The following is a 56,325-nucleotide window of genomic DNA, read 5'->3' as shown; positions in this document are numbered from 1 at the left end:
CGCGATTACATCCACATTCGCGACCTCGCCGACGCCCACCTGCTGGCCCTCGGCTCCGCCGAATCCGGCACACATCGCATCTGCAATCTCGGCAGCGGCACCGGTTTCTCGGTCCGCGAGGTGATTTCGGCCTGTGAGCGCGTCACCGGCCTGCCCATCGCCGCCCAGGACGCACCGCGCCGCGCCGGTGACCCGGCCACGCTGATCGCGTCCAGCGACCGCGCCATCACCGATCTCGGCTGGCAGCCCAAGCACAACAACCTGGACGAAATCGTCGCCGATGCTTGGGAATTCCTGCGTGACCTCGGTCCGCGGGCACACAGTGCGCAGTAGGCCAGCTCACCATCGAGCGCGGTCCCATGGTGGTCCCGCATTTGCCACGACCACCATGTGACTCGCCAACTCACCTCTGGCCACCCGAGAACGCGAACGGGCTCACCGGACAACCGGCCCCAAGTCGATACCGAGGTCCGCGGCAATGCCGAGCCCGCAGTAGGCAAGGCGGCGCAGCGTATCCGGACGCATCCCGGTGCGCAGTGAGATCTCGAGCAAACTCGCCATCGAATGGGCGGGATCGGCTTCCAAGGCAGCCTGCAGTGCGATGCCGGCGAGCGGCCCGTCACCGCGGATGTAGGCGCTGTAGCCGAGAAGTGTTGCCGCATCGGCGCGGTCGCTTCCCGACAGTGCATGCGTCAACGCCACCCAGAGGGTTTCCGCGGGGCCGGCGTGATCTCCGACGGCCAGCCCGAACAGCGAGTCGCGCACCGTCCGATCACGCAGCGCCGCGGCTAGTTCCGCGTATTCCTGGGCGGTGAGGGTCATACCGGAGTCGATATTGGCGATCTGCCACAGCACATGTTCGAGTGCCCGCCGGCGGTATCCGTCGGGATCACCGCGCCGGACGGCCGCCGCGTACCGCTCGTGCGCGAGCGCGCGGGCGCTGTCCAGATGTGCCGCGACCTGGTGCGCCAGTTCCTCATCCGGTGCGACCAGCGCGGTCAGCTCCGAACGGGTTCCCCGGATCGGCCGCCCTTCGAGCACATGCGCCACCGTCACCATCGATGTGGCCGGATCCGGCAGCGTCCCATGGTGATTCGCATCGAGCAGACTCCACCACCGCTGATCCGCCTCGACGGCGCGCACTGCCCAGGCGCCCTCGAGGTACACCCCGTCCCGGGCCAGTCGGCGCGCGAACGCCGCGATGAGCGTGCCCCACGGTCCCGTACTTCCCGCACCGTTTCGGCGCGTGCGGCGCGGTTCGCGCACCCGGTCATCGACGATGACCGCGAGTACTTCCGTCGCCCCCTCTGCGGCACAGATGTGCGAAACACATTCCGCGTATGCCGCCGCGAGCCCCCGCCGACTCCCGCCTTCCTGATCCAAATCGAACCGCACCACCGCATCGATGATCGGACTCTGCTCCGCATCGGTCGCACCCCGCAGCACCGCCACCACCAGCGACCGCTCCGGCACGAATCCGACCATGGCGGGCACCGCCACAATCAATTCACCGGGATCGTCGACATGCAGTGAATCCCCTGGGATCCGATCCCCGAATTCCGGCGGCGGTTCCGCACAGATTCCCGGTCGCGGCTCTTTCCCGAAACCCCGTGTGCATTCGGACAATTCGTCGTCGACATCACGGTCGAAGAAGGACACCGAATCGATTCGGGCCGAGACCTTGTCCACGGGCCACGTGCGATACGGATGCGCCCCAACGCTATCGCGCGCTGGTTCGTCGAACCGCAGCGCTGGATGCCCTGCAGCTAGATGGTCCGCTGGCTTGTCGGTACCTATCCCGTCACGTGGCCATGCGGCATCTGGACTTTCCATTGGCTGATCGATTCGCACACCGCCGCCCGCATCCGCGCCGTCACGCGAATCCTCGACATCACGGTGGCCCGAGTCGCCGATACGCGACGGGTGGGCGGATTTACGGAGGTGAACGGCCGGGTTTGTGCAAAAACCGGTGCGCGGCGATGCGCCGTCGCCTGGATCTCCGAGGGCGGGAGCGGGATTCGTGGAAGTCGTCATGCATCGAGGGTGCGCTCACCCACCGCGAGGCCCGGGACGCCGACCTGGGGATATCGCGGGACGGAAATGCCCTGTGGAAAACGCTCGGACTGTGGACGAATCGGGAATCGGGCACCGATACGGCGGCGACTATGTCGGTGCCACCTGTTACTGTCTGGCCGCACGCTCCGGCTGCCGATCGGCGAACCCCTCCGTATTCACCCCTTCTCGACCTTCCGCACCGCCGCCGTGAACAGCTCGTCCAATGCCGCGGCATCCGGCTTCGTATCGCCGAATGTCATGTACGTCACCGTGATTCGCACATCGGCGACCTGCCCGGTGAGCGTCTGCATCGACTGCGTCAGCCCGGCGGCGCTCACCTGCGGCACCACCGTGCGGCGCAGCGCGAGCGTGTCGTCGGCATCGATCGCCGGCGGCGCTTGCAGTTCGGTGGTCACAATCGTCGTCGCACCCGCTCGGCTCACATGCACCTGATGACACCGCTGCAACTGGTCACGCAACGCCGACAACGGCTGTCCGGTCCTGGTCAACTCCACGGTCATCGTGGCGCGCGTCTCGTTGTCGGTGCCCACCGCGACGGCCGTCTGATTCGGACCGAATTGCTGAGCGGGCGGGACACATCCGTCGGGCTGCACGGTCGAACCGCGCCCGGCCCCGGTCAGATCCCCCGCCGCCTGCGCGGCCGCCTCCGGTGGCAGCACGACCGCCTCGTATCCGGCCGGGAACTGCGTGGGATCGGGCAGCAGCGCCGAAAGCTGTGCCGTCACATACCGGGTCCCCGTACCAGGACCGGCGGCGACCGGATGTCCGGTCACCGTCGACGCGCAGCCAGCGAGCAGCACCGCACTCGCGGCGAGGGGCACCCAACCCGATACCCCGAATCCGCGTGGCCCCCTGCGCGTCGAATTCGGCACGGTCACCGGTCCACTGTGCCAAACTCCCCGTGCCCGCCCACGATGCCACGCCGGATCCTCGAGTGACCGGGAATGTGCGGGGTACTACTGATGTTGCCCTCTCTTATGGGTCGGTGTCGCCCATGGCAACGTGTGTCGGGGCCATGGGGGACAATGGACAGTGGTTGACCGCCGCGAATTGCCCAACAGGCCTGTGAACCTGAAAGCTCGCGTCGGTGAACCGCGCAGGAAGGAGACGCGATGGACCACGAGTCGCGAATGTACGAGTTGGAGTTCCCAGCTCCGCAGCTGTCGAACGACGATGGCTTGGGTCCGGTCCTGGTACACGGACTGGAGGGCTTCACCGATGCCGGGCATGCGGTGCGGCTGGCCACGACGCACCTGCGCGAGAGTCTCGAGAGCGAGCTGGTCGCCTCGTTCGATGTCGACGAGTTGCTGGACTACCGCTCGCGTCGTCCGCTGATGACGTTCAAGACCGACCACTTCTCGGACTACGCCGAGCCCGAGCTGAATCTCTGGGCGCTGCGCGATACCGCGGGCACCCCGTTCCTGCTGCTGTCCGGCCTGGAACCGGATCTGCGCTGGGAGAAATTCACCACCGCGGTGCGTCTGCTCGCCGAACAGCTCGGTGTGCGGCGCAGCATCGGACTGAGTGCCATCCCGATGGCGATCCCGCATACCCGCCCGCTCGGCATCACCGCGCACTCCTCCGACCGCGACCTCATCGCCGATCATCAGCGCTGGCCGGGTGAACTACAGGTGCCGGGGAGCGCGTCCTCGCTGCTGGAGTATCGGATGGCCCAGCACGGCCACGAATCCGTCGGATTCTCGGTGCATGTGCCGCACTACCTCGCGCAGACCGCCTACCCGGAGGCCGCGCAGACCCTGCTCGAGCACGTCGCCGACAACGCGGGCCTGGAATTCCCACTGGCCGCCCTCGGCGAGGCCGCCGCGCGGGTGCGCGAGCAGGTCAACGAGCACATCGCGGGGAATTCCGAGGTCGAGACCGTGGTGCACGCGCTCGAGCGCCAGTACGACAGCTTCGTCTCCGCGCAGGAACGCCAGTCGAGCCTGCTGGTCGGCGATGGTGAACTGCCCAGCGGCGACGAATTGGGCGCCGAATTCGAGCGCTTCCTGGCCGAGCAGGGCGGCTACGACGGCGACGAGGACGAACAGTCCAACTGACCCGATCACCCTGACGGGGCCGTGGACGGCTGCCCGTAGGGTGGTCGGAGTGGATCTGACCGAACTGCTGGAGATACCGGGAACCGACGCCGACGCGCTCTACGAATCCTTCGGGTCGTGGGCGGCCGAGCAGGGCACCCCGCTGTACCCGGCGCAGGACGAGGCGCTACTGGAATTGGCGTCCGGATCCAATGTCATCCTGGCCACCCCCACCGGATCCGGTAAATCCCTTGTCGCGGTCGGCGCGCATCTGTTCGCGTTGACCCGCGGCCTGCGCACCTACTACACCGCCCCGATCAAAGCGCTGGTCAGCGAGAAGTTCTTCGCCCTGTGCGAGGTTTTCGGCGCGGACAGGGTCGGCATGGTGACCGGTGACGCGGCGGTGAATCCGGAGGCGCCGATCATTTGCGCCACCGCCGAGATCCTGGCGAACATGGCGCTGCGCGAGGGCGCCGCCGCCGATGTCGGCCAGGTCGTGATGGACGAATTCCACTTCTACGCCGATCCGGACCGCGGCTGGGCCTGGCAGGTACCGCTGCTGGAACTTCCGCGCGCCCAATTCCTGCTCATGTCGGCAACTCTCGGCGAGGTCGACTTCTTCGCCGCCGATCTGAAACGCCGCACCGGTAATCCGACCGCTATCGTCGCGGGCACCGAACGTCCTGTCCCGCTGAGCTTTTCCTACGCGCGCACCCCGATCACCGAAACCCTGGAAGATCTCGTCACGACCAACCAGTCACCGGTGTACGTCGTGCATTTCACCCAGGCCGCCGCATTGGAACGCGCACAGGCGCTGACCAGCGTCAACTTCGCCACGCGCGCCGAAAAGGACGCCATCGCAACGGCACTGGGCGATTTCCGCTTCTCCTCCGGGTTCGGCAAGACCCTGTCCCGGCTGATCCGCCATGGAATCGGCGTCCATCACGCGGGCATGCTGCCCAAATACCGCCGCCTGGTGGAGCGCCTGGCACAGGACGGTCTGCTGAAGGTGGTGTGCGGCACCGACACCCTCGGTGTCGGGATCAACGTGCCGATCCGCACGGTACTGCTCACCGGTCTCACCAAATTCGACGGTGTGCGCACCCGCAGGCTCAAGGCCCGCGAATTCCATCAGATCGCCGGCCGCGCGGGCCGCGCGGGCTACGACACCATGGGCACCGTGGTCGTGCAGGCGCCCGACCACGAAGTGGAGAACACCCGGCTGCTGGCCAAGGCGGGCGATGATCCGAAGAAACAGCGCAAGGTGGTGCGCCGCAAACCGCCGGAGGGCTTCGTCTCCTGGAGCGAGGAGACCTTCGACCGGCTCGTCGCCGCGAGCCCCGAACCGATGGTGTCGCGCTTCAACGTGACGAACTCCATGCTGCTCAATGTGATCGCCCGCCCGGGCAATTGCTTCGACGCCATGCGCCATCTGCTGGAGGACAATCACGAGCCCCGCCCCGCGCAACGCCGCCACATCCTGCGCGCCATCCGCCTGTATCGCGCCCTGCGCGATGCCGGTGTGGTGCAACAGCTTCCCGAACCCGATGCACAGGGCCGCCGCGCCAGGCTCACCGTCGACCTGCAGCGCGATTTCGCCCTCGACCAGCCCCTGTCGCCCTTTGCCCTCGCCGCGCTCGACCTGCTCGACAAGGACGCCCCCGGCTACACCCTCGACGTCATCTCCCTCATCGAGTCGACGCTCGAGGATCCGCGCCAGCTGCTGATGGCCCAGCAGCACAAGGCCCGCGGCCAGGCGATCAACGAGATGAAGGCCGACGGCATCGAATACGACGAACGCATGGAGCTGCTGGAAGAGGTCACCTGGCCGAAACCGCTGGCCGAGCTGATCGAACCCGCCTTCGAGACCTACCGGGCCGGGCACCCCTGGATGTCGGAATTCGCGCCGTCTCCCAAATCCGTCGTCCGCGACATGATCGAACGCTCGATGACCTTCGCCGAGCTGATCTCGCATTACGAGCTGGCCCGCTCCGAGGGGGTGGTGCTGCGCTATCTCGCCGACGCCTACCGCGCGCTGCGGCGCACCGTCCCGGAATCCGCGCGCACCGAGGATCTCGACGATATGACCGAATGGCTGGGTGAGCTTGTGCGCCAAGTGGATTCGAGTCTGCTCGACGAATGGGAACAGCTCACCAATCCGGGCGCGGAGACCGATGCCGATCAGCTCGCCTTCGGCGCGGAAACGGTGCGGCCGATCTCGGCCAACGAGCGCGCGTTCAAGGTGATGATCCGCAATGCCATGTTCCGTCGCGTCGAACTCGCCGCGCTGCGCCGCTGGGAGACCCTCGCCGAGCTGGGCACCGGACCGGACTGGGCGGCCGAGCTGACCCCCTATTTCGACGAGTACGAAAGCATCGGCACCGGCCAGGACGCTCGCGGTCCGCAACTGTTCCAGGTGGAACAACGCCCCGGTTTCTGGCAGGTGCGCCAGGTGCTCGACGATCCCGCCGGGGACCGCGGCTGGGCGCTGGCGGCGGTGGTCGATCTCGCCGAGTCCGATGCCGCGGGCGAGGTCGTATTCGACGAGGTCACGGTAGTCGCAGGGTGATCATGATCAAGGTGTCGTCAACGAGTTGGTTACCAGGGGCATCGCGCTGATACTCTCTCGCGCGGTGCCCGAACGAAGGCCGACCCCCAAACGACGGAGAGTTCCCTTAGATTGACCGGTTCAAACCTGCCCGAATCGCCCTATCTGGCCATCCATCCAGAGCGGGTGCGCGAGAACTACCGCGCACTCCAGGCCGCGGTACCCGGAGCCCGAATACGCTTCGCGGTCAAGGCGAGTCCGGTCCCGGAAATCATTCGTCTGCTCGACCGTCACGGCGCGGAGTTCGATGTCGCCAGTGTCGGTGAGATCGAACTGTGCCTGCACGAGGGCGTCGACCCGGCTCACATGTGCTACGGGAACCCGATCAAGAAGGCCGCCCACATCGCGGCTGCCTACGCCGTGGGTGTGCGCCGCTACGCCTTCGACACCGAGGACGATCTGCTGCGCATCGTCGAGCACGCGCCGGGTTCTGAAGTCGAGTGCCGGTTCCTGTCCTCGGCGCCGCAGTCGACGACACCCTTCGGCACCAAATTCGGCTGCTCCCCCACCGAGGCGCTGCGCCTGCTCGTGCGCGCCCGCGATCTCGGACTGATCGTCGGGGGTCCGTACTTCCACGTCGGCTCCCAGCAGACCGACCCGCGGGCCTGGCGCATCGGTATCGAACAGGCGGGCGGCATCGTGGCAGCGCTGGCGGATAAGGATATTCCGGTGCGCTCGGTGAATATCGGTGGCGGCCTGCCCATTTCGTACGTCGAGGCGGCGCCCGCACTCGACGATATCGGCGCCGTCATCGCGGCCGCCACCGCCGAATTCCTGCCCGAGACCGCCGGACTCGTCATCGAGCCCGGCCGCGCGCTCGTAGGTTCGGCGGGCACCATTCACGCCGAGGTCGTCGGCGTGCGCATCGCGCCGGACGGACGGCGCTGGGTGTATCTCGACATCGGCCGCTACAACGGCATGGCCGAGACCGAGAACGAGTACATCGCATACCGCTTCGTCACCGAACGTGACGGAGATCCCGTGGACGAGGCGGTGGTGGCCGGACCGACCTGCGATGGCGACGATGTACTGTATCAACGCACGAAGGTCCTTCTTCCGACCTCGTTGCGAGCCGGTGATCGCATCCAGATCCTCGATACCGGCGCCTATACCGCGAGCTATTCGTCGGTGTCCTTCAATGGTTTTCCGCCCTTGACCGTTCATGTCTCGGGCGCTGAGCGAGAGTGAGTTTGCCTATGACGGCGGAATTCACCGGCTGGCATGTGCTGGCCGAGTTCGGTGGTGTCGACGCAGATCTCTGCGACGATCTCGAACGACTCGAATCGGCGTTGCGTGAGTCTCTGATCGCGGCGGGCGTCACCATCTGCGATGTCGTACACAAGAAGTTCGATCCGCAGGGGGTGACCGTCCTCGCGCTGTTGTCGGAGTCCCACGCCTCGATTCACACTTATCCGGAGTCCGGCGACATCTTTGTCGACGTATTCACCTGCGGAAGTATCGGCGCCGGCGCGTCGAAGGCTGTCGAACTACTGCGAGACAAGTTGTCTCCCAGGGATGTTCGCATGCAGGTCATCCAGCGCGGGCACGGCTCGACGCGGATCGAGGAGCCGGTGGGCAATGGCCTGACCCGCATCTGGGATCTGCACGAGATCATCGTCGACACCCATACTCCGTTCCAGCACATGGTGATCGCGCGCACCGAACAGGGCATCAGCCTGTTCTCCGACGACGATCGCCAGTCCACGGAGTTCTCCCAGCTGACCTATCACGAGGCGATGATGGTCCCGGCCTTCGCGCTGGCCGCGAAGCTGGACAAGGTGCTGATCATCGGGTCGGGCGAGGGTGTGGCCAGCCAGATGTCGGTCGCCGCGGGCGCGACGCTGGTGGATCACGTCGATATCGACCAGCGCGAGGTCGAGTTGTGCGCCGAGCACCTGCCCTACGGCTACACCAGCGACGAGCTGGCCGCCGCGGTGAAGGGTGCGGGCCCGGTCAAGGTGCACTATGCCGACGGCTGGGACTTCCTTGCCAACGCGGACGAGGCGGGCACCCGCTACGACGTCATAGTCATCGATCTGCCCGATGAGCGGGTCGAGGACGCGCAGCACAACCGGCTCTACGAGTCGGAGTTCCTGTCGCGATGTCGGGCGCTGCTCGCACCCGGCGGGGTGCTCAGCGCACAGGCCGGATGCGCGACGATGTGGCGCAACGAGACGCTGAAGCGGTCCTGGAAGCGCTTCCACGAACAGTTCGGCACCGTGGTGCAGTACGGCAGCGACGAGCACGAGTGGACATTCCTGTTCGGGTTGAACGAGCGAATCGATGACCCGGTGCAGGCGATGACCGATCGGCTGGGCACGCTGCCCTACCGCGCCGAGACGATCGATGCGCGGGCGCTGGTGCGCGGCGCGATCGAACCGCACGCGCTGCGCGTCTAGCAGCACTCTCGAATCGCACCGGTTCCCAAGGGTTTTCCCTTCGAGCCGGTGCGATTCAGCGTTCGACCGGAGTGTCCGCTCGTGGCCGAGAACTGAATGGTTATCGCGTGAAATGGATCTCGCTGTGTCGGGGCGGGGCGGTGGTCGCGTAGCGGATCTGCTGGTTGCCCGGCCGTGTGCGCTGCCATCGGCCGAACCGCTGTACGAGTACTGCAATGGGCAGTGCGCCGGTCAGTAGCGCCATCGGTTCGCCGATGCATTTTCGTTTGCCGAGACCGAACGGCAGGCGAGCGGGTCCGAGCGCGATGAACAGCTGGTCGCCCCGATGCAGCGGGCGTCCGGCCAGTTCGGTATCGACCGCGACGTGGCGGAAGATGAGCGGGAACGACGGTCGCTGTGCCACAACATCGCCGAAAAACGATGTGAGCAGGGGCAACCGGGCGAGATCGGCTGCGGCCGGTGCGCGACTCGCCAGCACTTGTTCGACTTCGGTCCGCAATTCGACCAGCTCGGCGGGATGGTCGGCCAGCCGCACACATGCCCACGCCTGAGCACATGCCGTGCTATCGAAACCTGCCATCAAGTGGCTTATCACCTGATCGCGTATCCGCTGGCCCGGAAGTTCCGGACGCACCTGCAGTAGGTGTCCGAGCAGGTCGCTCGCGCAATCGTCCATTGTGCGCCGCCGGTCGATGATGGCGTGGACCTCGGCGTCCATGGCGGCGATGGCGCGCCGGTACTTGCCGCCGCCGATCCGGAACCACTGCTTGCGCTGGCTGTCGAAGATGGGCTGGGCCAGTCGCACCAGTGCCGCGCAATCGACGGACTGACCGAAAAGATGCCGTGCCAGCAGTTCTACGTTGAGCAGTTTGAATTCGGTGAACACGTCGACGGCTCGGTCCGGATGCCAGCTGTCGATCCGGTCGTTCAATCGGTGGACACTCTCGTGCGCGAGCGGCGCGAGCTCGGAAGTCGCGAACGCGGGATTCGTGTGATCACGCAATGTACGCCACAGTCGCGGATCGTTGACCACGAACAAACCCTCGTCGCCGGTTGCGTTACGGATGATCCGGTAGATCGGACCACCTTTGTCGAATTCGCCCGCACCGGTACGCAACACACGGTCGATGAGATCGCTGTCGGTGATCAGCCAGGACCGGCCCGGCAATGGCACCCTGACCCGCATGATCCCGCCATTGCGCCGTGCCCGCGCGATCAGTGCGGACGGAACGTCACGGTCGATAATCGCCTGTCGCCAACCGATCTCGGCTCGAACCTCGCCGGGCATAGCCATGCTGCTCCTACACCGGATACATCGGATCTCAGGTTAATAGTCGGCTGGCGCGTCTGCCATTCCTGTATGCGGCGCGCGCCGAGCAACTGCATGTCCGGGCTGTACCGTAGTGGCCTCAGCGCCCATTCCTGCCTCGATCCCGCAGGAGATCCCGCTGAATCCGAGCAAGAATGGGCGAACGAGCACACGACCTATGCCTGTTTGCGCCAGTCCTCGACGTTCATCCCGCCGATACCCCAATCGGTCAGCTCGACCTCGTCGATCACGACGAACGTGGTCGCCGGGTCCTTGCCGAGGACATCACGGAGCAGGTCGGTTACGCCCTTGATCAGTTGGGTCTTCTGATCTCGCGTGACACCCTCGTTGGTGACCTTGATATTGACATAAGGCATTATGCGGCCCTTCCCGAGATGAACCCGCCGTCGACGGGGAAGATGTGGCCGGTGGTGAAGGCGGCGTCCGCGAGATACAGTACCGCTGCGGTGGTTTCGCTCACTTCACCGATTCGGTTGAGCAAAGCCAGTCGGCCCGAGGCGCTTTCGTCGCCGTCACCGAACAGTGGTGTGCGAATGATGCCGGGCGCGACGGCATTGACCCGAATGCCGTCCGCGGCGAGTTCCGCGGCAAGGCTCGTGGTCAACGCGTGGACGCCGCCCTTGCTGACCAGTGCGGCCGATGCGGGCAGCCCCGCGAGCGCGTGGTTGATCAGCACCGTCCCGATATTCACAATGCTGCCACCGCTTTTCTGCGCTCGCAGCTGACGCACGACGGCCTGTGTGGTGAAGAAGGTCCCTTTCAGGTTGCCGTTCAGGTAACTGTCCAGATCCGCCTCGGTGACATCGACGAACGGCTTGACCCCGAAGATCCCGGCATTGTTCACCAGCACATCGACGCGACCGAAACGTTCCACCGCAAGCCGCACGAGCTCGGAACCCGTTGTGGGCGTGCCGATATCACCGGCGAATACCGCCAACCTCGATGGCTCGCCCAACGAGTCCGCCACCGCCGCGAGCTTGTCCGCATCCCGCCCGTTGAGCACGACATTGTCACCACGCTCCACGAAGGTCCGAGCGATATCGCGCCCGATCCCACTGGAGGATCCGGTGACGATGACCGTCTTGACCATATTTTTCTCTCTTTCTCGTGATACTTACCGATACGACCGGTCGTCTTGGAATGGATACATGGCCACCCAAAGCGGCAATACCTACGGGTCAGGGTCGAAAGTAGTCATCCAGCAGTCGACGCAAACACTTGTGCAGCGGTTCGAGCGAACGCTGGATCTTCATCCTGATCACCGCGCCCTCCCACGATTCCAACAGCAGATCAGCCAATTCCGTGGCGTCGATATCGTCGCGAATCGCCCCGAGCTCCTGTGCCTGCCGCAATGCCGCCGCCACCCCGTCGCGCCAGGAATTCCAGGCCCCCACCAAGGATTCCCGCAGCACCTCACTGCCCTCGAGTTCCCCGCCGAGGTTCGCGATCAGGCATCCACCGGTGAACTCCGCCCGCACGAAATCATCCATGAGCCGCCCGAAGAACTCCCGCAACCCGGCGACCGGATCCGGCGAAGTCCCGAGCGCCTCGGCCAGATTCCGCTGCACACACAGCGAATGGTGGTCGATGATGGCCTGCCCGAAACTCTCTTTGCTATCGAAGTAGTTGTAGAACGAACCCTTCGGCACGCCGACCGCATCCAGGATCTGCTTGATACCGGTCCCGTGATAGCCGTTCGTCAGGAACCCGGCAGCGCCCTGCTCCACCAGAAGCTGCCGAGTGTCATCACTGCGTCGGGGTCGCGCCATGGAGTTAATATATGACCGGTCGTCTTGGAATGGCAAATCCGACCTTGATTCAGATCAATCGTCGCCATTCGGCGCACCGAGCCACGAACGTACCCAGATGCTCGGCAGCAAAGCGCTCGGCATACCAATCATCCTGCGCGACAACGGAAGTCCACACATACGTCCACGCCGATATGGCCGGACCGAGTCGAACCCGCCGCAACTCGTACTCGTCATCCTCGAACGCATCCAGCACCGCCCACTCCCGCGCGTCGAGCCCCGACAACACCACACCTCGGGCAACCCCGCCCACGGCGGGCACCAGCCCGGGATAAACCCGCCCCGGCAGTGCCGCCACCCGCCACCCGGTCAGCTCCGCCGCCACCAATTCCGGACACCTCCCGAACAATTCGACCAGCACCTCCGGAAACTGCAATGTTCCGTAGACGAACAGCTGATCGCCGTTCGCGATCGAGCGACCGAGCCGCTGTCCCGGCTCGGTCGACACATCGACACCCGACTCATCCACCGTGAACCCTTTCCAACTGCCTACCAGCGGAGATTACGCCCGACGATCCGATAGATCCGCGCCGGAACCGGGGCTGCTCACCCGACAGCGTCGAGATGGCCGGACGCTCCGACCGAGCCAGAGCATTACCTCACCCGAATAGCGTCTTCACACGAACGCATCGGCGTTGCGTACGCACCATTCGGCGAACGTCCGCGGACTTCTGCCGAGCAGCTCACGCACCGTGTCGGTGCGGAACCCCACCGTATCGGCGCGCATCAACTCGAACCCCTCGATGATCGCCGCCGCCAACGCCGACGGCGCACCACCCGGATAGCGGGATTCCAAAGCCTCCTGCGGTGTGGCCGCCTCGTGCACCTCGACGGCGCGACCGATCGTGCGGGCAATGGTCGCGACCTGTTCTGCGACAGTAAAGGTTTCCGTGCCGGTGAGGGTGTATGTCATGCCGTGGTGGCCGTCGCCGATGAGGACCTCGACCGCCACCGCGGCGATATCGGCGGGGTCGATCGGGGCAAAACGACCGGGCCCGGTGGGATCGAGGACCGCACCGCCGGAGCGGATCGTCTGCGCCCACGCCAGCGCATTCGTCATGAATCCACCGGGCCGCAGCACGGTCACCGGTATGCCGGATCCGGCGACGATCCGCTCGCGCTCGAGATGCCAACGCCCCATGGCCGGCACCGGATCGCCCATCGCATTGAACGACGACAACTGCACGATATGTCGCACTCCGGCCGCTCGCGCCGCGTTCACCGCATCGACGGTGTGCTCCAGACCGATGCCGGGCACCAGCAGAAACAGCGCATCGGCACCGCCGAATGCGGGCGCGAGGGTAGCCGGATCGTCCAGATCGCCGACGATCAACTCACCCCCACCCGGATCCGCGACACGAGCCGGATCGCGCACGAGAACACGAAATTCCGCACCTCTTGCAGCGAGTTCGCCGACGAGTTCACGACCGATATTTCCGGTGCCACCGGTGACCACTATCATCAGATCTCCATATCACTAGCCGTCTAACGAATTTGAACGTTAGACGGCTAACGATCTATTCGTCAATAGCCAAGGAGATCGACAGATGCCCGAATTCCTCGACCTACACGGCCGCAGCTCGAAGGTGCTGCGCGCACTCGCGGACCGCGAAATGCGTACGCATGGATTGCATCTGGGCCAGAATTACGTGCTGGCCCTGCTATGGGAGCAGGACGGGCGCACCCCGGGCGAGGTCGCCGCCGCACTGAACGTCACCACCCCGACGGTGGTCAAGATGGCCACCCGTATGACCGCCGCGGACCTGCTGGAGCGCCGTCGCGACGACCACGACAACCGCTTGGTCCGCCTCTGGCTCACCGATAAGGGCCGCGCCCTCCAACTGCCGATCGAGGCACAGCGACAAGCCTTGGAGGACAAGGTGACCGCCGACCTCACCCCCACCGAACGCCGTCACCTCATGAGCGCCCTGCGCAAAATCCACCGCACCGCAACCGAACTCCTCGGCGACGCGGCACCCTGATCCCGCGGATTCAGTTCACTACGGGCCGCTGGGACCGAATGATCTCCGCCAGCCGTTCGTAATCATCCGCACGTGCCGTCGATGCGCGAAACGCCAGACCGAGCGTGCGCCCCGGAGCGGGGGCGGCGAAATGCGCGGTTTCCAATGTGCCGCGCGCGGTTTCGGCGGCGACCGCCATCTCCGGAATCAGCGTCACCCCGAGACCGCCTGCGACACACTGGACCACGGTTGCCAGCGACGCGGCACGAGTATCGCCGACCGCGCCCGGATGGGCATCGGCGGAGCGGCAGAACTCCAGGGTCTGATCACGCAGGCAGTGCCCCTCGTCGAGCAGCAGCAGCGGCAGCGCGTCCAGGGTGGCGGGTGCGATATCGGTGCGACCGGCCAGCTCGTGACCGCGCGGAGTCACCAGGACGAATTCCTCGGTGTACAACGGGATCTCGACGAGACCGGGCGCTTCGGTCGGCAGCGCGAGCAGCGCCACATCCAGGACACCGGTGCGCAATCCCTCCAGCAGCCGGGCGGTTTGGTCCTCGACCACCTGAGGATTCAAAGCGGGCAATACCCTGCGCAATTCGGGCAGCAGATCCGGCAGCACATATGGGGCAACCGTCGGGATGATGCCGATCCGCAGGGTGCCACCCAGACTGTCACCGGTCGCCGAGGCGACGAATCGATCGGCCGCCTCGAGGGTCGCCGTCGCCTGCGGCAGCAGCCGCGTACCCGCGGCGGTGACGAGCACCCGCCGGGTGCTTCGCTCGATCAGCTGCAGCCCGAGCCCGTGTTCCAATGCGGCCAGTGCCTGCGATAACGTGGGCTGGCTCACGCTGAGCCGCGCGGCCGCGGTGCCGAAGTGGCGGTACTCCGCGACCGCTACGAACGCACGCAGCTGCGACAGGGTCGGCTGATAAGTCTGATCAGTCACGCCTATCAGTGTAGTGCGACTGATCACGTTTACCTTTCACCGGCCTTTGGGCAAGATCACCAGTGAGCTTTTCGATCCACTCGCTCTAGCAAACCGACTGACGAGGAGACAAGCATGGCTTTGCTGACCATCGGCGACCAGTTCCCGGCATACAACCTCACCGCGGTGATCGGCGGTGACCTGTCGAAGGTCGACGCTCAGCAGCCTGACGACTACTTCACCCGCATCACCTCCGACGACCACGCCGGCAAGTGGCGCATCGTCTTCTTCTGGCCCAAGGACTTCACCTTCGTGTGCCCGACCGAGATCGCCGCCTTCGGCAAGCTCAACGAGGAGTTCGAGGACCGCGACGCGCAGGTGCTCGGCGCCTCGGTCGACAACGAGTTCGTGCACTTCCAGTGGCGCGCCCAGCACGAGGATCTCAAGACCCTCCCGTTCCCGATGCTGAGCGACCTCAAGCGTGAATTGGCCTCCGCCACCGGCGTTCTCAACGCCGACGGCGTCGCCGACCGCGCCACCTTCATCATCGACCCGAACAACGAGATCCAGTTCGTCTCGGTGACCGCGGGTTCGGTCGGCCGCAATGTCGACGAGGTGCTGCGCGTGCTGGACGCACTGCAGTCCGACGAGCTGTGCGCCTGCAACTGGAAGAAGGGCGATCCGACCATCAACGCGGGCGAACTGCTCGCCGCGAGCGTCTGAGCATTATCCGAACCACCTGAAAACCCCCGAACGAGAAGAGGATTCGCCGAATGAGCATTGAGACCCTGAAGAACTCCCTTCCCGAGTACGCAAAGGACCTCAAGCTCAATCTGTCGTCCATCGCACGCACCACCGTGCTGAACGAACAGCAGCTGTGGGGCACGCTGCTCGCATCGGCGGCCGCGACCCGGTCGGCGACGACGCTGCGGGAAATCGCCGAGGAAGCCGCGGACAATCTGTCGGCAGAGGCCTACAACGCCGCACTCGGCGCCGCCTCGATCATGGGCATGAACAATGTGTTCTACCGGGGCAAAGCGTTTCTGGAGGGCCGCTACGACGATCTGCGTGCCGGTCTGCGGATGAACATCATCGGCAACCCGGGTGTCGACAAGGCCGATTTCGAGCTGTGGTCGTTCGCGGTCTCCTCGATCAACGGTTGTGCGCACTGCTTGGAGGCGCACGAGAAGACCCTGCGCGAGGCGGGCATCTCGCGTGAGGTGATCTTCGAATCGCTGCGCGCGGCCGCCATCGTCGCCGGTGTCGGCCAGGCCGTGCAATCCACGGAGACGCTGGCCACCGCCGCGGTCTGATATCTCGCCGGAAACACGCAACGGCCCCGTCCGAATGGACGGGGCCGTTGCCGTTTCCGCGACGACCGGCAGTGTCGGAGCGGCTCGCTAGCCTGTCCGCGATACGCACCTCGTGAACAAGGGAGCAGGGCCGATGGCTGTCCGCACGCCGCCGACCGATGAGGACATCTGGGTGGTACCCGGTGCCTGGTGGTCGAAAACCGATCCGTTCCGCGGCCGATGGCCCGCACGCAAGATTGCCGTGAATACGGCTGCGGCACAGACCATCTCCGACAAGTTGGCGCAGTCCGCGGATCGGATCCGCGCCATCCTGAGCCATTCCGGCTCGCACCAGGTGCTCGCGGAGCGCGGTGCGCGATACCTGGAAGAGCGGCGTGCGGACCCGCTCGGCGCGGCCGTGTGCGCCGCGATCGGCATGGACGCGATGCTTTGGGATGCCCGTGCCCTCGGCCGATACTACGACGACCACGCAGATCTCGCCGATTATCTGGTCGCGACCCACGGTCTCGGCGGTGCCGTGGCGACCGTGGCCGCGCTCAGCGGCATTCACGCGGAAGCATCGAATACCTGGGGCGGGCAATCGAATCGCGTTCTGGTGTCGAGTCCGTGCGACCCGCCCGCCACCCTGGTCCGGCGACTGCGCACCCTGCTGGCCGCCGCCGGGGCGATGGACTACGCCGACGCGCTCGACCAGGCACGGCAGCTGCGCCGCGGGCCGCTCGCGATCCGGTTGCTCACCTCATACCTGTTCCCCACCGAACAGGACTGGGTCGCAACCGATCTCGCCGATCCGAAACTCACCGACAGCTTCGGATCGATATTCCTGCTCGCCTCGGTGACCGATTCGGCGCACGCGCACCGCATCCTCGATCTGCTCGGCTGGCACTGGCATCTGCTGCGCGACAACAAATCGCTGATCTATAGTGTCGCAGCACATCTCGGCCCCGACGCCACTTCGGTCCTCACTCGGCTGTGGGAGGCGGGCCAGGGCAACAGCTCCGCTCCGGGACCGGAGACCCTGTCGCGCATGCTCGCCCGCCTCCCCACTGACGAAGCGATGGCCTTCCTGGCCAGGCATTCGTGGCGCAATGTGACCGCCGCGGCGCTGCTCGCCTCGACCGAACGGTTTCCGTCTCGTGCCATGCGGGTGCTCGGTGCACGGACCACCCTGCAGGAGAACGCCGCCGACTTCTGCCAGCACGTCCGCCGCCATCCCGAACTCGCCGTCGCCATGCGCGACGAACTGCCCGAATCCGCACAGCAGTTGATCACCGAGAGTCTGCCCGAAGAGCAGACGGTCGATACGGCTCCCGCCCAACTCGTTCCCGCGATCCTGAGCACACCGCCATGGCAACGGCCGCGTCACAGCCCTGCTGCCGTCGTAGCTCTCGAAGTCCCTGCGGGCGTTGCTATTTCGTGGCGCGATGGCGAGCAGGAGAAATGGCTCGACAGCGTCGGCACGCTGTCCGAGGATGAGATACGCGAGCGGCTGGAGCGCATTCCGCCGGGCAATGACTTCGTCAACGACTGGACACTGCACGCACTCGCCCAGGTCGACTTCGCGATCGCGGAACCGTACCTTCGCACCAGCACCGTGGGCTGGGGACTCTGGTCCGCGACTCCCCTGCTCGCACTCACGGCAAAACACGGCGCCGCTACGCACGATCTGGTCATCGACACCGTCACGAAGCGACCGCGCGACCACGCCGCGGCGATCGCCCCTTTCGAGAGTCCGGCCGTCGCCGAACTGGCCGTGGACTGGCTGCGTATGCGCTCGCGCCGCCGCATCGCGCTGGACTGGTTGCGCCGCCATCCCGCCTACGCCGCGACCGCGTTCATTCCGGGAGCGATCGGCAAGGCACGCAAGGCAAGACGCACGCATGCCGCGGCTCTGCGCACCCTCGTCACACTCGGTCACACCGATGCCATCATTGATGCGGCCACTGCATATGACGCCACCGCGGCGGTACGCGATTTGCTCGATACCGATCCCGCCGAGATCGTGCCCACGCGGATTCCGGTTCTCCCGCAATGGTTGTCGATCGCGGAGCTGCCCACGATCGCGCTGACCGGCGGCCACGCGCTGCCGCCCGAGGCGGTCGCCAATCTCGTCACGTTGATGATGCTGTCGGAACCCGGTGCGCCACATGCCGCGCTGGCACGGGTTCGCGAAGACTGCGACGCGGCGAGTCTGGCCGCCGCGGCTGGTGCGATCCACAGCCAGTGGACCAGGGCGGGTGCCCCGTCGAAGGACACCTGGGTCTGGGAAGTGCTGGCTGCCTTCGGAAATGACGAGACGGTCGAGGACCTGCTGCCGAATATCCTCTGGAGCGGAGCCAAGGACAATGCGCTCGACACCCTCGCCGCCATCGGCACCGACCACGCCTTGTCGGCGCTGATCACCTTGAACGAGAAGGGCCGAAACGCGGCGGTCCGGGATGCGGCACAGATCCGCGTCACCGATGTCGCGGACGAATTGGGTTTGAGCGAGGATCAACTCGCCGACCGCTTGGTTCCCGATCTCGGCCTGCGTCCCGACGGTACCGCGCTGCTGGACTTCGGGCCGCGCCAATTCGTGCTCGGCTTCGATGAACAGCTGCGCCCCATCATTACCGGCACCGACGGCACCCGCCACAAGGCACTGCCCAAGGCCGGAGTTCGCGACGACGAGTACTCGGCCGCCGACGCGACCGCGACCTATCGCTCGATCCGCAAGTCGGTCAAGAAGTTCGCCGCCGATCAGATCCGGCGGCTCGAACGCGCCATGGTCACCGAACGCCGCTTCACCCTGGACGAACTACGCACCCTGTTCATCGCACATCCGGTGCGCATCAACGTGACTCGCCGCCTGATCTGGGCGACCTATCGCGACGGCCAGGCGCTCGATTCGTTCCGGATCGCCGAGGACAACACCTTCGCCGACGCCGAGGACGCCACATTCGACGTCGCCGAAGATGCCGTCATCGGTATCGCCCATCCCCTCCACCTGGGCGCCGCGCCGACCGCCGCCTGGGCCGATGTGCTCGCCGATTACGAACTCCTGCAACCATTTCCACAGATCGACCGGGAGGTGCACCATCCGGATCCGGAACTGCTCGCCAGTTCCTCGGTGCCGATTCCGGCGAATGCCACCGTTCCCCTCGGCCGCATCCACGGCCTGACCAACCGCGGCTGGAATCCACCCGAGCGCGGTGACGGCGGTCGCATCGATACCTTCGACAAGCGGCTCCCCGACGACCGGGTTTTCAGTATCGGGATCGATCCGGGCATGGAGCCGTTCGAACCGGTCGCTCCCGTGCACGAGCTCAGGTACGCCGCGCTCGCGGGCCGCAATGGCCCTACCTTCGCCGACCTCGGCCCGGTGACCGTGTCGGAAATCCTGCGTGACCTCGCCTGGCTCTGCGGCCCGCGTTGACAGCACTTCCTGGACCTTTTGGGTGCCGGTAGGCTCGCGAACATGGGCACACAGGGTGAACCAGAGGCCATCGGTACGCGGGTCGAGGTCGTGCGCGTTTTCACGGACCCGACCGGTCGAGGCGGCAACGAGCTCGGCATCGCTCGCGCCGCCGATGTCGCCGAGGTCGACCACCAGGCGCTGGCGGCGAAGGCGGGGTACAGCGAGACCGTCGTTGTCGAGGATCCTGTCGACGAGGTCGCCAAGGTGCGGATCTACACCCCTGCGGTGGAGCTGCCCTTCGCCGGGCATCCGTCGGTGGGCACCGCGTGGTGGTTCGCCGAGCAGGGCCGGCCGGTGCGGATTCTGCAGGTGTCGGCGGGTCCCGTCGCCGTCGAACTCTCCGACGGCATGGTCTGGATCAAGGCGCGCGGCGAGTGGGCCCCGGACTTCACCTTTCACCAGCTCGACGACCTCGACGAGCTGGCGAATCTGCGCCCCGACGATTTCGACAGCGGCTCGCACTACCTCTGGACCTGGACCGACGAACACCGCGGTGCCCTGCGCTCGCGCATGTTCGCCCCCGCCATGGGCGTACCCGAGGACGAAGCCACCGGAGCCGCCGCCGTCGCCCTCACCGCTTTGCTACGCCGCGGCCTGATCATCACCCAGGGCAAGGGCTCGCAGATCTTCACCGAATGGGACTCCGACGGTTGGGTCCGACTCGGCGGCCGCGTGGTCGCCGACTCGGTCGTCAACCTCTAGACCGCAATTATCCGACGACCTATTCCGGCGGCCGCGGATGGCGGTCGGAATCGGAGACGAGTTCGGCGAGGCGGCGCAGCAGCGTGACGAGCTGGACCCGTTCGCTGGGCATGAACGCCTCGTAGGCGCGCAACTGGCGCTCGCGCAGCCGGGTCCGGAGCAGAGCGAGCCGCTCGGCGCCGTCGTCGGTGAGGCTCACCAGTACTCGCCGCTCGTCCTCGGGAGATCGGCGGCGCACGACGACACCCTTCGCCTCCAGTTGCTGCAACATACGGGTGGCGGTGGGCACGCTGACGTCCGCGTTGCTCGCCAGCCGTCCCACCGGGATGTCCGCCTCCCCGGCCAGCGGTTCCAGGAGTGCGACCTGGGCAAGGGAGAGTCCACCGATCTGCTCGGCACCCGCCGAACGGGCCCGCCGCATGGCGACGAACAGTGCGTCGGCCGCCTGCGCGATCTCCTCCCCGGTTACGTCGGCATCCGTCGCGATCCGCTGGACATTGCCGGTGTTTGCCACGCCTGCTAGCCTAGCATCACAATAATTAGCAAGCTAAATATTAGTAAGCGAGCGAAAAATGGCCTCTCCATCCCGGATCGACGTCCACCAGCACCTCATCCCGCCTGCCTACCGGGAAACAATGGACCGCCATGGGGAGACGGCCGGGGGTTGGCCCACACCCGCCTGGGACGCCGAGAGTGCGATCGCGATGATGGACCGCCGGTCGATCACGACCGGCATCCTCTCGATCAGCTCACCGGGCACCCACTTCGGCGACGACGCGGAGGCCCGCGCGGTCACCCGCGACGTCAACGAGTACAGCGCGGAGCTGGCCAAGGACCGGCCCGACCGCTTCGGCTTCTTCGCGAGTCTCCCGCTGCCGGACGTCGAGGGCGCGATCGCCGAAGCCTCCTACGCGCTGGACGAACTGCACGCCGACGGTGTTGTGCTGCTATCCAACTACTACGGCCGCTACCTCGGCCACAAGGAGTTCGAGCCGCTCTGGGCCGAGCTCGACGCTCGCGCGGCGGTGGTCTTCATCCACCCCACCGCCCCGCCGATGCCGATGCTGGAGGGCATGCCGAGCCCCCTGCTCGACTTCCCTTTCGACACCACCCGCACCGCCGTACATATGACGCTCAACGGCGTGATGAGCCGGCACACCCGGATGAAAGTGATCCTCTCGCACGCGGGCGGCTTCCTGCCCTACGCAGCCTGGCGGTTCACCGGAGGCGCCCAGTTCAATCCGGGCACAACGCCCATGGGCATTCTGACGGATCTGCAGCGTTTCTACTTCGACGCCGCACTGTCCACCACGCCATCCGCCCTGCCCTCCCTGCTGGCCTTCGCCGCGCCCGGACACATCTGCTACGGCAGCGACTTTCCCTTCGCCCCGGAGGGAAGCGGCGATCTTCTCGACTCTCTGCTGGAGAGCTACGAGGGCTTCGAACCCGGCCAGCTCGACGCGATCAATCGCGGTAGCGCCGAGGCCCTGTTCCCCCGTCTCGCAGCCGCCTGATCGGACAGCGACGCGGGCGGCCTATCCCGAGACGGCGGCGATCAGCATGTAGGCCGTGCCGAGGTCCATGACGATATGCGGCACGATCGCGGATGTCAGTGCGCGGGCGACGAAGGAAGCCGACCGCTGCGGGCCGGTTCGAATGCCGATCGGGTGGCCGAGCCAGCGTCGGCAACGACCGGTACTCGCCGCGACGATCAAGGCCAGCGCATCGGCGGTGAAGAGCGCGGTCAGTGCCAGTGCCGGTCCGGGGGCCGGCCCGTCGGCGTGCATGCCCGCACCGTGTCCCGCGATCGAGTACAGCATGGCGGCCGCGACGGCGATGTGATATCCGACAGCGATGATTCGATCATCGGGTAGTACGCGAGTCGTATTGCGCCACTGCATAATTCGAACTGCCAGTAAAGCCGCGAAGACGATGATGAGCGCGATCAGCACACCGCGCAGCACGACCGGATCCGCTCCCATCGGAAAGATCAGCATCGCAAGCATGACCATGCACATGATCAGATGGGCGGCATCGGATTCATGACATGCCGCCGCATTCATGCCGGGCGAATCTGCTTGCAGGCGAACGGGTTCGGCCCCACCGACGCCGTCCGGCGCCGCCAATCGACCGAGTACCACCGCGGCCGCGAACAGAAACGCCACCACCACCGACCACCGCAAGGCGGCATACTCCTGCGCGAACTCCACCACACCCACCTCCCGACCCATGTCCTCCCCTCCATGCTCGCACCCCGACACCCCACCCGCCGCACTTTCCCACAGCCACACCCCTTCTCGACACGAGGGGATCAGCGCGCGACGCTGGGGCGCAGGCGCTCGGTGGCGGCGCGGGCGAAGCGGCCCGGCGAGATACCGCGCCATTGTTTGAAGGCGTTGGAGAAGCTGGGGGCGCCGGAATAGCCCATGCGGTAGGCGACGTCCTCGACGGTGAGACCGGTGGCGAGTAGTTCCTCGGCGAGGGTGCCGTAGGTTTCGACGCACAGTCGGCGGTAAGAGGTGCCCTCGTCGGCTAGTCGGCGGCGCATTGTGCGCAGGCTCATGTGCAGGCGTTCGGCCACATCTTCCTGGGTGATGCGCCCGTTCATCTGATGCAGCAGCACCTCACGCACCGAACCGGCAAAGCCTAGCCGCAAACCTCGGCGCTGCAGCAGATCGGCGCACTGTTCCTCGAACATCAGCGCGGTGAGCGGGCTGGCATTGGGCATCGGTCGATCGATATCGGTGGCGTCGAAAACCGCGAGCTGGAGCTCCGGGGATTCGATGCTGGGAATCTCGAATTGCTCCAGTATCGGCCGCATTCGGGACAGCAGCCCACCGGCGACTTCGGCCCGCACCACCGGCGGCGGCACCCCGAACACCAGATACCAGTTGTAAAGCAGGGCCGCCACATCTCGTTCCGCCAAGAAGGCGCGCACATCTGCGGGCAGATCCCGATCGTCGCCGTAGAGCCAGATCTCGTCACCGTGGTAGACGTGCCAGGCCCGCGCGAACGAGGTCATCATGCTGAAGTAGCGCATCGCGACATCGATGGCCGAACGCATGGTCGGACTGCTCAGCACCGCCATACCGAGTACGCCATGGGTCGTGATGCGCGTGCGCATACCCGCTTCGAAGCCCAGTCCCGGTTGGTCGTCGAGCAAAGTGACGAGATTGCGGACGAGTAGAAGTTCCTGTGCCGCAGTGATCTCGGCGCCGGGCGTTTTCAACACCACCGAATCGATACCGGTGCCACACAGGAGGTCCGCGCGCGTCAGATTGTGATCATCGGCGAGCTCGGCAAGGATCGCCGCATTCGCCACCGACCGCCGCCACTCCCATGAGGCCACGTACACATCGTGAGCGCTGCTGGCCGATACTCGCAAGGTTTTGGCCGAACATCGTATACACCAAGCGAGTTCGGCCCGACCTGACCGGTATGCGCAATCTCATGACCCGATATCGCATGGCAACCGCACCATCGCTTACCTACCGTCATAGCTATCGTCGAGCGAAGACCAAGGTAGGCGAGAACAACATGCCGAGAAAGACCCTTGTCGGTACGCGCGTCGCGATTACGGGCGGCACCTACGGTATCGGCAAGGAGGCCGCATTGGCCTTCCTGGCCGTCGGTGCCGATGTGGCGATCGGTGACGCGGACATCGGCAAAGTGCGTGCAATCACCGCCCAGTTCAACCGGATTCATGGGGCCGACGCCGTCGGCCTTCCCGTCGAGGTCACCGACGGCGTGAGTTTCGCCGAATTCCTGGCGACCGCCGAACGCAGGCTGGGCGGTCTCGATGTCGTGGTGAATGCCGCCGATATCGAACCAATCGGTTCGTTTCTAGCCGAATCCGATCGCGAATCGGATCGGCAGATCGATATCAATCTCCGTGCGGTGATCACCGGATCCCGGCTCGCCGGAATGCGTTTCGTCGAACAGGGCCACGGACATATCGTCAATATCGGTTCCGCCATCGGCGTCACGGCCGCGCTCGGCGCCGCGGTGTACTGCGCGACCAAGCATGCGGTGGTCGGACTCGGCACCGCACTGCATCGCGGACTCGCCGAACAGGGCGTACTGGTCAGCACCATCGCGCCGGGGTACGCACCCGATCCGGAGGCGGTGGCGGACGCGATCGTCGACTGCGTCGAACACCGGCGCGGCGGACTGGTGGTGGTACCGCCGACCGGGTGGTTCCGTACCGCTATGCCGGATCCGGCGCAGTTGCGTCATACGATGCGGCGGATGCTCGGCAGTATGTGAGCCGTCAGGCCGGGAGCTCCCGCAGGACCCGTTTGAGTACCTTTCCGGTGGGGTTGCGTGGGAGTTCGTCGACGAACAGCACGTCACGCGGGACCTTGAAGCGGGCCAGATGCGTCTTCACGTGCTCGCGCACCTCGTCCCCGGTGAGCGAATGCCCTTCGCGAACAACGACTACCGCGCGCAGGCGCTGACCGTATCGATCGTCCGGTACGCCGAATGCGCTGACCTCGGCCACGGCCGGATGTGCGGCGAGCAGTTCCTCGACCTCGCCCGGAAAGACGTTCTCGCCGCCGGAGACGATCATGTCGTCATCGCGCCCATCGATGAAAAGTCTTCCGGCACTGTCGAAATGGCCGACATCGCCGGTGGACATCAGCCGTCCGATGCGCGGTTTGTCACCACCGCCGGTGTAGCCCTCGAATTGGTAGTCGTTGCCGACGAAGATGCGTCCGGTGGTGCCGGAGCTTACCTCTCGGTCGTTGTCGTCGAAGATCTTCACGGTGGTGCTGGGCACCGGAGAGCCGACGCAGCCGGGCTCGACCGCCAGATCCGCGGGTGTCGCAATAGTCGCGTAGGCCACCTCGGTGGATCCGTACACGTTGTACACCACCGGCCCGAATGCCTCGGTCACCCGGATGCACAGGTCCGCACCCAGCTGCGAGCCCGCGACGAAGATGATCCGCAACCGCGAAAGATCTCGCCCGGCAAAAGCTTTCGGTCCGGCGTCGACGAGCCGCTGCAGCATCACCGGCACCGCGACCATGGCTGTGGCACCGTGGCGGTCCAGACTGTCCAGCACCTCCTGGGGATCGAAGCGCCGCCGGATCACCAGCGTCGAACCGAAGCCGACCGCGAGGACGGCGTGCGCGAATCCGAGCGTATGGAACAGCGGCGCAGGGCATTCGGTGATTTCGCGGGCACGGAACGGCACCTTGCCGAGGATGGCCCCCAGCGGCGACAGTGAGGCAGGCTCGCTGCTGCGCGGCGCACCTTTCGGGGTACCGGTCGTCCCGCTGGTCAGCAGGATGATGCGAGGGGCGGTGCGCGGCCTACGCGGTGGCGTGCGCGCCGCACCCGCGATCAGATTGTCGATGGTGTCGACGCCCGGTCTATCGGCCCAGGCGCGGTAGCGTCCACGGCGCGGCGTGAAATCGCCGAGCATACTCGCGTATTCGTCGTCGAAGATCAGCAGATCGGCACCCTCGCGGGTCACCACCTCGCGCAGTTGCGGCGCCGCGAAATCGGTATTGAGCAGGATGATTCGCGCACCGCATTTCGCGGCGGCGAAGACCGCGTAGTGGAAGCCGCGGTGGTTGCGCGCCAGGATGGCGACACCCTCACCATCACGCAGTCCGCGCGCCCGCCAGGCATTCGCGAGCGCGGTGCTGCGCTCGTCGAGTTCACGAAAGCTGACGCGACCGAGTTCATCGATGATGGCGGCGCGATCGCGATAGCGCAGGGCGGCAACCGTTGTCAGGCCGCCGAGCAGTCCGGAGCGCAGCACCGCGGCACCCATCAGGGCGAGTCGATCCGGGCGTTCGGGAGTCGCGAGTCCGGCACGCACCGTCAACGCGGCGTAGTAGGTCTCATCGGCGGCTCGCCGCGCCGCAGCCGCGGCCAGCGCCCCGACCTTGTTCGCAAACTTCATGATTCGATCCTGACGCCAATCTCGCCGAACCGCTCGCCGACCCGAATCCCTTCGGCCGCAGCCGATTCTGACACCGCGGCCGTGCGGCCGACGCGTCTGTAAGCGACGGGGCGCCCCACTCGGCTGACGACGGCGCCCAAGGGTACCGGCTGTCGGCGCGACCCCGTCAGCGCGCAATCCGTGTGCAGCGCGTACTTCTCGAGTTTCGGCATCGTTGTCCACCTAGGTGAGGGCGAGTGCCCTCACAGTAAAGGGTCTCCGGCGGATTCGTCGAGCACCGACCCAGACAGCAGGTCCGATGCAGGCACAATCCATGATGGACGAATGTCCAGCGATATGGGCGACCGCCTACGGACCCCAACCGCACCCGCCGCCGTGCTGCGGATCGTCGTCGATGATCTGTCCGGTCCCGAAGTAGCTACCCTGCTCACCCAGCATCTGGCCGAGATGTACGACAACTCGCCCGAAGACAGCGTGCACGCACTCGACCTGGATGCGCTCCGCGGCCCGAACGTCACCTTCTGGAGCGCCTGGGAGGACGACGAACTCGCTGGTTGCGGCGCACTCAAACAGCTCGACCCCACCCACGCCGAGGTCAAGTCGATGCGTACCGCCACCGATCGCACCGGCCGCGGCATCGCCTCGGCCCTGCTGCACCGTCTCATCGCCGAGGCCCGCACACGCAACTACCAGCGACTCAGCCTGGAGACCGGAGCCTCCGACTACTTCGTCCCCGCACTGCGGCTATATGCCCGCCACGGATTCGAGATCTGCGCACCCTTCGCCGACTACGTCGAGGATCCACACAGCGTCTTCATGACGCGCACCCTCTGATTCCACGCGTCGGACAGCAGACCTCCCGCACCCATCGAAGCCTGGTGGATCGGACCGTCAGCCCGCGTTGATCGCGCTGATCAGCGTGCGATTGCCCGCCGTTCGCGTCGTGATGATCTGTGTGAAGGTCTGTGGCTGCTCGCCCGGACGCTGCTGGGTCAGCCGGACCTCCCAATGCGCCTCCCCCGCATCGCTGCCCGCGCGGGTGATCTGCACGCAGTAGAGTGTGCCGATCGGTACCTGGTTGATTCCGCGCTGAATCTGGTCGGCGGCAGGCACATTCGCATCATTGGCGACTACGCCGCGCGCGGCGAATCCGGAACGCTGCACATAGTAGGCACGTTCGAACGCGAGGATCGCCGACGGCCCATCGCTGGTGCCGCCGGGATCGGTGCCGGAGATGACATCACCGGTGCGCCGCTGTTCGCAGCCCGGGGTGGCAACCGCGGACGGCTGGTCACCGGGTGCCGTAGTCGCTGGAGCGCGCCCACCAGTCCCCTGGGCGGCCGCCCGTGTTGTCGCCGCGGCCGGTCGCTTGTGATCGCCGGAGCCGCCGAAGACGAACATCAGCACCGAGACCACCGCCAACACCACGCCGAGCACGATCAACACCGCGACAACTCGGTTGCCACCGCCGGTCGGCTGCGGATCGCGACGACGCGGCGGATGCCGCAGTGCCGGACCGGGATTGCCACCGGAGCGATCGATGATCGTCGGTACGACGGAACTCGTCTCCGCCGGTAGCTCGGACTCGGCTTCGACCGCGCGCGCCGGAGGCCGACTGCGATTCGCCTCCGGTGGCGTCGCCGCCGGGCGCTGCGGTTCGAGCCACTCCTGCCAATCCCCGGCCGGCCGAGGACGGCGCGGCCGCTCGGGTGGATCGAGCGCATCGGCCAGCGGTGTCCGGGGCTGGCCCGAACCGCGGCGTGCGTTCGGACGGCGGCGCCGCTTCGGGGCCGGAGCGGCAGGCCGGACCATGGGCAGGCCGGTATCGAACGGATTGCCCTGGTTCTGGCTCGAGGAGCCGGAATCAGAGCTCGTCATCGTCGAATTCGCCGATCACCGCAGGCGGGACGGTCGCCAATACGGTCGGCACGGTGACACCGAGTTGACCGTCGCGCGGGCGGCGGTCCTCATCCGACTGCGACGACGGCGGCATCGCCAGACCACCGGTGGTGCCGGGCTGATTCGTCGGTTCCGGCCCGGACGGGCGCGACGGCGGCGTGTCCGCGCTCGCGGCCGGTGCCTGCGGCGCGGGTGCGGGCGCGGGTTTCGTCGCGGTCGGGCCGTCCATGCTCGGCGGGATCACCGAGTTGGTTCCGATATTCGGCGCGGGCTTGGACGACTGCCCCGATCCACCACCGAAGTCGATGACATTCGTGGGCTTGCTCGCGCTGTCACCGCCTGAGGGCGAATTCGTGGTGCTGCCCGGGTGGATGAGCTCGGGAATCGCCTTATCGATGACCTTGTCCGCGGACGCGGCCACGGTATCCATGGCGTGCGTGCCGACTTCGGCGATCTTATCGATCAGGTGGGTGCCGATATTGACCCCGGCATCGATGGCCGCGGTGCCGACCGAAACGCCCGCGTTGATCAGGTACTGCTGCAACTGGAGTTGGGCCGCCTGCACCGGATCCAGTGGCGTCGTCGTGGTCACGCCCGCCGTGGTCACGCCGTTCGTCGTACCCGGCACGACCGTCTGCTGGGTGGTGCCGACACCCTGCGGTGTGGTCACCGTGAGCGGTCCCATCGCATCCAACCGCGAGGTGTGGTCATCCATCTCCGACTGCGCCGTGCTGACCGCGGTGACCGCGTCGCGCAACGCCTGGGTCGCTCGCGCGATCACCGCGTCGGAATCCGAGGACGCGCTCGCGGTGCTCATGATCTGCTTGGCGTCGCGACGGAAGTCCGCGATGATCTGATCCACCTTCTGCGCGGCACGGGCGCTGGTGGCATGGGCATCGCCGAGCACCGACAGGTACTCGGGTCCGCGATCGGTGATATCACCGATCTGAGTTTGCGTGGTGCGCAATGCCGGAACGGCATCGTCGGCGGCGCGGGAAGTCCATGTCGATTCGAGGGCGTGCAGGCCCTCGCGGTGCGGGCCCTCGGCATCGGCGGCCTGGGTGGACGCGGTGGACAGCGCGTTGACGACGGACTGGTCCGGAGTCGCGACGCCGCTGCCGAGCGAAGCCCGCAATTGCAGCAGCGGCTCGACCAGCGCCGCTACGATCGGCGGATCCACATTCGGATCGACGGGCGTGCTGGCAGGAGTATCGGCCGCATTGTTCGCGGGCCGCCGTCGAAGCAGTCGTCTCATGCCTGCGCCTCGCTGACGCTCGGCTCGGGCATGTGCCGTGCACGGTGGCACATGATTCGCGCCCACCCGTCGCCCGACCACCGCCCCTCATCGAATCGCTGCGCGATGGCGCATTCAGTTGGTTCGCTCATGGCAGCGCCTCTCCTTGCCGGGCAAGGGCGCCCGCGGAATCGATATCGATACCCTGCATGTCCGCGCTGTAGTCGCGCAGCACCTGCCCGTAGGCGGCGACCAGTTGCCCTGCGGTCGAGAGCGCCTGCACGTGTTCGTTCACCTTCTCGGTGAACCGGGCCACGAATCCGGCACCGACCTGGCCGAGGTCGGCGACCAGCCGCTCGGGATTCACCGCGCCACCCGCGACCGCCGACGCGGAGGCCAGCTGTTGCGACACCGTATTCGCGATTGTGGTGTAGGCGGCCATCGCCGCCGGGTCGAGCTTCAGCGCGTCCACTGTTCCCCCTTAGTACGGAAACCAATCTGTCGCGTCACATTTCGACACTCCGAGCGTACTTGGGACCCGGGCAATGCGCGCGCGGATCCTTTCGTTCCGCTGGAGTCTATGCCGCCGGATCCGTCGCTTGAGCCCGACACCGGTCCGCTTCCGCAGAGACCGAGGTCGAATGCGGAAATGATCACTTTCACCTCGCGCCGGTTCTATGCTTGTCGCGACGGAGTTGGTCCCATCATCACCCTGGCGATCCCCGCGCAGGGTGCCAGCAAGGGTTAGAGGGGTCAGAAGCGTGAAGAACAGCAAACGTTTTCGAAACTGGTCGGTCAGATCCGCTTTACTCGTCGGTGCCGTTTCCGCAGGTCTCCTGATGGCGGGGACGGCACAGGCCGAACCGTTGTGGCCCGGTGGACCGGATATCGGCTCACCGGCGATCATCCCGCCGGTTCCGATCGTCGCACCGTGTGGCACCACCGCACGCATGTGCATGCGGCTGTCGACGAACGAGGCCTGGCTGATGGACAACGGCAAGGTCACCTACGGTCCGACCCCGATCTCGCACGGTCGGCCCGGGTATGAGACACCGCCGGGCGTCTTCAAGGTCGCGTTCAAGCGGGAAGACTTCTGGAGCACCATGCACAACGCTCCGATGAAGTGGGCGGTCTTCTTCAACGGCGATATCGCCACCCATATCGGCCCCATCGAGGAGCAGTCGCACGGCTGCATCCGGATGACTCCCGAGGGCGCCGAAGCGACATACCGCTATCTCAACCCCGGCGACGTGGTCGAAGTCGTACCATGACACCGGATTTGCGCATGGAAGGGCCCGGGCGGATTCCGCCCGGGCCTTTCTCATGTCCGCCTCGCCTGCCTCAGCGTTCTCCGACGAGCTGCGGATCCGCGTCTTCTTCCATGACGGCCTCGCCGCGGGCGACCATGCCCGCTTCATCGGAGAGCTTCATATGGGGAATGAACAGCGCGAGCACGAAGGCGATTACCGCGCCCGGGATCAGGTACCAGAAGCCGGGGACCAAGGCGTCCACGTAGGCGCCGACGATGGCGTCGTGCAGGCCGTCGGGTAGATGCTTGACCACCGAGGGCACCAACGCGCCCGGATCCAGCTTCGCCGCCGCGGCTTCGGGCCCGTGGGAGACGAAGACATCGGTGAGGCCCTCGGTCAAACGGTTGGTGAAGATGGAGCCGAAAATCGCCACGCCCAGTGCGCCGCCCATTTCGCGGAAATAGTTGTTGGCGCTGGTAGCAGTGCCGATTTGGTCGGGGGCCACGGCGTTCTGGACGACCAAGACGATGATCTGCATGATCAGACCGAGGCCCGCCCCCATGACGAACAGCATGGCGGAGACGACCCACATCGGGGTATCCGCGTCCAGGCGGGTCAACCAGAGCATGTCCGCGAACATCAAAACCGCGCCCAGGGGCGGATAGAGCTTGTACCGGCCGGTTTTGGTGATCATCGTCATCGAGGCGATCAATGCGATCATCAGACCGACCATCATCGGAATCAGCAACAGACCGGAGACCGAAGCCGAAGCGCCCGTTGCCATTTGGAGATAGGTCGGGATGAAGGCGAGGGCAGCGAACATCACCAGGCCGACCACGAAGCCGATCGCGGAAGTCAGCACGAAGGTGCGATTGCGGAACAACCACAGCGGCAGCATCGGCTCCTCCGCACGCGCCTCCACGAGCACGAAGGCAGCGACCACCACGACGAACGCCGCGATCATGCTGACCATAACCGCCCCGCCCCAAGCGTATTGCTTGCCGCCCCAGTCAGTGATCAGGATCAGCAGCGTGGTCGCGGCCGACATCAACACCACACCGAGATAGTCGGGCCGGGTCTTGGGCCGGTGGCTTGGGATGCTCAGGTAGCGGAAGGCGATGAACAGTGCGGCGATTCCGATCGGCACATTGATCCAGAAGCACCAGCGCCAGCCGAGATGGTCGGCGAAGAAACCGCCGAGCAGCGGACCCGCGACCGAGGTGATGCCGAAGACCGCGCCCATCGGAGCCATATATTTGCCGCGATCCTTGGCGGGCACCACATCGGCGATGATGGCCTGCGCCAGAATCATCAGACCACCACCGCCGACGCCCTGCAGACCGCGGAAGGTGATGAACTCCCAGAAGCTCGTCGACGCGGCGGCCCCGATAGAGGCCACGGTGAAAATCGTGATGGCGAACAGGAACGGCCAGCGCCGCCCGAACAGATCGCCGAATTTGCCGTAGATCGGCATCATGATGGTGGTCGCGAGCAGATAGGACGTTGCGGTCCAAGCCATATGGGCGATGCCGCCCAGATCGCCGACAATGGTCGGCATCGCGGTGCCGACGATGGTCTGGTCCAGGCTGGCCAGGAACATCCCCGCGATCAGTGCGCCGAAGATGAGCCAGATCCGCTTCTGGGTCAGGATAATCGGCTCGGGCGGCGATTCAGCCGTGATGGTCATCTCTTGCGTCTCTCCTTCTTCCCGTCATGCTGTTCGAACAGCCGCGCGGCCATTGCGCAGTGTTCGCGTACTGCCGCCGCCAGCGACGCGGTCGGATCTCCGACCGTGGTCACCGCTGCCCGCGTGGCGATGGTCGTCATGAATCCCGCTGCCAGACCGGCGAATTCGGTCGATACGGCACTGCCGAGCCGAGCCGAGAGCAGGTCGGTCAGCACGCTCTCCAAGCGGGCGCCCGAGGCGACGAAGGCCGCGAGCACCCGCGGCTCGCTCTTGATGATCTCGGTAACCAGCGTGATGCCCTCGCGCACCTCGGTTTCGGATTCGAAGCCGTGCACGAACAACCAGGTGAGATCGTCCATCAGCACGCCACTCGGCCCGCCCGCGATGAACTGCTCGCGCAACTCCGGTGTGCCGATCTCGCCGACCGGCCCAACTACCGCATCCATTTTCGTCTCGTAGTAGTTGAAGAACGTGCGAGGCGAGACTCCGACCGCTCTGGCGATGTCCTCGACGGTCGTCGCGTCCAGCCCGTGCTCGACCGCGAGCCGACGCGCGGCAAGACAGAGATCGAGCTCGGTCTGGCGTTTCTTCTGCTCCCGCAACCCGATCGGGCGCTCGACCTTGGACATGTCCGCCAAAGTAGCACAAACTGCAATTTTTCAGAAACTGCAAGTTCAGGGTGGGCGGTAGCGCCGCGAGGCCGAACGACTCCGAACCGACCGGCCGCGAACGACCCACCGCGATCCGAAAGCGAATAACCAGCTACGCGCAACCCGAGCGAGCGCCGTCCCGCGAACCAGCCCGATGCGCGAATCTCCTTGGCGGGGAGGAGAATTAGCATACCCTCCGAGTCGAGTTAACTCCGATATAACTCAAGATTCATCGACTTGATACCGGGTTTTCGATAGTGTGGATATTGCCTACAGCGAGGTGGGATTTCGAGAACTCACGTCGGTCGGGGGGAATAACGCCCGTAGGAGAACTCCAGATGAAGTATCCAGTGTGTGCTCGCGTGTTGGGTCCGTTGACGCTTGCTCTCAATAATCACAACGCAACGCCGACAGCACAGAAACAACGCCAACTACTCGCCTTACTACTCGTCAGACACGATACCGTCGTTCCGGTGACCACACTCGTCGAAGAGTTGTGGAACGACGATCCGCCGCGCAGCGCCGTGACCGTCGTGCAGACCTATGTGCTGGGAATTCGAAAGAAGATGGCGGAGCAGCTCGGCATCGGACAGGCCGAGGTGGCCGAACGTTTTCTCCGCACCCGCAGTAAAGGGTATTCGTTCGACGTCAAGGACTGCGTCTTCGATTTGCGCGATTATCAGAGCATGTCCGAGGCCGCGCGCTGCGCCGCCAAGGCCGGCGACGACTATCGCGCGGTCGATCTGTTCACCGCCGCGGAGGCGCTGTGGAGCGGTCCGGCACTGGTCGACGTGGAGGGCGGTATCCCGCTCGCCGCGGAGATCACGCATCTGGATCACCTGCGGCTGACCAATATCGAGCTGCGCGTCGAGGCTGAGCTGCGACTCGGTCGATATCGCGAAGCATGCCCTGACCTGGCCCGACTCACCATGCAGCACCCGCTGCACGAGCGGCTGCAGGCGTATTACATGTTCGCTCTCAGCCGTGCGGGCCAGCGCGCCCGCGCGTTGGAGTCCTACCAGCAGTTCAGCAGGTCGATGCAGCGCGAGCTCGGCCTGGATCCCTGCCAGAAGCTGCAGAAATTGCATCAGGATATCCTCGCCGCCTCCGACGTATCGGTCAGTGCCATGCTCAACAGCCGCCACGCGGAATACCTCATCGGCTGGTACTCCCCCGAATTCCGCTCGGCTCGAGCAAAACCCGCCTAATCCGCCCGCAACATCTCGTCCACCAGCGCTGTCGAATGCGTCGCCGACCGCATCGCCGGGTGGTCGAGTACTTCCCGCAGAAAATCCCGGGTCGTCGCGACGTGTGCACCGGAAATCCGGAATTCGGCCAGGGCTCGTCGCATGCGTGCGAGCGCCTGGTCCCGGTCCGGCGCCCAGACGATCAGTTTGGCAAGTAGTGAATCGTAGTGTGGTGGGATCGAAAATCCGGCGTGCACGTGTGTATCGACGCGCACGAACGGGCCACCGGGCGGCGTGAATTCGGACACGATTCCGGGCGCCGGTGCGAATTCAGCGGACGGATCCTCGGCATTGATGCGGCATTCAATTGCCGCACCGCGCAGGAAAATATCGCACTGCGCGATGCTGAGCGATTGCCCGGCCGCGATATGTATCTGCTCGGCGATCAAATCGATACCGGTTACCATTTCGGTGACCGGATGTTCGACTTGGATTCGGCAGTTCACCTCCATAAAATAATAATTCCCCTGCCGGTCCACCAGAAATTCCACGGTTCCGGCGCCGACGTACCCGGCGCCCAGCACCCCGTCCACCGCGGATTTGCCCATCCGTGCCGCGAGCCCCTCCGGCAGCCGCGGCGCGGGCGACTCCTCGATGAGCTTCTGGTGCCTGCGCTGCACCGAGCAGTCGCGTTCACCGAGGTGCACACCGTTGCCGTAGCCATCGCACAGCACTTGGATCTCGACATGCCGGGCGCCCTCGAGGTATTTCTCCAGATAGACTCGACTGTCCCCGAACAACATTCGCGCGGTCGCCCGCGTCTCCAGATAGGCGCGTGGGAACGCCGCACTGTCGCGCACGACCTGCATCCCGCGCCCGCCGCCACCCGCGGCGGCCTTGATGATCACCGGGTATCCAATGGAGTCGGCCAGCGTGTGCGCCTGCTCGGGCTCGAGCGGATCCAGACTCCCCGGCAACAGCGGTAGCCCCGCCTTGGCCATCAGAGTGCGCGCCGACTGCTTGTCACCGAGTTGGGCCATCACATCGGCGGGCGGACCGATCAGGGTGATACCCGCCGCACGGCAGGCATCCGCGAAATCCGGTGACTCCGAGAGGAATCCGTAGCCGGGATGGATCGCATCGGCGCCGGTCGTCTCGGCCGCGGCAAGAACGGCAGCAGCATTGAGATAGCTGCGTTTGGCCGCGGCAGGCCCGATCTGCACCGATTCGTCGGCGAACCGCACGACGGCCGACTCCGCGTCGGCGACCGAATGCACCGCGACGGTGCGCACCCCGAGTTCCCGGCAGGTGCGCGCGACCCGCAGCGCGATCTTGCCGCGATTGGCGATAAGAATCTTCTCGAACATGGTGTCCCGCACTCCCTTACGCCACCGACCGAACCGGAACCTGCTGCCGCGCACCGAACCGGCGGAACCGGGCGCGCCGCTCGACGGCGAGGTCTTCGCCGCTGTGACCGGTCAACTCGCGCAGGCTCGCGGTCAGCGCACGGTGCAGTTGGTTCGCCGCCGCCAGCGGTGCGGCACCGACGTCGTCACCCGGTTCGGGCAGCACCGCATCGACGACACCGAGCCGCAGCAGGTCTGCGGCCGTAAGTGACAGCGCGGCAGCGGCTTTCGGCGCCGCAGCCGGATCGTTCCACACGATGGCCGCGCACCCTTCCGGGCTGATCACCGAGTATGTCCCGTTGGCGAACATCAGCACCCGGTTGGCAACGCCGAGCGCCAACGCGCCACCGCTGCCGCCCTCCCCGATCACCACACTGATCACCGGCACCCGCAGCGCGGACATCAGCCGGATATTCTCCGCGATCACCACCGCCTGCCCCTGCTCCTCGGCGGTCGCGCCGGGATAAGCGCCAGGGGTGTCGATCAACGTGATGACGGGCAGCCCGAGCTTTTCCGCGAAGCGCATGAGCCGTGCGGACTTTCGGTATCCCGCTGGCGTCGGCATGCCGAAGTTGCGGGCCATCAGCTCCTTCGGCTCATGTCCCTTCTGATGTCCGATCACCACGACCGGCTGGTCACCGAGCCAGGCGGTACCGCCGACGATGGCCGGACAGTCGCCCGAGATGCGGTCGCCGCGCAACTCCCGGAAGCCGTCGAAGGCCAGGGTGAAATAATCGAGCGCGGTGGGCCTGCTCGGCGTGCGCGCCCGCCGAACCTGTGCCCAGGGATCGCTGTCGGGAACCCGAGCCGGGTCGGTGATGGTTCCCGCGTCCAGTTCGGTCACCACATCGCCGCTCGGATCGACCGGACCGGCCACTCGCAGTAGCGAACCGAGTGCCTGTCGCAATCCGGAGCGTGGCACGATCATATCGATCAGGCCCCGCTCCAACAGGAATTCGGCGGTCTGGAACTTCGGGGGAAGTTTCTGCCGGATCGTCTGCTCGATCACCCGGCGACCAGCGAAGCCCAGGCGGGCCCCCGGTTCGGCGATCAGCACATCCGACAGCGTGGCGAACGATGCGGCCACCCCACCATAGGTCGGGTCGGTGATCAGTGTGATGGTGAGGATGCCCGCGCGGTCCAGCTGTTCCAGCGCCGCACTGGTCTTCGCCATCTGCATCAGCGACAGCGGTCCCTCCTGCATCCGCGCACCACCCGAGGCGGTGATGATGAGCAGCGGAATCCGTTCGGCGAGCGCGGTTTCCGCAGCCCGGGTGATCATCTCACCCACCGCGGTACCCAAACTGCCACCGAGGAACCGGAAATCCATGGCCGCGATGATCACCGGATTGCCCTCGATCGCCGCGAGCGCGCACAGCACGGCATCGTGCATGCCGGTGCGAGCCCGTGCGGCGGCGAGCCGGTCCGGATAGGGCTTGGTATCGGTGAAGGTCAGTGGATCGTCGTCGGTGCGGACGACGGCGAGCGGCTCGAACCGGCCCTCGTCGGCGAGCTGGGTGATGCGCTGCGCGGCGGTGATCGGGGTATGCCCGCCGCATTCACCGCAGACACCGAGGTCGCGGGCGAATCGCTTGCCGTACAGCGGAATCAGACAGGCCGGGCAGAGCACCCAGTCCGCGGCACCGTCCAGGCCGTGTGCTGACTTCATCACGCATGTCTCCTGTGCTCGGGGAAGGTGCGACCCAGCCTGCGCGCACCCGCTAGAGAACAGCTCGACTCCGGCGCTCGAGTCAGGTTCGAGGTGCGCCTTCGATGCTTGACTTCACGATCGAAGGGAGATAACGCCATGAACCCCAACGCATTCGGTGGTGCGGTATGAGCCGCCGCGTTGTCGTCACCGGACTCGGTGTCCGCGCGCCCGGCGGTTCGGGTAAGGACGAGTTCTGGAAACTGCTGTCCGAGGGCCGCACCGCGACGCGCCGGATTTCATTCTTCGACCCCACCCCCTATCGGTCCCAGGTGGCGGGCGAAGCCGATTTCGACCCGATTCAGGAAGGGCTGTCGCCCAGGGAAATTCGCCGCATGGACCGAGCGGTGCAGTTCGCCGTGGTGTGTGGACGGGAGGCGGTGGCCGACAGCGGCATCGATATCGGATCGCTGGATCCGCACCGGCTCGGCGTCAGTCTCGGCAGCGCGGTCGCCGCGGCGACCAGCCTGGAGCAGGAATATCTGGTGCTGTCGGATTCCGGTAAGAACTGGCTGGTCGACCAGACCTACCTGTCCCCGCACATGTTCGACTACATGGTGCCCAGCGTGATGCCCGCCGAGGTGGCCTGGAGTGTGGGCGCGGAGGGGCCGGTCGCCATGGTTTCCAACGGCTGCACCTCCGGGTTGGATTCGGTCGGCCACGCCGTGCAGTTGATCCGTGAGGGTTCGGCCGATGTGATGCTGGCCGGTGCGGCGGATACCCCGATCACGCCCATCGTGGTGGCCTGCTTCGATGCGATCAAGGCCACCACCTCCCGCAATGACGATGCCGAACATGCCTCCCGGCCGTTCGACAACTCGCGCAACGGCTTCGTGCTCGCGGAGGGGGCGGCGATGTTCGTGCTGGAGGAGTACGAGAGCGCGCGCAAGCGGGGTGCACGCATCTACGCCGAGATCACCGGCTATGCCACGCGATGCAACGCCTACCACATGACCGGCCTCAAGGCCGACGGCCGGGAGATGGCCGAGGCGATCCGGGTCGCACTGGACGAATCGCGCATCGACCCCACCGGCGTGGATTACATCAATGCACACGGCTCGGGCACCCGGCAGAACGACCGGCACGAAACCGCCGCCGTGAAGCGCAGTCTCGGCAGGCACGCCTACGTCACACCGATGAGCTCCATCAAATCGATGGTCGGCCACTCGCTGGGCGCCATCGGCTCGGTCGAGATCGCCGCCTCCCTGCTTGCGCTGGAACACCAGGTGGTACCGCCGACGGCGAATCTGCACGAGGCCGATCCGGAATGCGATCTGGACTATGTGCCGCTCACCGCGCGCGGACATCGGATGGACACCGTGCTCACCGTCGGCAGCGGATTCGGTGGCTTCCAGAGCGCGATGGTGCTGCGTAAGCCCGAGGCGGTGGCGGCATGATCCTGGTAACCGGTATGGGCGTGCTCGCGCCGAACGGCCTCGGCGTCGAACGCTTCTGGGATGCGGTATTGGACGGCCGCACTGGTATCGCACCGCTGACCCGGTTCGACACCGGCCGCAGCACCGCGCGATCGGCCGGACAGGTCGCCGATTTCGATGCGGCCGAACATCTGCCGAGCCGACTGCTGCCACAGACCGATATTTCGACGCGGATGGCATTGGTGGCGGCGCAGTGGGCCCTGGACGACGCCAAGGTCGATACCGCGGCGTTGACCGACTACGACATGGGTGTGGTCACCGGAAATGCCTCCGGCGGTTTCGAATTCACCCATCGTGAGTTCAATAAGCTGTGGTCGCGCGGTTCCGAGCATGTCAGCGTCTACGAATCGTTCGCCTGGTTCTACGCGGTGAATACCGGACAGATCTCGATCCGGCACGGTATGCGCGGACCGAGCAGCGCGCTGGTCGCCGAACAGGCGGGCGGTTTGGACGCGGTCGGGCATGCCCGGCGGACTGTCGAACGCGGCACACCGCTGGTGGTCACCGGCGGGGTGGATTCCGCGCTCGATCCCTGGGGCTGGGCCTCGCACCTGGCGAGCGGCGAGGTCAGCACGTCGGCTACGCCGGAGCGCGCGTATCTGCCTTTCGACATCGCGGCCGCCGGATATGTGCCAGGTGAGGGCGGTGCGATGCTGGTGGTCGAGGACGCCACGGCGGCCCGCGCCCGCGGCGTGCCGAAGGTGCACGGCGAAATCGCCGGGTACGCCTCGACATTCGATCCCGCACCGGAGACGGGAAGGCCATCGGGTCTACGCCGCGCCGCGGAACTCGCACTGGCCGATGCAGGTATGGGGCCGGGCGACATCGATGTCGTTTTCGCCGACGCGGCGGGCGTACCCGACCGCGACCGGGACGAGGCGGCGGCCATCGAGGCCGTCTTCGGTGCCAACGGTGTGGCGGTCACGGCGTCGAAACCGCTTACCGGGCGGCTGTTCTCGGGTGCGGGCCCGCTCGACATCGTGACCGCGCTGCTGTCCATTCGCGATTCGGTGATTCCGCCGACCGCCTACACCACCACCCTCGCCGAGGACTACCGGATCGATCTGGTGCTCGGCGCACCACGGCCCGCCACCGTCGGCGGCGCCCTCGTCCTGGCGCGTGGCCGTTGGGGTTTCAACTCCGCGGTCGTCGTGCGCGCTGTCGACCAAACCTGAAGGAGCCGATCATGACCATGACCATCACCGAATTGCGCCTGATCCTCGTGGAGTGCGCGGGCGGCGACGATATCGCCGAAGATATCGCCGGACTCGATTTCGAACAGCTCGGCTACGACTCGCTGGCGCTCATCGAAACGGCCGCACGGATCCAACGCGATTTCGGCGTGCTGATCCCGGAGGAGCAGCTCATCGATGTCAAGACACCGCAGGAGCTGATCGATATCGTCAACAGCCAATTGCGCGGTGCGGCATGAACGTCCAGGTGATGAGCCACACCAAGGTGGTGCAGGCGCCGCCGGAGGTGGTCTACGACCTGGTGGCCGATGTGACCAAATGGCCGGTGATCTTCGCGCCGAGCGTGCTGGTGCGCCATCTGCACCGTGGACCCGATGAGGAGCGGTTCCGGTTGTGGGCCACCGTCAACGGTGAGGTGAAGAACTGGACCTCGCGGCGAGTCCTGGATGCGGCGCAGCGGCGCATCGTCTTCGAACAGGAGCGCAGTCAAGCGCCGATAGCGTCCATGGGCGGCGGCTGGTCGTTCCGCGAAATCGGTCCGGGCACGACGAAGGTCACCCTCGACCACCGCTTCACCGTGGTGGACGGGGCGGATGCGGATCTGATCGCGGGTGCGGTGGATCGCAACAGCGAGACCGAATTGGCGGCGCTGGCTCGCATCGCAGAGCTGGGACACCCGGTGGACGATGTGGTGCACACCTTCGAAGACGCTGTCCCGCTCGATATTTCGGCCGCCGAAGCATACGACTTCATCTACCACAGTGAGCGCTGGCCCGAACAGGTCCCGCACGTCGGCCGCATCGAACTCGACGAGGATGCCGATGGCGTGCAGCTGATGGAGATGGATACCGTTACCGCGCGCGGCATTGCGCACACCACCAAATCCGTGCGCGTCTGTGTCACCGACGAACGCATCGACTACAAGCAGCTGCTGCCGCCCGCCATGCTCTTCGGGCACAGCGGCGCATGGGAATTCGCGGACGCTCCGGACGGCGCGGTGGTGACGGCGCGGCATACCGTTGCGATCAATCCGGTCGCCGCGCGCGAAATCCTCGGGACCGATACCGATCTCGCCGATGCCCGCGCATATCTCGCCGAGGCGCTGTCGACCAACAGTCGCAACACCCTGCTCTGCGCGGTGCGGTACGCCGAATCCGTGAAGTCACCGACATGACCGCCACCGAACTACCACACGTGGCCGGGGGCCCGGTAGTGCGCGAAATCGCCGACCGGGTCTATGCGTACACGCACAGCCGAGGCGGCTGGTGTGTCAGCAATGCGGGCGTGCTGGCGGGTCCGGACGGCGCGGTCGTGATCGATACTCTGGCGACCGAGGGACGCACCCGCTCGCTGGTCGAATTCGTCGACGGGCTCGGTATCGGTCCGGCCAGAACGATTGTCAACACCCACCACCACGGCGACCACAATTTCGGCAATCATCTCTTCGGGCCCACCGCCGTCGTCATCGGCCACGATCGGATCCGGCCGGAAATGATCGAGACCGGACTCGCGTTGACCGAACTCTGGCCGCAGGTGCAGTGGGGCGATGTGCGAGTCACCCTGCCCAGCATCACCTTCAGCAGCCGCGTGACGCTGTACATCGGTGACCGGCGCGTCGAACTCATCCACCTCGGACCGGCCGCGCATACCACCAATGATGTGGTGGCGTGGCTTCCCGAGGAGAAGGTGCTCTTCGCCGGAGACCTGGTGATGTCGGGGGCCGCGCCGTTCTGCCTGATGGGATCGGTGAGCGGGTCGATAACCGCGATCAAAAGGCTCGCCGAGCTGGGCGCGGAAACCGTGGTTTCCGGGCACGGTCCGGTGACCGGGCCCGAGATCTTCGAGCAGACGCTGCGATATCTGCGGTGGGTGCAGGAGTTGGCCGCCGAGGGCCGTGCCCTCGGACTCACGCCGCTGGCCATCGCGCTCGAGGCCGATCACGGTGAATTCGCCGATCTGGTCGACGAGGAGCGCATAGTCGGCAATCTGTACCGCGCCGATGCGGAGTCGGCGGGCGGTCCGCTCGGCGAACCGCTGGATGTGCTGTCGATTTTCGGCGAGATGATCGTGTACAACCATGGGCAGGTGCCGACATGTCTGGCGTGACAGCCGTATCGGTGCAGGTCTGTGTGGTCGGCGGCGGTCCGGCAGGGCTGATGACCGGTCTGCTGCTGGCCCGATCCGGCGTGGAAGTGCTTGTGCTGGAAAAGCATCCGGACTTCCTGCGGGACTTTCGCGGTGATACCGTGCACCCTTCCACTCTCCGGGCGATGGATGAACTCGGGCTCGCCACCGAATTCCTCGCGCTGCCGCACGTCGAACTGCCGCAGCTGCCGATGGCCACTGCGAGCGGGCCGGTGATCTTCGCCGATTTCCGCACTCTCCCAGGCGGTTTTCCGTTCGTGGCATTCATGCCGCAGTGGGATGTGCTGAACTTCCTGGCCGAGGCGGGTGGGCGGTATCCGGGCTTCCGACTGATCCAGCGCGCCGAGGTCACCGAACTCGTCCGGGAGCACGACACCGTGGTCGGCGCACGGGTACGCACGCCCGAGGGACCTCTGGAAGTCCGGTCCCAGTTGGTGATCGCAGCGGACGGACGCAATTCGATGGTGCGCGGCGGCCTGCTCGAGGTCGCGGCCAGCGCGGCGCCGATGGACGTGCTGTGGTTCCGGGTCGGCAAGCCCGAGGGCGAACGGCTGCCCACCGTGCGCAGCGGCAATGGTTTCTTCATAGTCTGCATCGATCGCGGCGACTACCTGCAGGTCGCCTACATGATTCCGAAGGGCGGATTCGCGACCGTCCAAGCCGCCGGACTCGCCGACTTCCGCGCCGACCTCGCCGCGATCTATCCCAGCCTCACCGAGCATCTGGCCGCCGAGATCCGCACCTGGGATGACGTGAAACCCCTTGATGTGCGCGTGGATCGGCTGCGCCGCTGGTACCGGCCCGGTCTGCTCGCGATCGGCGATGCGGCCCATGCCATGTCACCGGCGGGCGGAGTCGGCATCAATCTCGCGGTGCAGGACGCGATCGCGGCCGCCCGGCTGCTCGCGCCCATCCTCGGCACGGGTGCTCGACCGAGCGCCGCACAATTGCGCGCCGTGCAGTCCAGGCGTGAATTCCCCATGCGGGTAGTGCAATTCGCGCAGCTGCGGCTGCTGTCGGATCTCTATCCGAACGCCGGGCGGCCGGGCACCGATAAGCCACTGCTGGTGCGTCTGCTGCGGCGCTTTCCCCGCCTCCCCCGATTGGTGGCCCGGGTGATCGGGCTCGGCATCCGGCCCGAACACGTGCCACCGGCGGCCGACATCGCCGGAACCGTCACTGCCTCAACGAAATTCAGGGAGAACTGATCGTGTCGACATATCTGCTCGTCCATGGCGCATTCCACGGCGGCTGGGCCTGGCAGCGGGTGGCGCCCCTGCTCGCGGGCGCCGGACACCGCGTGCTGGCGCCGTCCCTGGTCGGTTTGGGCGACCGCGCCGACCTACTGACTCCAGCGGTCGGCCTGGATACGCACGTCGAGGATCTGGTCGGCCTGCTCACCTCCGCGGATCTCACCGACGTCATCCTGGTCGGGCACAGCTACGCGGGCATCGTGGTGACCGCGCTCGCCGACGCCGTCCCCGACCGCATCGCCGAACTCGTCTATATCGACACCTTCGTCCCGCGCGACGGTGAGGCGGTCGCCGACATCATGCCCGGCATGGTCGATGCCTTCGCCGCCGCGGCGGCCGAATACGGTGACGGCTGGCGCGTACCGCCGCAGACCGAGCCGATGGGCGACGGCGGCCTGTACGGCATTACCGAGGAGCCCGATCTGAGCTGGGCCGCCTCGCTGATGACCGCCCAGTCCCTCGAGACGTTCCAGCAGCGCATGCTGCTCACGAATCCCGTTGCACTGGCGAATATTCCGGTGACACATGTGTATTGCAGCGAGGGCGGCGCAGCCTACAAGGCCATGCGCGCCGCCATGCCGCGCACCCTGCCGCCGGCCGATCTGCCGCCCGGCCGCCTGCACGTGCTGCCGACCGGACACGACTGCATGATCACCATGCCACGCGAATTGGCCGGTCACCTCGTGACATTGGCGCCGCGGACCAGTCTTGCCTGATGCCGACCAGCCGGATCGGGTCAGGATTCGGCCGCGTCGTAGGCGGCGCGGGCGGCGAGTACTTCGCTGAGATGTGCGCTCGACCAGTCGACGATGCTCGCGAAGACCGGGGTCAGGGTGACCGCGAGCGGGGTTGCTTCGTACTCGACGCGGGGCGGCACCTCGGCGTGGTAGGTGCGCGACACCAGTCCGTCACGTTCCAGCTGACGCAGGCGCTGGGTCAGCACCTTGGGGGTGAGGCCCGGAATGCGCTGCTCGAGTTCGGTGAAGCGCAGGCGGCCGTCATGGGTCAGCACCCAGAGCACCTGGGTGGACCAGCGGCCGAAAACCAGGTCGATCACCGGCGTGATCGGACACGGATCGACGGTGGCGGGCCCGCCTCTCGTCGAATCGCTACGCGATGCCGGTCTCATTGGCTCTCACTTTCCACTTGGTAAGTACTATACTTTGGAAAGTACTGTGAGGCCAGGGGGCGTGAGCAAGCATCACCGCGAACGAAAGCCGAAGGGAACACAGTCATGACAACGACATCCGTGGACGGACGCATCGTTCTGCCGCGCCGCTCCGGCGACCGGCCGCACACCCGGGCACATAATCCACATCAGCAGCTCAGTCAGCTCGCACCACCGGATCTGCAGGAAATCCTGTGGTCGCGGATGACCACGCTGAACGGCGTGCTGCTCGGCCGCAGCGGCGTTTCGCTACCCGATACCCGGGCGCTGCATCTGCGCCCGACCATCGCCAAGGGACCCGGCGAGGCATATCTGGTCGGCACCGAATTCGCCCATCTACACGGATACGACGACGGCAGCCTGCACATGTGTCTGCCGAAAGATATTGCGGCCGAGTCGATCGCGCAGGAGTGGGCGGAATTGCACCCGATGGCGCGTCAGCGTTTTCTGCCGCAGACGCTGGTAATGGTCTACGGGCCACGCGATCTCGGCGAACTCGAGGTGGTCTGGCGGCTGGTACGGATCAGCCACGACTTCGCGCGCGGGGCGGCTACAGCGTGATTAGAGCGGCGGCCGCCATCGTGGGAGCCATGAACGCGACCGATCTCGTCGGAACCTGGGAATTGCTGTCCTACTTCGATATCGACGAACACGATGCGACCAGCACCGGGCCACTGGGTGCCGCACCGCGCGGCCTGCTGATCTACGGCGCACACGGCTACATGTCGGTCAGCATGATGCGTACCGACGCAGCCACAGACGCACCGCCCTTCATGGGTTATGCGGGAACCTGGCGCAGGCGCGGCACGGAAATGGTGCACACGATCACCGTGTGCTCGAACCCGGCCTGGGCCGATACCGAACAGGTGCGCCAGATGTCGCTCGACGGCGACATTCTCACGCTGATCGGGGCCGCCGAGGTCGGGGGGCGGATGCAGCGCCGGGTGCTGAGCTGGCGCCGCTCCCGCCCACCCGCCTGAAATCCCTTGTCATTCCGGAGAATACGAAAATAGAGACTGATCGAATTGGACCGGTTCGTTGTCTTCCACGAGTATTCCGGTGATCACACCGCTGGTCTGGGCGGTCACGGGGATCATCAACTTCATCGCCTCCACGATGGCGATCTGCTGTCCGGCCGTGACGGGGTCGCCCACCTGGACGAACGGGTCCGCGCCAGGTTCCGGGCTGCGGTAGAAGACCCCGACACTGGGTGCGCGGAACACCGCACCGATCGGCGGGTCATCCTGTGCTACACCGGTTTCCACTGGCGCGGGTGCTGGGGCCACCGGCGCCCCCGAGACCTGCCATTCGGCTTCGATCGTCACCTCCCCCACCTGGACACGCAGCGCGCTCGGTTGCTGCGGGAAGCCCGCGAGCAGTTGCAGCGCGCCGGTCTGGATGGCTTCGAGTACCCGCAGATACTCGTCGTGCCCGGTTATGTTGTCCTGCACCGCGGTCATTGCTCAGGCCTCTCAGTAATTGCCCAGTCCGCCACAGACATTCAGCGCCTGTGCGGTGACCGCACCCGCGCCGGGGCCGATCAGATAGTCGACCATCGCCGCGACCTCGAACGGCTGCACGTAACGTCCGATCGGGACGCGCGCGCTGACCCTGGCGTGCACCTCGTCGGTGTCCACGCCCCACAGACCGGAGTAGACCTCCCGAACGCGTTCTGCCATCGGAGTTTCCACGAAGCCGGGGCACACCGCGTTCACCGTGATCCCCGTCTTGGCCAGTTCCAGTCCGAGTGCTTTGGTGAAGCCGACGACACCGTGTTTGGAGGCCGAATACGGCGCGCCGTGTACGACACCCTGTTTACCGCCGGTGGAGGCGATATTCACGATACGACCGCTGCCGCGCTCGAGCATGCCGCCTGCGGTCAGCACCGCCTTGGTCATCAGGAAGACGCTGTTGAGGTTGGTATTGATGACGTCGAACCACAGGTCGTCGGTGACCTGCGCGGTGACGCCGCCGCCGCTGCGGCCCGCATTGTTGACCAGGATGTCGATCGGGCCGTAGCGCCGCACGCCCGCGTCGACGTATTCACGGATTTGCGCGGCATCGACGACATCGCAGACCGTGCCGTCGACCTCGTGTCCGTCGTCCTGCAGGCTCTTGACCGTATCGGTCACCCGCTGCTGATCGCGGGCGCAAATGAATACCGCGATGCCCTGGGCCGCAAGGCTTTTGGTGATCTCCAGGCCCATACCGCTGGTCGCTCCGGTGACCAGCGCGACGCGCTGACTTTCCGCCATGACTCCTCCATCGGTCTTTCCGTACTCGCCGGGCTTATCGACCTCCAGACTCGTCGCGGGTGCTATAGCCCCGGTCAACCCGCGCGCGGCTCGAGCCAGCCTCTAGCGGAATCGGCGAGCCTTGCGTGCAGCCGCGCCCCGCCGCAACCAAGGAGCCACCATGACCACCGTCGCCAGCCGCACCGAGTTGTACGCCGAGGTCCAGCAGTTCTACGCCGATCAGATGCAGCGGCTGGACAACCGCGACATCCCGGGCTACGCCGAAACCTTCACCGAGGATGCGGAATTCGAACACACACCGGGCCGGCCACCGGCCCGGACCAGAGCGGGCATCGTCTCGGACCTGGTCGAATTCCACAAGCGCTTCGAGGCCGATCCGATGCAGCGCAGGCACTGGTTCAACATGATCAACCTGCAGCCGCAGGACGACGGAACCATCGTCTCCACTGCCTACTGCCTCGTGGTCAAGATCCGGCCGAACAGCAAGCCAGAAATCGCGCCGAGCTGCGTCGTGCACGACGTGCTCGTCCGCGTCGACGGCAATCTGCTGACCCGGTCCCGGCGCGTCGCCCATGACTGAATCCGCTGTCCCCGACCAATTTTCGAGGAGAACCACGTGAACACCGTGCAGCCGGCAACCCTGTTGCCCCTTGCCGCCGAAGCCCAGGACCTGTTGTTCCGAGAGGCGCGCACCGCGAACACCTTCACCGACGCACCGGTCACCGACGACCAGATCCGCGATATCTACGAACTGATCAAATACGGCCCGACATCGATGAACCAGCAACCGCTGCGCATCGTCCTGGTCCGCAGCCCCGAGGCGCGGGCACGCTTGGTCACCCACATGATCGACAACAACAAGCCCAAGACCGCGGCCGCGCCCCTGACCGCAATCCTGGCCGCCGACTTGAACTTCCACGAAAACCTGCCGAAAGTCTTTCCGCATGCCCCTGAGGCCAAGGAATACTTTGCCGATCCCGACTACCGCACCGAATCGGCCCGCTTCAACGCTCTCATCCAAACCGGCTACTTCATTCTCGGCATCCGCGCCGCAGGCCTGGCCGCAGGCCCGATGAACGGATTCGACGCCGAGGGCTTGGACAAGGACTTCTTCCCCGACGGCACCCACAATTCACTCGTCGTGGTCAATATAGGCACCCCGGGAGCAGACGCCTGGTTCCCCCGCTCGCCCCGCCTGACCTACGACGAGGTCGTGACGACGGTGTAAGCAGCGGGCATGGCCGACGAGTGGCACACGGACGCGGCACGGGGCCGAGCAGGCGCGACCATAGTGTGCCACTCGTCGATGCGGTGCGAGCGGAACCCGCGATCGAGCGGCTCTGCGCCGCAAAACCTGTTTTCGAGACGCATTCCACCGACACCGATATGACGGCGGAACATGGGCTCGTAAATTGCCGAAAACCCGGGCACAGGGGCAATGGCGCACCGATTTTCCGGGAACTCGAATGACAATGTTGCAGCGCAGCCGAAAGTCGTTGCAATGCAAGGCGAAACAATGCTGTGCAACGCAAATGAATAAGGCTCCGACTTTGTCGTCCTCGGCAGCAATAAAAGGCGTAAGCTCGATCCATTCGGTGTCGATAACATCGAAATATTCATGATCGACAAGTAGGCGACGGCACCAGATGCCAAGTCGACCGAACGTCCCACGCCAGAGATTTGTCGACTCAACAGAGCAACCGAGGAGGCAGCATGACAGTGGTCCAGAACTTCATCGACGGCAAGCTCGTCGACTCGGTCGGCGGTGCGACGATGGCACTGGTCGACCCTGCCACCGGTGATCGGTACGGCACCGCCCCGGCGTCCAACGAACAGGACATCGACAACGCGTACGCAGCCGCGGCGAGGGCGTTCGAAGACTGGAAGCGCTGGACGCCGTCGCACCGCCAGAAGGCATTGTTGGATTTCGCCGACGAGTTGGAGACCGCCGCCGACGCGCTTGTCGCGGCCGAGGGTCGCAACACCGGCAAACCGAACCACATCACCTCGGCCGTGGAGATCCCGCAGATGCTGGACCAGACCCGATTCTTCGCGGGCGCGGCACGGGTACTCGAGGGTAAGTCGGCCTGCGAGTATCTGGCGGACCATACATCGTGGATCCGCCGGGAGCCGATCGGCGTCATCGGGCAGGTGACGCCGTGGAACTACCCGATGATGATGGCAGTCTGGAAATTTGTTCCCGCGATCGCGGCAGGCAACACCGTGGTGATCAAGCCGAGCGACACCACCCCGGTGACCACGGTGATGCTGGCCGAACTGGCCTCCGAGCACCTGCCGCCAGGCGTGCTCAACGTGGTCACGGGTGACCGGGTGACCGGTGCGGCGGTGGTGGCGCATCCGACCCCGCAGATGGTGTCGATCACCGGTTCGGTGGCAGCGGGTCGTGCTGTCGCGGAGTCGGCCGGCGCCCGCCTGAAGCGCACACATCTGGAGTTGGGCGGCAAAGCACCGGTGATCGTGTTTCCCGACGCCGATATCGCCGCTGCCGCCAGAGGCATCGCGGCCTCGGGTTATTTCAACGCCGGGCAGGATTGCACCGCGGCCACCCGAGTGCTGGGTCACGCGTCGGTGGCCGATGATTTGACTGCGGCGCTGGCCGAGCAGGCAGGCAGTGCCACAACGACATTCGGCAAGGCCGCCGATGACGAAGACGCCTGGGTACCACCGGTCAATAACGCCGACCAGCTACAGCGGGTGCTCGGCTTCCTCGATGATGTGCCCGATCACGCCTCGGTCGTGGTCGGCGGACACCGGCAGGGCGACCGCGGGTATTACGTCGAGCCGACCGTCATCGGCGGGCTGCTCCAGCATGATCGGCTGAGCCGGCACGAGATCTTCGGCCCGGTGATCACCGTGCAGTCGTTCACCGACGAAGACGACGCCATCCGGTGGGCCAATGGCGTCGAATACGGGCTGGCGTCCTCGTTGTGGACCAAGGATGTGTCGAGGGCGCTGCGCGTATCGGCCGCGCTCGACTTCGGCTGTGTGTGGATCAACACCCACACCGCACTGATCGCCGAGATGCCGCACGGCGGGTTCAAGTCGTCCGGACACGGTAAGGACCTGTCGATGTACGGGCTGGAGGACTACACCCGCGTCAAGCATGTGATGGCCAAGATCTACTAGTGTCGCGAGTGCTCAGCCCAGCGCGCGGGTGATTCCCTCGACGAGTTCGTCGACCTGGTCGTCGGTCATCACGAACGACGGCGAGATCTGCATTGCGCCCTGGCCTGCCGCACGTCCTGAGATGCCGTGCTCCCGTAGGGATTTCACGAAGGGTAGGCCCTCGGCGGGATCGGCGAGCTGGATCGCGGCCACCGCGCCGAGACCGCTGCGGACCTCGGCTACGCGCGGGTGCTCCGCGAGCGGAGCGAGTTTGGCGTGCAAGGTGGATTCCAGGCGCTTCGCCTCGCCTAGTAGACCCTCGCGTTCGACGATGGCGAGGTTGGCGAGGGCTGCGGCGGCGGCTCCGGCGTGGCCGCCGTAGGTGTAGCCGTGGCGCCACCAGACGCCGCCGCGGAAGAAGGGATCGGCGATATGGGGTGCGATGAAGACCGCGCCCATGGGGACGTAGCCGGAGGTGAGGCCCTTGGCGGTGGTCATGAGGTCGGGTTCGAGCTCGAAACGGGTTGCGGCGAACCAGGATCCGCCGATGCGGCCGAAGCCGGTGACGACCTCGTCGACGACGAAGAGGATGTCGTGATCGCGGCAGATGCGGCGGACCTCGGTGAGGTAGCCGTCCGGCGGCAGGTAGATCCCGCCCGCGCCGATGATGGGTTCGCAGAAGAAGGCCGCGATGCGCTCCGCGCCGATCTCCTCGATGAGCGCGAGCAGCGCCTTCGCATCGTCCCATTCGACGGTGCGGGCATCGGCCATCAACTCGCCGTAGCCCTCGCGGTTGACCGGGATCCCCGCCAAAGCCGTTCCCGCGATATGCATTCCGTGATACGCGCGCTGTCTGCCGACCACAATGGTCTTGTCCGGCCGCCCCAGCTCGTGCCAGTAGCGGCGAGCGAGCTTGGCCGCGGTGTCCACCGAATCCGAGCCGCCGGAGGTGAAGAAGATCTTGCTGCCCGGTACCGGTGCGATGCTCGCCAACTTCTCCGCCAACTCCTGGGTGGCGGGTTCGGCGAAATCACCGAAGTTCGAATAGTGCGCGACCGTGCGCAGCTGTGCGGCGACCGCATCCGCGATCTCGGCGCGTCCGTGCCCGACATTGGTGAACCACAGTCCGGCCGTCGCGTCCAGATACCTGGTGCCCGCCTGGTCGTAGATGTAGGCGCCCGCACCACGTGCGACGACGAACGCGCCATCGCGTTCGACTGCACCCATATCGGCGAATCCATGCCATAGCGCGCCCATGTCTACCACCTCTACTCGACAACCACGTCACTTCGTCGCTCGTCCGGCTCGTCCGCGCCGACGGCCGCACCGAGCGCGACCACCGCGACGGCGAGTAGCGCGAATCCGATGACCAGGACCACCGGACCCATCGCCATCGACACATAGCCCTGATGCCGTGGATCGAGGAACGGGTACGGATACCAGTCGACGATCGGCCCACGAATGAGGGTGTACGCGCCGTAGCCGAGCGGGTAGACCAGCCGGCCCGCGATCAGCCGCTCGGAAATGCCGAGCGTGACCGGTGCCGACTCCCGGTCCACGATCATCACCATAGGCATGACGCGTTGCGGCACGTCATCGACCCACCCTTGTTCATCTCCCCACGCAGATGTTCGACAGCCGGATCACCTGCCAGCGGCGGTCGCGGGAGGGTCGCGGATCAGCAGCACTATGACGCCGAGCACATTGGATTCGATGGTGAAAGCCGGCCACGAATAACCCGGACTCGCCGATGTTGCGGACCGGTATCCAGACCAGCGTCATGACACCGAGCAAGGCAAAGACGAAGCGCGGTGCACGGATCCACAGTGGGGCGACACCGGCTGTCATCGTCGGATACTCCCACATCAGAACCGCTCCGAGCGGCGAGCCGAGCCGTGCGACCGCACAATTTCGCCGACCGCGTCGCCTGTGTGCTCACCGGATGCCCACGCCCGACTCGGATCAGACGCGCCGGTTTCGCTACCCTGGTGAGCGCAATGACCAGGACAGCCGACGCGAATCTCCGCGAGCTTCGGACCCGCCTGGCCGCCGTAACCCTCCGCGATGAACACCGGTTGCGCCGCAACTTGGACCGGGCCCGCGGCGGCGATCTCACCGGCATCACGGCCGAGATCGCGGCAGCCGAGCAGCGCGTCGAGGCCCGCCGCGCCGCGGTACCCGAAATCCGCTACCCGGAACAGCTACCGGTCTCCGCGCGCCGCGACGATATCGCCAAGACGATCCTGGACAACCAGGTCGTCATCGTCGCCGGTGAGACCGGATCGGGTAAGACCACCCAGATTCCGAAGATCTGCCTGGAACTCGGCCGTGGCATCCGCGGCACCATCGGCCACACCCAGCCGCGCCGTCTGGCCGCGCGTACGGTCGCCGAGCGCATCGCCGAGGAGTTGGGCACCGAACTGGGCGATGTCGTCGGCTACACCGTGCGTTTCACCGACCAGGCCTCGGATCGCACACTCGTCAAGCTGATGACCGACGGCATCCTGCTCGCCGAAATCCAGCGCGACCGGCTGCTGCGCCGCTACGACACGATCATCATCGACGAGGCGCACGAACGCAGCCTCAATATCGACTTCCTGCTCGGCTACCTGAAGCAATTGCTCCCGCGCCGACCGGATCTCAAGGTGATCATCACCTCGGCGACCATCGATCCGGAATTGTTCGCCGAGCACTTCGCCGACGAATCGGGTACTCCCGCACCGATTGTCGAAGTATCCGGCCGTTCCTATCCGGTCGAAATCCGGTACCGGCCGCTGTCGCTGGAGTTACCCGTCGCCACCGATGACGACGAGGAGGACACCCGGATCGTGGACCGCGACCCGGTCGACGCCATCGGTGACGCGGTGCGCGAACTCTTCGCCGAGGGCGACGGCGATGTGCTGGTCTTCCTATCCGGCGAACGCGAGATCCGCGACGCCGCCGATGCGTTGCGCGACTTACAGATTCCGCGCACCGAGATACTGCCGCTGTACGCGCGCCTGTCCACGGCCGAACAGCATCGGGTCTTCGCTCCGCATCCGGGGCGACGAGTTGTGCTGGCCACCAATGTCGCCGAAACCTCGCTGACCGTCCCCGGCATCCGCTACGTCGTCGATCCCGGCACCGCGCGCATCTCGCGCTATTCGATGCGCACCAAGGTGCAGCGCCTGCCCATCGAAGAGGTCTCGCAGGCATCGGCACGCCAGCGCGCGGGACGCTGCGGCCGCGTAGCCGACGGCATCTGCATCCGCCTGTACTCCGAGGAAGATTTCGAATCCCGGCCCGCCTTCACCGAACCGGAGATCCTGCGAACCAATCTGGCCGCCGTAATCCTGCAGATGACCGCGCTCGGACTCGGCGATATCGAGAAGTTCCCTTTCGTGGAGGCGCCCGACCGCAGGGCCATTCGCGACGGTATCGCGCTCCTGGAGGAATTGGGCGCACTTGCACCGCGCGCCCCCGCGAAACCCGCTCGACAGCAGGCTGATTCGACGGCGCAAGAAGTTGCCGCCACCGATAGCACCGGGCGTGCGGACCAGGTGCCGGACACCACACTGACACTTACGCCTACCGGCCGCGAAATGGCACAGATACCGGTGGATCCGCGAATGGCGCGCATGCTGGTCGAAGCCCACCGCAATGGCGTGCTCGCCGATGTGCTGATCATCGTTGCCGCACTGTCCATTCAGGATGTGCGCGAACGTCCCGCGGACCATCAGCAGGCCGCGGACACCAAACATGCCCGTTTCGTGGTCGAAGGCTCGGATTTCCTGGCCTACCTGCGGTTGTGGGAGTACCTGACCGAGCAGCGGAAGTCGCTGTCGTCCAATCAGTTCCGGCGCATGTGCCGTGACGAGTTCCTGCACTATCTGCGGATCCGGGAGTGGCAGGATCTGCACGGGCAGCTGCGGACGATCACTCGGGGGCTCGGGTGGTCGGCGCACGGCGACGGTTCGGACGGCGAAAGCGGTTCGCGCCGTGGGCGATCCGCTGCGGATGGTCGCGATTCGGAACGTGGACAGCGCAAGTCCGATTCATCTCGCGCGAAAGCGAACCGCGGCCGCGACAACTCCGCCGCACCGAAACCACAGGCCGCCGAAGATGATGGCACACTATGGGATTCGATCGCCATCCACCAGGCCCTATTGGCGGGCATGCTCTCCCATATCGGCGTCCGCGAGGCCGAGACCCGCGAATTCCTCGGTGCCCGCAACGCCAAATTCATGATCTTCCCCGGATCCTCGCTGGCGAAGAAGCCACCCCGCTGGGTGATGGCGGCCGAACTGGTCGAGACTTCCCGGCTCTGGGGCCGGATGGCGGCCAGGGTGGAGCCGGAGTGGGCCGAGCGACTGGCCGGGGATCTGGTGAAACGCACCTACTCCGAACCGCATTGGTCGTCCAAGCGCGGCGCGGCGCGCGCCTACGAGCGGGTCACGCTGTACGGCGTACCGCTGGTGGTCAGCCGTGCCGTCGATTACGGCCGGATCGATCCGGAACTGTCGCGTGAGCTGTTCATCCGGCATGCCCTGGTACAGGGTGAGTGGCAGACCCGGCACGAATTCTTCCACCGCAACCGCGAACTCCTCGACGATGTTGCCGATTTGGAGCACCGCGCCCGCCGCCGCGACATCCTCGTCGACGATGAGGTGCTGTTCGAGTTCTACGACAAGCGCATCCCGGCCGATATCGTTTCGGTGCGCCACTTCGACAGCTGGTGGCGCGCCGCGAAGCGCAAAGATCCCGCGCTGCTGGACTTCTCGACCGATACCGTGGTCAACGACACCGCGGCGACGCTGGACCCGACCGACTTCCCGGACGCCTGGCGCCAGGGCGAGTTGAGCTTCCCGCTCACCTATCAATTCGAGCCCGGCAATGACGATGACGGTGTCACCGTGCGGATCCCCGTCGAGCAACTGGCGCATGTGCGCGCCGTCGGCTTCGACTGGCTGGTGCCCGGTATGCGCGACGAGTTGGCCACCGCGTTGATCAAGACGCTGCCGAAGGCTCTGCGCCGCACCGTCGTTCCCGCACCCGACTTCGCCGCGGCGGCGCTCGCCGCGCTCACGCCGCGCGCCGAACCCCTGCGCATCGGCCTGGCCAGGGAGCTGTCGCGGCTCGGTTCGGTCACCATCGCGCCGAGCGATCTCGACCCCGCCGGGCTTCCGGACCATCTGCGCATGACCTTCGCCGCGATCGCGGACAGCGGTCAGGTGCTGGCGCGCGGGAAGAACCTCGCCCAGTTGAAAACCCAGCTGTCCGAGCAGGTTTCGGCCTCGGTCGCCCGTGCGACCGCAGGCGCGGAACGTGCCCCCGCGACCGTGTGGACGTCGGAATCGCTGGGGACGGTCGAGCCGACGGTGCGCAGCGAAGTGGCCGGACAGACGGTCACCGGTTACCCTGCGCTGGTCCCCGAGGGCGAGGGCGTCGCGGTGCGTGTGCTGAGCTCCCCCGCCGAGCAGGCCGCCGCGATGCGGGCGGGCACGCGCGCACTGGTATTGAGCGCCATTCCCACCTCGGTCCGCACCGTCACGGCCAGTCTGCCACCGCGGGATCGGCTTGCGCTGAGCCAGAATCCGTACGGCTCGCTCGACGCGCTCATCGAGGACTGCCGCGCCGCCGCCGCGGACGAACTGATCGCCGCCGCCGGTGGGCCGGTGCGCAGTCCGAAGCAGTTCGACGCTCTGGTCGCGAAGATCCGCCCCGACTTCGTGTCCGCCGTGGCCCGCATCGTGCGCTTGGCGGTGCCGGTGCTGGCAGGGGCGCACCAGGTTTCGTCCGCCCTCGCCGATACCACCGAACGCGATATCGCCGACGATGTCCGCCACCAACTCGACGATCTGATCTTCCCCGGTTTCATCTCGGAGTGGGGCGGCGCTCGGCTGCGCGAGCTCCCGCGCTACCTGACGGCTGCCCGCACCCGCCTGGAGGCGCTACCCGGCTCCGCGGTCCGCGACCGACAGGGCATGGTCGAAATCGACCGCGCACTCGCCGCCTACGACCGCCTCGTCAATGCCCTGCCCGAAACCCGCAAGCAGGCCCCGGATGTCACCGAAATCTGGTGGATGATCGAGGAATTCCGCGTCAGCCTTTTCGCCCAGAAACTCGGCACGCCGTACCCGGTCTCCACCAAACGCATCGAAAAAGCCATCGCCGCCATCCGCCGCTGACCCATCAGCCGTGCGGCTGCCGCCAGCGCGTC

The 56,325-nt window shown here is 66.0% G+C and carries 54 protein-coding genes (1 of these 54 running past the window's edge); 28 read left to right on the top strand and 26 right to left on the bottom strand.

The features are described 5' to 3' along the window. Positions 1–333 carry the final stretch of a UDP-glucose 4-epimerase GalE gene (galE, locus tag ACQPZ2_RS16460; protein ID WP_433526350.1) on the top strand. Its footprint begins 648 nt before the window's first position, so the window shows 333 of its 981 coding nt (coding positions 649–981); its start codon lies beyond the left edge, outside the window; its stop codon occupies positions 331–333. 102 nt (positions 334–435) lie between these two features. On the opposite strand, the gene ACQPZ2_RS16455 is transcribed toward galE, so the two are convergent. Together ACQPZ2_RS16455 and ACQPZ2_RS16450 are read right to left on the bottom strand one after the other, a co-directional pair. Continuing rightward, the gene (locus ACQPZ2_RS16455; RefSeq protein WP_433526349.1) at positions 436–1,689 is read right to left on the bottom strand and encodes a DUF4192 domain-containing protein; all 1,254 of its coding nucleotides are present in this window, start codon (positions 1,687–1,689) and stop codon (positions 436–438) included. A 542-nt stretch (positions 1,690–2,231) separates the two neighbouring features. Then, positions 2,232–2,954, bottom strand: coding sequence for a sensor domain-containing protein (locus ACQPZ2_RS16450; protein ID WP_433526348.1), 723 nt, complete (start codon positions 2,952–2,954; stop codon positions 2,232–2,234). 234 nt (positions 2,955–3,188) lie between these two features. On the opposite strand from ACQPZ2_RS16450, the gene ACQPZ2_RS16445 reads away from it, so the two are divergent. From ACQPZ2_RS16445 to speD, 4 genes are all read left to right on the top strand, one after another. After that, the gene (locus tag ACQPZ2_RS16445) at positions 3,189–4,133 is read left to right on the top strand and encodes a PAC2 family protein (protein ID WP_063038328.1); all 945 of its coding nucleotides are present in this window, start codon (positions 3,189–3,191) and stop codon (positions 4,131–4,133) included. 49 nt (positions 4,134–4,182) lie between these two features. Beyond that, a complete protein-coding gene (locus tag ACQPZ2_RS16440; RefSeq protein ID WP_433526347.1) occupies positions 4,183–6,681 on the top strand; it encodes a DEAD/DEAH box helicase in 2,499 nt (832 codons plus the stop codon). A 126-nt stretch (positions 6,682–6,807) separates the two neighbouring features. Then, positions 6,808–7,908, top strand: a complete 1,101-nt coding sequence (locus tag ACQPZ2_RS16435; protein WP_433527439.1) for a type III PLP-dependent enzyme — start codon at positions 6,808–6,810, stop codon at positions 7,906–7,908. Positions 7,909–7,916: 8 nt separating this feature from the next. After that, positions 7,917–9,119 (top strand): adenosylmethionine decarboxylase, encoded by a 1,203-nt coding sequence (speD, locus tag ACQPZ2_RS16430; RefSeq protein WP_433526346.1) that lies wholly within the window; start codon positions 7,917–7,919, stop codon positions 9,117–9,119. A gap of 100 nt (positions 9,120–9,219) precedes the next feature. On the opposite strand, the gene ACQPZ2_RS16425 is transcribed toward speD, so the two are convergent. From ACQPZ2_RS16425 to ACQPZ2_RS16400, 6 genes are all read right to left on the bottom strand, one after another. Beyond that, positions 9,220–10,413 (bottom strand): cytochrome P450, encoded by a 1,194-nt coding sequence (locus ACQPZ2_RS16425; RefSeq protein ID WP_433526345.1) that lies wholly within the window; start codon positions 10,411–10,413, stop codon positions 9,220–9,222. 191 nt (positions 10,414–10,604) lie between these two features. After that, positions 10,605–10,805 (bottom strand): tautomerase family protein, encoded by a 201-nt coding sequence (locus ACQPZ2_RS16420; RefSeq protein WP_387284894.1) that lies wholly within the window; start codon positions 10,803–10,805, stop codon positions 10,605–10,607. Beyond that, on the bottom strand, positions 10,805–11,539 hold the full coding sequence (locus ACQPZ2_RS16415; RefSeq protein ID WP_433526344.1) for an SDR family NAD(P)-dependent oxidoreductase: 735 nt from the start codon (positions 11,537–11,539) through the stop codon (positions 10,805–10,807). Before ACQPZ2_RS16415 ends, ACQPZ2_RS16420 begins: the two co-directional genes overlap by 1 nt. 88 nt (positions 11,540–11,627) lie before the next feature. Beyond that, complete coding sequence (locus ACQPZ2_RS16410) at positions 11,628–12,218, bottom strand: TetR family transcriptional regulator C-terminal domain-containing protein (protein ID WP_433526343.1); 591 nt, start codon at positions 12,216–12,218, stop codon at positions 11,628–11,630. A gap of 49 nt (positions 12,219–12,267) precedes the next feature. After that, positions 12,268–12,726 (bottom strand): gamma-glutamylcyclotransferase family protein, encoded by a 459-nt coding sequence (locus ACQPZ2_RS16405; RefSeq protein WP_433526342.1) that lies wholly within the window; start codon positions 12,724–12,726, stop codon positions 12,268–12,270. A gap of 147 nt (positions 12,727–12,873) precedes the next feature. Further along, positions 12,874–13,719, bottom strand: coding sequence for an NAD(P)H-binding protein (locus ACQPZ2_RS16400; RefSeq protein ID WP_433526341.1), 846 nt, complete (start codon positions 13,717–13,719; stop codon positions 12,874–12,876). A gap of 85 nt (positions 13,720–13,804) precedes the next feature. On the opposite strand from ACQPZ2_RS16400, the gene ACQPZ2_RS16395 reads away from it, so the two are divergent. Then, positions 13,805–14,239 carry a MarR family winged helix-turn-helix transcriptional regulator gene (locus ACQPZ2_RS16395; protein WP_433526340.1) on the top strand — a complete coding sequence of 145 codons (435 nt, stop codon included), beginning with the start codon at positions 13,805–13,807 and terminating at the stop codon, positions 14,237–14,239. A 10-nt stretch (positions 14,240–14,249) separates the two neighbouring features. Here ACQPZ2_RS16395 and ACQPZ2_RS16390 read toward each other — a convergent pair whose 3' ends face one another. Further along, positions 14,250–15,164, bottom strand: a complete 915-nt coding sequence (locus ACQPZ2_RS16390) for a hydrogen peroxide-inducible genes activator (protein ID WP_433526339.1) — start codon at positions 15,162–15,164, stop codon at positions 14,250–14,252. A 114-nt stretch (positions 15,165–15,278) separates the two neighbouring features. Here ACQPZ2_RS16390 and ACQPZ2_RS16385 point away from each other — a divergent pair, with 114 nt between their 5' ends. The 4 genes from ACQPZ2_RS16385 to ACQPZ2_RS16370 all read left to right on the top strand — a co-directional run bounded on the left by ACQPZ2_RS16385 (position 15,279) and on the right by ACQPZ2_RS16370 (position 20,615). Continuing rightward, positions 15,279–15,866: a peroxiredoxin gene (locus tag ACQPZ2_RS16385; RefSeq protein ID WP_040692624.1), complete on the top strand. Its 588-nt coding sequence runs from the start codon at positions 15,279–15,281 to the stop codon at positions 15,864–15,866. A gap of 50 nt (positions 15,867–15,916) precedes the next feature. Continuing rightward, a complete protein-coding gene (locus tag ACQPZ2_RS16380; RefSeq protein ID WP_433526338.1) occupies positions 15,917–16,456 on the top strand; it encodes a carboxymuconolactone decarboxylase family protein in 540 nt (179 codons plus the stop codon). Positions 16,457–16,589: 133 nt separating this feature from the next. Beyond that, entirely contained in the window at positions 16,590–19,871 is a 3,282-nt protein-coding gene (locus ACQPZ2_RS16375; protein WP_433526337.1) for a DUF4132 domain-containing protein, read from the top strand. A gap of 42 nt (positions 19,872–19,913) precedes the next feature. Further along, a complete protein-coding gene (locus ACQPZ2_RS16370) occupies positions 19,914–20,615 on the top strand; it encodes a PhzF family phenazine biosynthesis protein (protein ID WP_063038347.1) in 702 nt (233 codons plus the stop codon). Between the two features lie 19 nt (positions 20,616–20,634). Here the strand turns inward: ACQPZ2_RS16370 and ACQPZ2_RS16365 are convergent, their stop codons facing one another. Beyond that, the gene (locus ACQPZ2_RS16365) at positions 20,635–21,129 is read right to left on the bottom strand and encodes a MarR family winged helix-turn-helix transcriptional regulator (protein WP_433526336.1); all 495 of its coding nucleotides are present in this window, start codon (positions 21,127–21,129) and stop codon (positions 20,635–20,637) included. 58 nt (positions 21,130–21,187) lie between these two features. Here ACQPZ2_RS16365 and ACQPZ2_RS16360 point away from each other — a divergent pair, with 58 nt between their 5' ends. After that, positions 21,188–22,129, top strand: coding sequence for an amidohydrolase family protein (locus ACQPZ2_RS16360; protein WP_433526335.1), 942 nt, complete (start codon positions 21,188–21,190; stop codon positions 22,127–22,129). A gap of 21 nt (positions 22,130–22,150) precedes the next feature. Here the strand turns inward: ACQPZ2_RS16360 and ACQPZ2_RS16355 are convergent, their stop codons facing one another. Further along, positions 22,151–22,846 (bottom strand): DUF5134 domain-containing protein, encoded by a 696-nt coding sequence (locus ACQPZ2_RS16355; protein WP_433526334.1) that lies wholly within the window; start codon positions 22,844–22,846, stop codon positions 22,151–22,153. 80 nt (positions 22,847–22,926) lie between these two features. Then, a complete protein-coding gene (locus tag ACQPZ2_RS16350; protein ID WP_433526333.1) occupies positions 22,927–23,964 on the bottom strand; it encodes an AraC family transcriptional regulator ligand-binding domain-containing protein in 1,038 nt (345 codons plus the stop codon). A 188-nt stretch (positions 23,965–24,152) separates the two neighbouring features. On the opposite strand from ACQPZ2_RS16350, the gene ACQPZ2_RS16345 reads away from it, so the two are divergent. Beyond that, positions 24,153–24,881, top strand: coding sequence for an SDR family NAD(P)-dependent oxidoreductase (locus tag ACQPZ2_RS16345; RefSeq protein WP_433526332.1), 729 nt, complete (start codon positions 24,153–24,155; stop codon positions 24,879–24,881). A gap of 4 nt (positions 24,882–24,885) precedes the next feature. Here the strand turns inward: ACQPZ2_RS16345 and ACQPZ2_RS16340 are convergent, their stop codons facing one another. Beyond that, the gene (locus ACQPZ2_RS16340) at positions 24,886–26,529 is read right to left on the bottom strand and encodes an acyl-CoA synthetase (protein ID WP_433526331.1); all 1,644 of its coding nucleotides are present in this window, start codon (positions 26,527–26,529) and stop codon (positions 24,886–24,888) included. Positions 26,530–26,853: 324 nt separating this feature from the next. Between ACQPZ2_RS16340 and ACQPZ2_RS16335 the strand changes: the two genes are divergently transcribed. Beyond that, positions 26,854–27,363, top strand: coding sequence for a GNAT family N-acetyltransferase (locus ACQPZ2_RS16335; RefSeq protein ID WP_433526330.1), 510 nt, complete (start codon positions 26,854–26,856; stop codon positions 27,361–27,363). A 57-nt stretch (positions 27,364–27,420) separates the two neighbouring features. Here the strand turns inward: ACQPZ2_RS16335 and ACQPZ2_RS16330 are convergent, their stop codons facing one another. The 4 genes from ACQPZ2_RS16330 to ACQPZ2_RS16315 are packed head-to-tail and all read right to left on the bottom strand — an operon-like array spanning position 27,421 to position 30,134. Beyond that, a complete protein-coding gene (locus ACQPZ2_RS16330) occupies positions 27,421–28,407 on the bottom strand; it encodes a hypothetical protein (RefSeq protein WP_433526329.1) in 987 nt (328 codons plus the stop codon). Then, entirely contained in the window at positions 28,394–29,683 is a 1,290-nt protein-coding gene (locus tag ACQPZ2_RS16325; protein WP_433526328.1) for a hypothetical protein, read from the bottom strand. Before ACQPZ2_RS16325 ends, ACQPZ2_RS16330 begins: the two co-directional genes overlap by 14 nt. Further along, a complete protein-coding gene (locus tag ACQPZ2_RS16320; RefSeq protein WP_433526327.1) occupies positions 29,680–29,814 on the bottom strand; it encodes a hypothetical protein in 135 nt (44 codons plus the stop codon). Before ACQPZ2_RS16320 ends, ACQPZ2_RS16325 begins: the two co-directional genes overlap by 4 nt. Then, the gene (locus tag ACQPZ2_RS16315) at positions 29,811–30,134 is read right to left on the bottom strand and encodes a hypothetical protein (protein WP_433526326.1); all 324 of its coding nucleotides are present in this window, start codon (positions 30,132–30,134) and stop codon (positions 29,811–29,813) included. The genes ACQPZ2_RS16320 and ACQPZ2_RS16315 overlap by 4 nt, the downstream gene beginning before the upstream one ends. 367 nt (positions 30,135–30,501) lie before the next feature. Here ACQPZ2_RS16315 and ACQPZ2_RS16310 point away from each other — a divergent pair, with 367 nt between their 5' ends. Continuing rightward, positions 30,502–30,933, top strand: a complete 432-nt coding sequence (locus ACQPZ2_RS16310; RefSeq protein ID WP_387284936.1) for a L,D-transpeptidase — start codon at positions 30,502–30,504, stop codon at positions 30,931–30,933. Positions 30,934–31,003: 70 nt separating this feature from the next. Here ACQPZ2_RS16310 and ACQPZ2_RS16305 read toward each other — a convergent pair whose 3' ends face one another. Together ACQPZ2_RS16305 and ACQPZ2_RS16300 are read right to left on the bottom strand one after the other, a co-directional pair. Beyond that, the gene (locus ACQPZ2_RS16305) at positions 31,004–32,599 is read right to left on the bottom strand and encodes an MDR family MFS transporter (RefSeq protein WP_433526325.1); all 1,596 of its coding nucleotides are present in this window, start codon (positions 32,597–32,599) and stop codon (positions 31,004–31,006) included. Next, positions 32,596–33,228, bottom strand: coding sequence for a TetR/AcrR family transcriptional regulator (locus ACQPZ2_RS16300; RefSeq protein WP_433526324.1), 633 nt, complete (start codon positions 33,226–33,228; stop codon positions 32,596–32,598). The genes ACQPZ2_RS16305 and ACQPZ2_RS16300 overlap by 4 nt, the downstream gene beginning before the upstream one ends. Positions 33,229–33,587: 359 nt before the next feature. Here ACQPZ2_RS16300 and ACQPZ2_RS16295 point away from each other — a divergent pair, with 359 nt between their 5' ends. Next, positions 33,588–34,457, top strand: coding sequence for an AfsR/SARP family transcriptional regulator (locus ACQPZ2_RS16295; RefSeq protein WP_433526323.1), 870 nt, complete (start codon positions 33,588–33,590; stop codon positions 34,455–34,457). Here ACQPZ2_RS16295 and ACQPZ2_RS16290 read toward each other — a convergent pair. Continuing rightward, positions 34,454–35,803 (bottom strand): acetyl-CoA carboxylase biotin carboxylase subunit, encoded by a 1,350-nt coding sequence (locus tag ACQPZ2_RS16290; protein ID WP_433526322.1) that lies wholly within the window; start codon positions 35,801–35,803, stop codon positions 34,454–34,456. The two genes, ACQPZ2_RS16295 and ACQPZ2_RS16290, sit on opposite strands and share 4 nt — an antisense overlap. A 16-nt stretch (positions 35,804–35,819) precedes the next feature. Then, positions 35,820–37,511 (bottom strand): acetyl-CoA carboxylase carboxyl transferase subunit alpha, encoded by a 1,692-nt coding sequence (gene accA / locus ACQPZ2_RS16285; RefSeq protein WP_433527438.1) that lies wholly within the window; start codon positions 37,509–37,511, stop codon positions 35,820–35,822. Positions 37,512–37,678: 167 nt separating this feature from the next. Between accA and ACQPZ2_RS16280 the strand changes: the two genes are divergently transcribed. The 7 genes from ACQPZ2_RS16280 to ACQPZ2_RS16250 are packed head-to-tail and all read left to right on the top strand — an operon-like array spanning position 37,679 to position 44,293. Next, positions 37,679–38,947 carry a beta-ketoacyl-[acyl-carrier-protein] synthase family protein gene (locus ACQPZ2_RS16280; RefSeq protein WP_433526321.1) on the top strand — a complete coding sequence of 423 codons (1,269 nt, stop codon included), beginning with the start codon at positions 37,679–37,681 and terminating at the stop codon, positions 38,945–38,947. Then, on the top strand, positions 38,944–40,161 hold the full coding sequence (locus ACQPZ2_RS16275) for a ketosynthase chain-length factor (RefSeq protein WP_433526320.1): 1,218 nt from the start codon (positions 38,944–38,946) through the stop codon (positions 40,159–40,161). The genes ACQPZ2_RS16280 and ACQPZ2_RS16275 overlap by 4 nt, the downstream gene beginning before the upstream one ends. Positions 40,162–40,172: 11 nt before the next feature. Then, positions 40,173–40,418, top strand: a complete 246-nt coding sequence (locus tag ACQPZ2_RS16270; protein ID WP_433526319.1) for an acyl carrier protein — start codon at positions 40,173–40,175, stop codon at positions 40,416–40,418. After that, positions 40,415–41,353, top strand: a complete 939-nt coding sequence (locus tag ACQPZ2_RS16265) for an aromatase/cyclase (RefSeq protein ID WP_433526318.1) — start codon at positions 40,415–40,417, stop codon at positions 41,351–41,353. Before ACQPZ2_RS16270 ends, ACQPZ2_RS16265 begins: the two co-directional genes overlap by 4 nt. Continuing rightward, positions 41,350–42,285 carry an MBL fold metallo-hydrolase gene (locus ACQPZ2_RS16260; protein WP_433526317.1) on the top strand — a complete coding sequence of 312 codons (936 nt, stop codon included), beginning with the start codon at positions 41,350–41,352 and terminating at the stop codon, positions 42,283–42,285. Before ACQPZ2_RS16265 ends, ACQPZ2_RS16260 begins: the two co-directional genes overlap by 4 nt. Next, the gene (locus ACQPZ2_RS16255; protein ID WP_433526316.1) at positions 42,273–43,532 is read left to right on the top strand and encodes an FAD-dependent oxidoreductase; all 1,260 of its coding nucleotides are present in this window, start codon (positions 42,273–42,275) and stop codon (positions 43,530–43,532) included. Before ACQPZ2_RS16260 ends, ACQPZ2_RS16255 begins: the two co-directional genes overlap by 13 nt. Before the next feature lie 2 nt (positions 43,533–43,534). Then, positions 43,535–44,293 (top strand): alpha/beta fold hydrolase, encoded by a 759-nt coding sequence (locus tag ACQPZ2_RS16250; RefSeq protein WP_433526315.1) that lies wholly within the window; start codon positions 43,535–43,537, stop codon positions 44,291–44,293. Positions 44,294–44,313: 20 nt separating this feature from the next. On the opposite strand, the gene ACQPZ2_RS16245 is transcribed toward ACQPZ2_RS16250, so the two are convergent. Then, complete coding sequence (locus tag ACQPZ2_RS16245; protein ID WP_327100202.1) at positions 44,314–44,634, bottom strand: winged helix-turn-helix transcriptional regulator; 321 nt, start codon at positions 44,632–44,634, stop codon at positions 44,314–44,316. Positions 44,635–44,811: 177 nt separating this feature from the next. Here ACQPZ2_RS16245 and ACQPZ2_RS16240 point away from each other — a divergent pair, with 177 nt between their 5' ends. Together ACQPZ2_RS16240 and ACQPZ2_RS16235 are read left to right on the top strand one after the other, a co-directional pair. Then, positions 44,812–45,306: a luciferase family protein gene (locus tag ACQPZ2_RS16240; RefSeq protein WP_433526314.1), complete on the top strand. Its 495-nt coding sequence runs from the start codon at positions 44,812–44,814 to the stop codon at positions 45,304–45,306. Between the two features lie 29 nt (positions 45,307–45,335). Further along, entirely contained in the window at positions 45,336–45,725 is a 390-nt protein-coding gene (locus ACQPZ2_RS16235) for a lipocalin-like domain-containing protein (RefSeq protein ID WP_433526313.1), read from the top strand. A gap of 9 nt (positions 45,726–45,734) precedes the next feature. Here the strand turns inward: ACQPZ2_RS16235 and ACQPZ2_RS16230 are convergent, their stop codons facing one another. Together ACQPZ2_RS16230 and ACQPZ2_RS16225 are read right to left on the bottom strand one after the other, a co-directional pair. Continuing rightward, positions 45,735–46,205, bottom strand: coding sequence for an acetyl-CoA carboxylase biotin carboxyl carrier protein (locus tag ACQPZ2_RS16230; protein WP_433526312.1), 471 nt, complete (start codon positions 46,203–46,205; stop codon positions 45,735–45,737). Between the two features lie 12 nt (positions 46,206–46,217). Beyond that, positions 46,218–47,000, bottom strand: coding sequence for an SDR family NAD(P)-dependent oxidoreductase (locus tag ACQPZ2_RS16225; protein WP_433526311.1), 783 nt, complete (start codon positions 46,998–47,000; stop codon positions 46,218–46,220). Positions 47,001–47,160: 160 nt separating this feature from the next. On the opposite strand from ACQPZ2_RS16225, the gene ACQPZ2_RS16220 reads away from it, so the two are divergent. From ACQPZ2_RS16220 to ACQPZ2_RS16210, 3 genes are all read left to right on the top strand, one after another. After that, positions 47,161–47,580 carry a nuclear transport factor 2 family protein gene (locus tag ACQPZ2_RS16220; RefSeq protein WP_397045587.1) on the top strand — a complete coding sequence of 140 codons (420 nt, stop codon included), beginning with the start codon at positions 47,161–47,163 and terminating at the stop codon, positions 47,578–47,580. Between the two features lie 36 nt (positions 47,581–47,616). Next, positions 47,617–48,228, top strand: a complete 612-nt coding sequence (locus ACQPZ2_RS16215) for a malonic semialdehyde reductase (protein ID WP_433526310.1) — start codon at positions 47,617–47,619, stop codon at positions 48,226–48,228. 485 nt (positions 48,229–48,713) lie between these two features. After that, positions 48,714–50,147, top strand: a complete 1,434-nt coding sequence (locus ACQPZ2_RS16210; protein WP_433526309.1) for an aminobutyraldehyde dehydrogenase — start codon at positions 48,714–48,716, stop codon at positions 50,145–50,147. A gap of 12 nt (positions 50,148–50,159) precedes the next feature. On the opposite strand, the gene ACQPZ2_RS16205 is transcribed toward ACQPZ2_RS16210, so the two are convergent. Continuing rightward, positions 50,160–51,383, bottom strand: a complete 1,224-nt coding sequence (locus tag ACQPZ2_RS16205) for an aspartate aminotransferase family protein (RefSeq protein ID WP_433526308.1) — start codon at positions 51,381–51,383, stop codon at positions 50,160–50,162. Between the two features lie 11 nt (positions 51,384–51,394). Further along, complete coding sequence (locus tag ACQPZ2_RS16200; RefSeq protein ID WP_433526307.1) at positions 51,395–51,685, bottom strand: Pr6Pr family membrane protein; 291 nt, start codon at positions 51,683–51,685, stop codon at positions 51,395–51,397. 438 nt (positions 51,686–52,123) lie between these two features. On the opposite strand from ACQPZ2_RS16200, the gene hrpA reads away from it, so the two are divergent. Then, entirely contained in the window at positions 52,124–56,293 is a 4,170-nt protein-coding gene (gene hrpA, locus ACQPZ2_RS16195) for an ATP-dependent RNA helicase HrpA (RefSeq protein WP_433526306.1), read from the top strand. The last annotated feature ends 32 nt before the right edge of the window (positions 56,294–56,325 follow it).

The organism is Nocardia pseudovaccinii, assembly GCF_050942345.1.
GTDB classification, from domain to species: domain Bacteria; phylum Actinomycetota; class Actinomycetes; order Mycobacteriales; family Mycobacteriaceae; genus Nocardia; species Nocardia pseudovaccinii.
The sequence above is the reverse complement of the archived record's forward strand: the minus strand, read 5'-3'. Positions and strand labels throughout refer to the sequence as shown.

What these genes read in the sequence shown, in the direction of transcription:
- ACQPZ2_RS16445 (WP_063038328.1), top strand. Translation starts at nt 3,189, where the DNA reads ATGGACCACGAGTCGCGAATGTACGAGTTGGAGTTCCCAGCTCCGCAG.
- speD (WP_433526346.1), top strand. Translation starts at nt 7,917, where the DNA reads ATGACGGCGGAATTCACCGGCTGGCATGTGCTGGCCGAGTTCGGTGGT.
- ACQPZ2_RS16425 (WP_433526345.1), bottom strand. Translation starts at nt 10,413, where the DNA reads ATGGCTATGCCCGGCGAGGTTCGAGCCGAGATCGGTTGGCGACAGGCG.
- ACQPZ2_RS16420 (WP_387284894.1), bottom strand. Translation starts at nt 10,805, where the DNA reads ATGCCTTATGTCAATATCAAGGTCACCAACGAGGGTGTCACGCGAGAT.
- ACQPZ2_RS16415 (WP_433526344.1), bottom strand. Translation starts at nt 11,539, where the DNA reads ATGGTCAAGACGGTCATCGTCACCGGATCCTCCAGTGGGATCGGGCGC.
- ACQPZ2_RS16410 (WP_433526343.1), bottom strand. Translation starts at nt 12,218, where the DNA reads ATGGCGCGACCCCGACGCAGTGATGACACTCGGCAGCTTCTGGTGGAG.
- ACQPZ2_RS16400 (WP_433526341.1), bottom strand. Translation starts at nt 13,719, where the DNA reads ATGATAGTGGTCACCGGTGGCACCGGAAATATCGGTCGTGAACTCGTC.
- ACQPZ2_RS16395 (WP_433526340.1), top strand. Translation starts at nt 13,805, where the DNA reads ATGCCCGAATTCCTCGACCTACACGGCCGCAGCTCGAAGGTGCTGCGC.
- ACQPZ2_RS16385 (WP_040692624.1), top strand. Translation starts at nt 15,279, where the DNA reads ATGGCTTTGCTGACCATCGGCGACCAGTTCCCGGCATACAACCTCACC.
- ACQPZ2_RS16380 (WP_433526338.1), top strand. Translation starts at nt 15,917, where the DNA reads ATGAGCATTGAGACCCTGAAGAACTCCCTTCCCGAGTACGCAAAGGAC.
- ACQPZ2_RS16375 (WP_433526337.1), top strand. Translation starts at nt 16,590, where the DNA reads ATGGCTGTCCGCACGCCGCCGACCGATGAGGACATCTGGGTGGTACCC.
- ACQPZ2_RS16370 (WP_063038347.1), top strand. Translation starts at nt 19,914, where the DNA reads ATGGGCACACAGGGTGAACCAGAGGCCATCGGTACGCGGGTCGAGGTC.
- ACQPZ2_RS16360 (WP_433526335.1), top strand. Translation starts at nt 21,188, where the DNA reads ATGGCCTCTCCATCCCGGATCGACGTCCACCAGCACCTCATCCCGCCT.
- ACQPZ2_RS16355 (WP_433526334.1), bottom strand. Translation starts at nt 22,846, where the DNA reads ATGGGTCGGGAGGTGGGTGTGGTGGAGTTCGCGCAGGAGTATGCCGCC.
- ACQPZ2_RS16345 (WP_433526332.1), top strand. Translation starts at nt 24,153, where the DNA reads ATGCCGAGAAAGACCCTTGTCGGTACGCGCGTCGCGATTACGGGCGGC.
- ACQPZ2_RS16340 (WP_433526331.1), bottom strand. Translation starts at nt 26,529, where the DNA reads ATGAAGTTTGCGAACAAGGTCGGGGCGCTGGCCGCGGCTGCGGCGCGG.
- ACQPZ2_RS16335 (WP_433526330.1), top strand. Translation starts at nt 26,854, where the DNA reads ATGTCCAGCGATATGGGCGACCGCCTACGGACCCCAACCGCACCCGCC.
- ACQPZ2_RS16330 (WP_433526329.1), bottom strand. Translation starts at nt 28,407, where the DNA reads ATGACGAGCTCTGATTCCGGCTCCTCGAGCCAGAACCAGGGCAATCCG.
- ACQPZ2_RS16325 (WP_433526328.1), bottom strand. Translation starts at nt 29,683, where the DNA reads ATGAGACGACTGCTTCGACGGCGGCCCGCGAACAATGCGGCCGATACT.
- ACQPZ2_RS16320 (WP_433526327.1), bottom strand. Translation starts at nt 29,814, where the DNA reads ATGAGCGAACCAACTGAATGCGCCATCGCGCAGCGATTCGATGAGGGG.
- ACQPZ2_RS16310 (WP_387284936.1), top strand. Translation starts at nt 30,502, where the DNA reads ATGGCGGGGACGGCACAGGCCGAACCGTTGTGGCCCGGTGGACCGGAT.
- ACQPZ2_RS16305 (WP_433526325.1), bottom strand. Translation starts at nt 32,599, where the DNA reads ATGACCATCACGGCTGAATCGCCGCCCGAGCCGATTATCCTGACCCAG.
- ACQPZ2_RS16300 (WP_433526324.1), bottom strand. Translation starts at nt 33,228, where the DNA reads ATGTCCAAGGTCGAGCGCCCGATCGGGTTGCGGGAGCAGAAGAAACGC.
- ACQPZ2_RS16295 (WP_433526323.1), top strand. Translation starts at nt 33,588, where the DNA reads ATGAAGTATCCAGTGTGTGCTCGCGTGTTGGGTCCGTTGACGCTTGCT.
- ACQPZ2_RS16290 (WP_433526322.1), bottom strand. Translation starts at nt 35,803, where the DNA reads ATGTTCGAGAAGATTCTTATCGCCAATCGCGGCAAGATCGCGCTGCGG.
- accA (WP_433527438.1), bottom strand. Translation starts at nt 37,511, where the DNA reads ATGAAGTCAGCACACGGCCTGGACGGTGCCGCGGACTGGGTGCTCTGC.
- ACQPZ2_RS16280 (WP_433526321.1), top strand. Translation starts at nt 37,679, where the DNA reads ATGAGCCGCCGCGTTGTCGTCACCGGACTCGGTGTCCGCGCGCCCGGC.
- ACQPZ2_RS16275 (WP_433526320.1), top strand. Translation starts at nt 38,944, where the DNA reads ATGATCCTGGTAACCGGTATGGGCGTGCTCGCGCCGAACGGCCTCGGC.
- ACQPZ2_RS16270 (WP_433526319.1), top strand. Translation starts at nt 40,173, where the DNA reads ATGACCATGACCATCACCGAATTGCGCCTGATCCTCGTGGAGTGCGCG.
- ACQPZ2_RS16265 (WP_433526318.1), top strand. Translation starts at nt 40,415, where the DNA reads ATGAACGTCCAGGTGATGAGCCACACCAAGGTGGTGCAGGCGCCGCCG.
- ACQPZ2_RS16260 (WP_433526317.1), top strand. Translation starts at nt 41,350, where the DNA reads ATGACCGCCACCGAACTACCACACGTGGCCGGGGGCCCGGTAGTGCGC.
- ACQPZ2_RS16255 (WP_433526316.1), top strand. Translation starts at nt 42,273, where the DNA reads ATGTCTGGCGTGACAGCCGTATCGGTGCAGGTCTGTGTGGTCGGCGGC.
- ACQPZ2_RS16240 (WP_433526314.1), top strand. Translation starts at nt 44,812, where the DNA reads ATGACAACGACATCCGTGGACGGACGCATCGTTCTGCCGCGCCGCTCC.
- ACQPZ2_RS16235 (WP_433526313.1), top strand. Translation starts at nt 45,336, where the DNA reads ATGAACGCGACCGATCTCGTCGGAACCTGGGAATTGCTGTCCTACTTC.
- ACQPZ2_RS16230 (WP_433526312.1), bottom strand. Translation starts at nt 46,205, where the DNA reads ATGACCGCGGTGCAGGACAACATAACCGGGCACGACGAGTATCTGCGG.
- ACQPZ2_RS16225 (WP_433526311.1), bottom strand. Translation starts at nt 47,000, where the DNA reads ATGGCGGAAAGTCAGCGCGTCGCGCTGGTCACCGGAGCGACCAGCGGT.
- ACQPZ2_RS16220 (WP_397045587.1), top strand. Translation starts at nt 47,161, where the DNA reads ATGACCACCGTCGCCAGCCGCACCGAGTTGTACGCCGAGGTCCAGCAG.
- ACQPZ2_RS16210 (WP_433526309.1), top strand. Translation starts at nt 48,714, where the DNA reads ATGACAGTGGTCCAGAACTTCATCGACGGCAAGCTCGTCGACTCGGTC.
- ACQPZ2_RS16205 (WP_433526308.1), bottom strand. Translation starts at nt 51,383, where the DNA reads ATGGGCGCGCTATGGCATGGATTCGCCGATATGGGTGCAGTCGAACGC.
- hrpA (WP_433526306.1), top strand. Translation starts at nt 52,124, where the DNA reads ATGACCAGGACAGCCGACGCGAATCTCCGCGAGCTTCGGACCCGCCTG.